This window comes from Streptomyces bambusae, from assembly GCF_020532645.1.
GTDB lineage: Bacteria > Actinomycetota > Actinomycetes > Streptomycetales > Streptomycetaceae > Streptomyces > Streptomyces bambusae.
This window is the reverse complement of the sequence record NZ_JAJAUZ010000016.1, coordinates 57,672-112,979: the sequence shown is the minus strand read 5'-3', so window position 1 is coordinate 112,979 and position 55,308 is coordinate 57,672. Positions and strand designations below refer to the sequence as shown.

General features: G+C 70.1%; 63 protein-coding genes (2 of these 63 running past the window's edge). 56 read left to right on the top strand and 7 right to left on the bottom strand.

All coding sequences use genetic code 11. The features are described from left to right. Together rpoB and LG634_RS14115 are read left to right on the top strand one after the other, a co-directional pair. Nucleotides 1–1,988 carry the 3' portion of a DNA-directed RNA polymerase subunit beta gene (rpoB, locus tag LG634_RS14120; protein WP_226734117.1) on the top strand. It extends 1,495 nt beyond the left edge of the window, so the window shows 1,988 of its 3,483 coding nt (coding positions 1,496–3,483); its start codon lies off the left edge, out of view; its stop codon occupies nt 1,986–1,988. Between the two features lie 99 nt (nt 1,989–2,087). After that, the gene (locus LG634_RS14115) at nt 2,088–5,987 is read left to right on the top strand and encodes a DNA-directed RNA polymerase subunit beta' (protein ID WP_226734116.1); all 3,900 of its coding nucleotides are present in this window, start codon (nt 2,088–2,090) and stop codon (nt 5,985–5,987) included. Between the two features lie 104 nt (nt 5,988–6,091). Here LG634_RS14115 and LG634_RS14110 read toward each other — a convergent pair whose 3' ends face one another. Next, nucleotides 6,092–8,539 carry a YfhO family protein gene (locus tag LG634_RS14110; RefSeq protein ID WP_226734115.1) on the bottom strand — a complete coding sequence of 816 codons (2,448 nt, stop codon included), beginning with the start codon at nt 8,537–8,539 and terminating at the stop codon, nt 6,092–6,094. Between the two features lie 356 nt (nt 8,540–8,895). On the opposite strand from LG634_RS14110, the gene rpsL reads away from it, so the two are divergent. The 35 genes from rpsL to truA all read left to right on the top strand — a co-directional run bounded on the left by rpsL (nt 8,896) and on the right by truA (nt 31,063). After that, the gene (rpsL, locus tag LG634_RS14105) at nt 8,896–9,267 is read left to right on the top strand and encodes a 30S ribosomal protein S12 (RefSeq protein ID WP_007265893.1); all 372 of its coding nucleotides are present in this window, start codon (nt 8,896–8,898) and stop codon (nt 9,265–9,267) included. A gap of 2 nt (nt 9,268–9,269) precedes the next feature. Then, entirely contained in the window at nt 9,270–9,740 is a 471-nt protein-coding gene (rpsG, locus tag LG634_RS14100) for a 30S ribosomal protein S7 (protein ID WP_053731192.1), read from the top strand. Nucleotides 9,741–9,779: 39 nt separating this feature from the next. Next, complete coding sequence (fusA, locus tag LG634_RS14095) at nt 9,780–11,912, top strand: elongation factor G (protein ID WP_226734114.1); 2,133 nt, start codon at nt 9,780–9,782, stop codon at nt 11,910–11,912. Between the two features lie 150 nt (nt 11,913–12,062). Further along, nucleotides 12,063–13,256 (top strand): elongation factor Tu, encoded by a 1,194-nt coding sequence (gene tuf / locus LG634_RS14090; protein WP_226734113.1) that lies wholly within the window; start codon nt 12,063–12,065, stop codon nt 13,254–13,256. A 500-nt stretch (nt 13,257–13,756) separates the two neighbouring features. Continuing rightward, nucleotides 13,757–14,065 (top strand): 30S ribosomal protein S10, encoded by a 309-nt coding sequence (gene rpsJ, locus LG634_RS14085; protein ID WP_003948644.1) that lies wholly within the window; start codon nt 13,757–13,759, stop codon nt 14,063–14,065. 14 nt (nt 14,066–14,079) lie between these two features. Beyond that, nucleotides 14,080–14,724 carry a 50S ribosomal protein L3 gene (gene rplC, locus LG634_RS14080; RefSeq protein WP_226734112.1) on the top strand — a complete coding sequence of 215 codons (645 nt, stop codon included), beginning with the start codon at nt 14,080–14,082 and terminating at the stop codon, nt 14,722–14,724. A gap of 5 nt (nt 14,725–14,729) precedes the next feature. After that, entirely contained in the window at nt 14,730–15,380 is a 651-nt protein-coding gene (rplD, locus tag LG634_RS14075; RefSeq protein WP_226734111.1) for a 50S ribosomal protein L4, read from the top strand. Further along, on the top strand, nt 15,380–15,700 hold the full coding sequence (rplW, locus tag LG634_RS14070) for a 50S ribosomal protein L23 (RefSeq protein ID WP_226734110.1): 321 nt from the start codon (nt 15,380–15,382) through the stop codon (nt 15,698–15,700). Before rplD ends, rplW begins: the two co-directional genes overlap by 1 nt. Before the next feature lie 39 nt (nt 15,701–15,739). Continuing rightward, nucleotides 15,740–16,576, top strand: coding sequence for a 50S ribosomal protein L2 (gene rplB / locus LG634_RS14065; RefSeq protein WP_226734109.1), 837 nt, complete (start codon nt 15,740–15,742; stop codon nt 16,574–16,576). Nucleotides 16,577–16,588: 12 nt separating this feature from the next. Continuing rightward, complete coding sequence (gene rpsS / locus LG634_RS14060; RefSeq protein ID WP_007265903.1) at nt 16,589–16,870, top strand: 30S ribosomal protein S19; 282 nt, start codon at nt 16,589–16,591, stop codon at nt 16,868–16,870. Nucleotides 16,871–16,913: 43 nt separating this feature from the next. Continuing rightward, on the top strand, nt 16,914–17,261 hold the full coding sequence (rplV, locus tag LG634_RS14055; RefSeq protein ID WP_226734108.1) for a 50S ribosomal protein L22: 348 nt from the start codon (nt 16,914–16,916) through the stop codon (nt 17,259–17,261). Continuing rightward, nucleotides 17,261–18,100, top strand: coding sequence for a 30S ribosomal protein S3 (gene rpsC / locus LG634_RS14050; RefSeq protein WP_226734107.1), 840 nt, complete (start codon nt 17,261–17,263; stop codon nt 18,098–18,100). The genes rplV and rpsC overlap by 1 nt, the downstream gene beginning before the upstream one ends. 5 nt (nt 18,101–18,105) lie before the next feature. After that, nucleotides 18,106–18,525 (top strand): 50S ribosomal protein L16, encoded by a 420-nt coding sequence (gene rplP / locus LG634_RS14045; RefSeq protein WP_030026326.1) that lies wholly within the window; start codon nt 18,106–18,108, stop codon nt 18,523–18,525. Continuing rightward, nucleotides 18,525–18,749, top strand: a complete 225-nt coding sequence (gene rpmC, locus LG634_RS14040; RefSeq protein WP_054222532.1) for a 50S ribosomal protein L29 — start codon at nt 18,525–18,527, stop codon at nt 18,747–18,749. Before rplP ends, rpmC begins: the two co-directional genes overlap by 1 nt. After that, the gene (rpsQ, locus tag LG634_RS14035; RefSeq protein ID WP_226734106.1) at nt 18,749–19,030 is read left to right on the top strand and encodes a 30S ribosomal protein S17; all 282 of its coding nucleotides are present in this window, start codon (nt 18,749–18,751) and stop codon (nt 19,028–19,030) included. Before rpmC ends, rpsQ begins: the two co-directional genes overlap by 1 nt. Before the next feature lie 107 nt (nt 19,031–19,137). Next, nucleotides 19,138–19,506 (top strand): 50S ribosomal protein L14, encoded by a 369-nt coding sequence (rplN, locus tag LG634_RS14030; protein ID WP_003956455.1) that lies wholly within the window; start codon nt 19,138–19,140, stop codon nt 19,504–19,506. 2 nt (nt 19,507–19,508) lie between these two features. Further along, complete coding sequence (gene rplX / locus LG634_RS14025) at nt 19,509–19,820, top strand: 50S ribosomal protein L24 (protein ID WP_226734105.1); 312 nt, start codon at nt 19,509–19,511, stop codon at nt 19,818–19,820. Then, nucleotides 19,820–20,371, top strand: a complete 552-nt coding sequence (gene rplE / locus LG634_RS14020) for a 50S ribosomal protein L5 (protein WP_226734104.1) — start codon at nt 19,820–19,822, stop codon at nt 20,369–20,371. The genes rplX and rplE overlap by 1 nt, the downstream gene beginning before the upstream one ends. Before the next feature lie 5 nt (nt 20,372–20,376). Beyond that, nucleotides 20,377–20,562: a type Z 30S ribosomal protein S14 gene (locus LG634_RS14015; RefSeq protein ID WP_003956452.1), complete on the top strand. Its 186-nt coding sequence runs from the start codon at nt 20,377–20,379 to the stop codon at nt 20,560–20,562. A gap of 221 nt (nt 20,563–20,783) precedes the next feature. Further along, nucleotides 20,784–21,182, top strand: coding sequence for a 30S ribosomal protein S8 (rpsH, locus tag LG634_RS14010; RefSeq protein WP_079429302.1), 399 nt, complete (start codon nt 20,784–20,786; stop codon nt 21,180–21,182). 20 nt (nt 21,183–21,202) lie between these two features. Continuing rightward, on the top strand, nt 21,203–21,742 hold the full coding sequence (gene rplF / locus LG634_RS14005) for a 50S ribosomal protein L6 (protein WP_226734103.1): 540 nt from the start codon (nt 21,203–21,205) through the stop codon (nt 21,740–21,742). 3 nt (nt 21,743–21,745) lie between these two features. Continuing rightward, nucleotides 21,746–22,129, top strand: a complete 384-nt coding sequence (gene rplR / locus LG634_RS14000; RefSeq protein WP_226734102.1) for a 50S ribosomal protein L18 — start codon at nt 21,746–21,748, stop codon at nt 22,127–22,129. 45 nt (nt 22,130–22,174) lie between these two features. After that, complete coding sequence (gene rpsE, locus LG634_RS13995; protein WP_015035588.1) at nt 22,175–22,777, top strand: 30S ribosomal protein S5; 603 nt, start codon at nt 22,175–22,177, stop codon at nt 22,775–22,777. Continuing rightward, a complete protein-coding gene (gene rpmD / locus LG634_RS13990) occupies nt 22,777–22,959 on the top strand; it encodes a 50S ribosomal protein L30 (RefSeq protein WP_005313525.1) in 183 nt (60 codons plus the stop codon). The genes rpsE and rpmD overlap by 1 nt, the downstream gene beginning before the upstream one ends. A 2-nt stretch (nt 22,960–22,961) precedes the next feature. After that, on the top strand, nt 22,962–23,417 hold the full coding sequence (rplO, locus tag LG634_RS13985; RefSeq protein WP_226734101.1) for a 50S ribosomal protein L15: 456 nt from the start codon (nt 22,962–22,964) through the stop codon (nt 23,415–23,417). 380 nt (nt 23,418–23,797) lie between these two features. Beyond that, nucleotides 23,798–25,117 (top strand): preprotein translocase subunit SecY, encoded by a 1,320-nt coding sequence (gene secY, locus LG634_RS13980; RefSeq protein ID WP_226734100.1) that lies wholly within the window; start codon nt 23,798–23,800, stop codon nt 25,115–25,117. Then, nucleotides 25,117–25,764, top strand: a complete 648-nt coding sequence (locus tag LG634_RS13975; RefSeq protein ID WP_226734099.1) for an adenylate kinase — start codon at nt 25,117–25,119, stop codon at nt 25,762–25,764. The genes secY and LG634_RS13975 overlap by 1 nt, the downstream gene beginning before the upstream one ends. Nucleotides 25,765–25,852: 88 nt before the next feature. Beyond that, nucleotides 25,853–26,704 (top strand): type I methionyl aminopeptidase, encoded by an 852-nt coding sequence (map, locus tag LG634_RS13970; protein WP_226734098.1) that lies wholly within the window; start codon nt 25,853–25,855, stop codon nt 26,702–26,704. A gap of 153 nt (nt 26,705–26,857) precedes the next feature. Beyond that, a complete protein-coding gene (gene infA, locus LG634_RS13965; protein ID WP_003956442.1) occupies nt 26,858–27,079 on the top strand; it encodes a translation initiation factor IF-1 in 222 nt (73 codons plus the stop codon). Nucleotides 27,080–27,140: 61 nt separating this feature from the next. Further along, nucleotides 27,141–27,254 (top strand): 50S ribosomal protein L36, encoded by a 114-nt coding sequence (gene rpmJ / locus LG634_RS13960; RefSeq protein ID WP_003956441.1) that lies wholly within the window; start codon nt 27,141–27,143, stop codon nt 27,252–27,254. A gap of 187 nt (nt 27,255–27,441) precedes the next feature. Beyond that, complete coding sequence (rpsM, locus tag LG634_RS13955) at nt 27,442–27,822, top strand: 30S ribosomal protein S13 (protein ID WP_007265919.1); 381 nt, start codon at nt 27,442–27,444, stop codon at nt 27,820–27,822. Nucleotides 27,823–27,890: 68 nt separating this feature from the next. Next, nucleotides 27,891–28,295: a 30S ribosomal protein S11 gene (gene rpsK, locus LG634_RS13950; RefSeq protein WP_003948617.1), complete on the top strand. Its 405-nt coding sequence runs from the start codon at nt 27,891–27,893 to the stop codon at nt 28,293–28,295. Nucleotides 28,296–28,463: 168 nt separating this feature from the next. Continuing rightward, nucleotides 28,464–29,486: a DNA-directed RNA polymerase subunit alpha gene (locus LG634_RS13945; RefSeq protein ID WP_010473911.1), complete on the top strand. Its 1,023-nt coding sequence runs from the start codon at nt 28,464–28,466 to the stop codon at nt 29,484–29,486. 163 nt (nt 29,487–29,649) lie between these two features. Beyond that, entirely contained in the window at nt 29,650–30,114 is a 465-nt protein-coding gene (gene rplQ / locus LG634_RS13940; RefSeq protein ID WP_226734097.1) for a 50S ribosomal protein L17, read from the top strand. Between the two features lie 85 nt (nt 30,115–30,199). After that, complete coding sequence (gene truA, locus LG634_RS13935; protein WP_226734096.1) at nt 30,200–31,063, top strand: tRNA pseudouridine(38-40) synthase TruA; 864 nt, start codon at nt 30,200–30,202, stop codon at nt 31,061–31,063. A 16-nt stretch (nt 31,064–31,079) separates the two neighbouring features. Here the strand turns inward: truA and LG634_RS13930 are convergent, their stop codons facing one another. After that, nucleotides 31,080–31,880: a hypothetical protein gene (locus LG634_RS13930; RefSeq protein WP_226734095.1), complete on the bottom strand. Its 801-nt coding sequence runs from the start codon at nt 31,878–31,880 to the stop codon at nt 31,080–31,082. 63 nt (nt 31,881–31,943) lie between these two features. Between LG634_RS13930 and LG634_RS13925 the strand changes: the two genes are divergently transcribed. The 5 genes from LG634_RS13925 to glmM all read left to right on the top strand — a co-directional run bounded on the left by LG634_RS13925 (nt 31,944) and on the right by glmM (nt 37,573). Further along, nucleotides 31,944–33,572 carry an ABC-F family ATP-binding cassette domain-containing protein gene (locus LG634_RS13925; protein WP_226734148.1) on the top strand — a complete coding sequence of 543 codons (1,629 nt, stop codon included), beginning with the start codon at nt 31,944–31,946 and terminating at the stop codon, nt 33,570–33,572. Nucleotides 33,573–33,598: 26 nt separating this feature from the next. Next, entirely contained in the window at nt 33,599–34,843 is a 1,245-nt protein-coding gene (locus tag LG634_RS13920; RefSeq protein WP_226734094.1) for a glycosyltransferase family 87 protein, read from the top strand. A gap of 244 nt (nt 34,844–35,087) precedes the next feature. Then, the gene (gene rplM / locus LG634_RS13915; protein WP_226734093.1) at nt 35,088–35,531 is read left to right on the top strand and encodes a 50S ribosomal protein L13; all 444 of its coding nucleotides are present in this window, start codon (nt 35,088–35,090) and stop codon (nt 35,529–35,531) included. A 42-nt stretch (nt 35,532–35,573) separates the two neighbouring features. Further along, entirely contained in the window at nt 35,574–36,089 is a 516-nt protein-coding gene (gene rpsI / locus LG634_RS13910) for a 30S ribosomal protein S9 (RefSeq protein WP_226734092.1), read from the top strand. 125 nt (nt 36,090–36,214) lie between these two features. Beyond that, nucleotides 36,215–37,573, top strand: a complete 1,359-nt coding sequence (gene glmM / locus LG634_RS13905; RefSeq protein WP_226734091.1) for a phosphoglucosamine mutase — start codon at nt 36,215–36,217, stop codon at nt 37,571–37,573. Between the two features lie 28 nt (nt 37,574–37,601). On the opposite strand, the gene LG634_RS13900 is transcribed toward glmM, so the two are convergent. Beyond that, a complete protein-coding gene (locus LG634_RS13900) occupies nt 37,602–38,567 on the bottom strand; it encodes a DUF389 domain-containing protein (protein ID WP_226734090.1) in 966 nt (321 codons plus the stop codon). A gap of 23 nt (nt 38,568–38,590) precedes the next feature. Beyond that, the gene (gene coaA, locus LG634_RS13895; RefSeq protein ID WP_226734089.1) at nt 38,591–39,586 is read right to left on the bottom strand and encodes a type I pantothenate kinase; all 996 of its coding nucleotides are present in this window, start codon (nt 39,584–39,586) and stop codon (nt 38,591–38,593) included. A 298-nt stretch (nt 39,587–39,884) separates the two neighbouring features. Here coaA and LG634_RS13890 point away from each other — a divergent pair, with 298 nt between their 5' ends. The 8 genes from LG634_RS13890 (at nt 39,885) to LG634_RS13855 (ending at nt 47,848) form a co-directional block, all read left to right on the top strand. Beyond that, nucleotides 39,885–40,622: a hypothetical protein gene (locus tag LG634_RS13890; protein WP_226734088.1), complete on the top strand. Its 738-nt coding sequence runs from the start codon at nt 39,885–39,887 to the stop codon at nt 40,620–40,622. 112 nt (nt 40,623–40,734) lie between these two features. Further along, nucleotides 40,735–42,582, top strand: coding sequence for a glutamine--fructose-6-phosphate transaminase (isomerizing) (glmS, locus tag LG634_RS13885; protein WP_226734087.1), 1,848 nt, complete (start codon nt 40,735–40,737; stop codon nt 42,580–42,582). A gap of 51 nt (nt 42,583–42,633) precedes the next feature. Next, a complete protein-coding gene (locus tag LG634_RS13880) occupies nt 42,634–43,002 on the top strand; it encodes a holo-ACP synthase (RefSeq protein WP_226734086.1) in 369 nt (122 codons plus the stop codon). A 4-nt stretch (nt 43,003–43,006) separates the two neighbouring features. Beyond that, complete coding sequence (locus tag LG634_RS13875; RefSeq protein ID WP_226734085.1) at nt 43,007–44,437, top strand: NAD(P)H-hydrate dehydratase; 1,431 nt, start codon at nt 43,007–43,009, stop codon at nt 44,435–44,437. 156 nt (nt 44,438–44,593) lie between these two features. Then, a complete protein-coding gene (gene alr / locus LG634_RS13870) occupies nt 44,594–45,733 on the top strand; it encodes an alanine racemase (protein ID WP_226734084.1) in 1,140 nt (379 codons plus the stop codon). A 75-nt stretch (nt 45,734–45,808) separates the two neighbouring features. Then, nucleotides 45,809–46,984, top strand: a complete 1,176-nt coding sequence (locus LG634_RS13865; RefSeq protein WP_226734083.1) for an alpha/beta fold hydrolase — start codon at nt 45,809–45,811, stop codon at nt 46,982–46,984. Then, nucleotides 46,953–47,498 (top strand): tRNA (adenosine(37)-N6)-threonylcarbamoyltransferase complex ATPase subunit type 1 TsaE, encoded by a 546-nt coding sequence (tsaE, locus tag LG634_RS13860; protein WP_264203094.1) that lies wholly within the window; start codon nt 46,953–46,955, stop codon nt 47,496–47,498. The genes LG634_RS13865 and tsaE overlap by 32 nt, the downstream gene beginning before the upstream one ends. Nucleotides 47,499–47,632: 134 nt before the next feature. Further along, on the top strand, nt 47,633–47,848 hold the full coding sequence (locus LG634_RS13855) for a hypothetical protein (protein WP_226734082.1): 216 nt from the start codon (nt 47,633–47,635) through the stop codon (nt 47,846–47,848). 146 nt (nt 47,849–47,994) lie between these two features. On the opposite strand, the gene LG634_RS13850 is transcribed toward LG634_RS13855, so the two are convergent. After that, nucleotides 47,995–48,549, bottom strand: coding sequence for a hypothetical protein (locus tag LG634_RS13850; RefSeq protein ID WP_226734081.1), 555 nt, complete (start codon nt 48,547–48,549; stop codon nt 47,995–47,997). Between the two features lie 126 nt (nt 48,550–48,675). Between LG634_RS13850 and tsaB the strand changes: the two genes are divergently transcribed. The 4 genes from tsaB to LG634_RS13830 are packed head-to-tail and all read left to right on the top strand — an operon-like array spanning nt 48,676 to nt 51,260. Further along, nucleotides 48,676–49,338 carry a tRNA (adenosine(37)-N6)-threonylcarbamoyltransferase complex dimerization subunit type 1 TsaB gene (gene tsaB / locus LG634_RS13845; protein ID WP_226734080.1) on the top strand — a complete coding sequence of 221 codons (663 nt, stop codon included), beginning with the start codon at nt 48,676–48,678 and terminating at the stop codon, nt 49,336–49,338. Nucleotides 49,339–49,358: 20 nt separating this feature from the next. Then, the gene (gene rimI, locus LG634_RS13840; protein WP_226734146.1) at nt 49,359–49,844 is read left to right on the top strand and encodes a ribosomal protein S18-alanine N-acetyltransferase; all 486 of its coding nucleotides are present in this window, start codon (nt 49,359–49,361) and stop codon (nt 49,842–49,844) included. Continuing rightward, nucleotides 49,837–50,997, top strand: a complete 1,161-nt coding sequence (tsaD, locus tag LG634_RS13835; protein ID WP_226734079.1) for a tRNA (adenosine(37)-N6)-threonylcarbamoyltransferase complex transferase subunit TsaD — start codon at nt 49,837–49,839, stop codon at nt 50,995–50,997. Before rimI ends, tsaD begins: the two co-directional genes overlap by 8 nt. Further along, entirely contained in the window at nt 50,994–51,260 is a 267-nt protein-coding gene (locus LG634_RS13830; RefSeq protein WP_226734078.1) for a hypothetical protein, read from the top strand. Before tsaD ends, LG634_RS13830 begins: the two co-directional genes overlap by 4 nt. 285 nt (nt 51,261–51,545) lie before the next feature. On the opposite strand, the gene LG634_RS13825 is transcribed toward LG634_RS13830, so the two are convergent. Beyond that, nucleotides 51,546–52,799 (bottom strand): class I SAM-dependent methyltransferase, encoded by a 1,254-nt coding sequence (locus tag LG634_RS13825; protein WP_443729010.1) that lies wholly within the window; start codon nt 52,797–52,799, stop codon nt 51,546–51,548. Nucleotides 52,800–52,899: 100 nt separating this feature from the next. On the opposite strand from LG634_RS13825, the gene LG634_RS13820 reads away from it, so the two are divergent. Together LG634_RS13820 and LG634_RS13815 are read left to right on the top strand one after the other, a co-directional pair. Then, a complete protein-coding gene (locus LG634_RS13820; protein ID WP_226734077.1) occupies nt 52,900–53,847 on the top strand; it encodes a polysaccharide deacetylase family protein in 948 nt (315 codons plus the stop codon). Next, nucleotides 53,844–54,767 carry a polysaccharide deacetylase family protein gene (locus LG634_RS13815; protein ID WP_372482421.1) on the top strand — a complete coding sequence of 308 codons (924 nt, stop codon included), beginning with the start codon at nt 53,844–53,846 and terminating at the stop codon, nt 54,765–54,767. The genes LG634_RS13820 and LG634_RS13815 overlap by 4 nt, the downstream gene beginning before the upstream one ends. Here the strand turns inward: LG634_RS13815 and LG634_RS13810 are convergent. Then, nucleotides 54,688–55,308, bottom strand: the 3' end of a protein-coding gene (locus LG634_RS13810) for an FtsW/RodA/SpoVE family cell cycle protein (RefSeq protein WP_264203104.1). It continues 891 nt past the right edge of the window; only the last 621 of its 1,512 coding nucleotides appear in the window; its start codon lies beyond the right edge, outside the window — the gene reads right to left on this strand; it ends in the stop codon at nt 54,688–54,690. The two genes, LG634_RS13815 and LG634_RS13810, sit on opposite strands and share 80 nt — an antisense overlap.

Genomic DNA, 55,308 nt, shown 5'->3' with positions numbered 1-55,308 from the left:
CGCCGTACCGCAAGGTCGTCGACGGCCAGGTCACCGACGAGGTCGACTACGTCACCGCCGACGAGGAGGACCGCTTCGTCATCGCCCAGGCCAACGCGCGCCTGGACGACGAGCTGCGCTTCACCGAGGGCCGCGTCCTCGTCCGCAAGCGTGGCGGCGAGGTCGACTACGTCGAGCCGTCCGACGTGGACTACATGGACGTCTCGCCGCGCCAGATGGTGTCCGTCGCGACCGCGATGATCCCCTTCCTCGAGCACGACGACGCCAACCGTGCCCTCATGGGCGCGAACATGATGCGCCAGGCCGTTCCGCTCATCAAGGCGGAGGCCCCGCTCGTCGGCACCGGCATGGAGTACCGCTGTGCCGTCGACGCCGGCGACAGCATCAAGGCGGAGAAGGACGGTGTCGTCCAGGAGGTCTCGGCCGACTACGTCACCGTGGCCAACGACGACGGCACGTACACCACGTACCGGGTCGCCAAGTTCTCCCGCTCCAACCAGGGCACCTCGGTCAACCAGAAGGTCATCGTCAACGAGGGCGACCGCATCATCGCGGCCCAGGTCCTCGCCGACGGACCGGCGACCGAAGAGGGCGAGATGGCCCTCGGCAAGAACCTGCTCGTGGCGTTCATGCCGTGGGAGGGTCACAACTACGAGGACGCGATCATCCTGTCGCAGCGCCTCGTGCAGGACGACGTCCTCTCCTCGATCCACATCGAGGAGCACGAGGTCGACGCCCGTGACACCAAGCTCGGCCCGGAGGAGATCACCCGGGACATCCCGAACGTCTCCGAGGAGGTCCTCGCCGACCTCGACGAGCGCGGCATCATCCGCATCGGTGCGGACGTCGTCGCCGGCGACATCCTGGTCGGCAAGGTCACGCCCAAGGGCGAGACCGAGCTGACCCCGGAGGAGCGCCTGCTCCGCGCGATCTTCGGTGAGAAGGCCCGCGAGGTCCGTGACACCTCCCTGAAGGTGCCGCACGGCGAGATCGGCAAGGTCATCGGCGTCCGCGTCTTCGACCGCGAGGAGGGGGACGAGCTTCCCCCGGGCGTGAACCAGCTGGTCCGCGTCTACGTCGCCCAGAAGCGCAAGATCACCGACGGTGACAAGCTCGCCGGCCGCCACGGCAACAAGGGTGTCATCTCCAAGATCCTCCCGATCGAGGACATGCCCTTCCTCGAGGACGGCACCCCGGTCGACATCATCCTCAACCCGCTCGGTGTCCCGTCCCGAATGAACCCGGGACAGGTCCTGGAGATCCACCTCGGCTGGCTCGCCAGCCGCGGCTGGGACGTCTCCGGCCTCGCGGACGAGTGGGCCCAGCGTCTGCAGGCCATCGGCGCCGACCAGGTCGCCCCCGGCACCAACGTCGCCACCCCGGTGTTCGACGGCGCCCGTGAGGACGAGCTCGCCGGCCTCCTGCAGCACACGATCCCGAACCGCGACGGCGAGCGCATGGTGCTCCCGACCGGCAAGGCGCGCCTGTTCGACGGCCGCTCCGGCGAGCCGTTCCCGGACCCGATCTCGGTCGGGTACATGTACATCCTCAAGCTCCACCACCTGGTCGACGACAAGCTCCACGCCCGTTCGACCGGTCCGTACTCGATGATCACGCAGCAGCCGCTGGGTGGTAAGGCGCAGTTCGGTGGCCAGCGCTTCGGTGAGATGGAGGTGTGGGCGCTCGAGGCTTACGGCGCCGCGTACGCCCTCCAGGAGCTCCTGACCATCAAGTCCGACGACGTCACCGGCCGCGTGAAGGTCTACGAGGCCATCGTCAAGGGCGAGAACATCCCCGAGCCGGGCATTCCCGAGTCCTTCAAGGTGCTCATCAAGGAAATGCAGTCGCTCTGCCTCAACGTGGAGGTGCTGTCCTCGGACGGCATGTCCATCGAGATGCGCGACACCGACGAGGACGTCTTCCGCGCGGCGGAGGAGCTCGGTATCGACCTGTCCCGGCGCGAGCCGAGCAGCGTCGAAGAGGTCTGACGGGCCTGGCGGGGGCTCTCACGAGGAGCCCCCGCCACCCCCGGGACCGTTCAGACCACTGATCAAGAGACACGACCCCGAAAGAGGGATTGACGCACAGTGCTCGACGTCAACTTCTTCGACGAGCTGCGGATCGGCCTTGCCACCGCGGACGACATCCGAACCTGGTCGCACGGCGAGGTCAAGAAGCCGGAGACCATCAACTACCGCACCCTGAAGCCCGAGAAGGACGGACTCTTCTGCGAGAAGATCTTCGGTCCGACCCGGGACTGGGAGTGCTACTGCGGCAAGTACAAGCGTGTCCGCTTCAAGGGCATCATCTGTGAGCGCTGTGGCGTCGAGGTCACCCGCGCCAAGGTGCGCCGCGAGCGGATGGGCCACATCGAGCTGGCCGCTCCCGTCACCCACATCTGGTACTTCAAGGGCGTCCCGTCGCGCCTGGGCTACCTGCTGGACCTGGCGCCGAAGGACCTCGAGAAGGTCATCTACTTCGCCGCCTACATGATCACTTTCGTGGACGAGGAGCGTCGTACCCGCGACCTGCCGTCCCTGGAGGCCCACGTCTCCGTCGAGCGCCAGCAGATCGAGAACCGCCGTGACGCGGACCTCGAGGGCCGCGCCAAGAAGCTGGAGTCGGACCTCGCCGAGCTCGAGGCCGAGGGTGCCAAGGCCGACGTGCGCCGCAAGGTGCGCGAGGGTGCCGAGCGCGAGATGAAGCAGCTGCGCGACCGTGCGCAGCGCGAGATCGACCGTCTGGACGAGGTCTGGTCGCGCTTCAAGAACCTCAAGGTCCAGGACCTGGAGGGCGACGAGCTCCTCTACCGCGAGCTGCGTGACCGCTTCGGCACGTACTTCGACGGCTCGATGGGTGCCGCGGCGCTGCAGAAGCGCCTGGAGTCCTTCGACCTGGAGGAGGAGGCCGAGCGCCTCCGCGAGATCATCCGTACCGGCAAGGGCCAGAAGAAGACCCGTGCGCTCAAGCGCCTCAAGGTCGTCTCCGCGTTCCTGCAGACCAGCAACAGCCCCAAGGGCATGGTCCTGGACTGCGTCCCGGTCATCCCGCCGGACCTGCGTCCGATGGTGCAGCTGGACGGTGGCCGCTTCGCGACCTCCGACCTGAACGACCTGTACCGCCGTGTCATCAACCGCAACAACCGCCTGAAGCGCCTTCTCGACCTCGGTGCCCCCGAGATCATCGTGAACAACGAGAAGCGCATGCTCCAGGAGGCGGTCGACGCCCTCTTCGACAACGGCCGCCGCGGCCGCCCGGTCACGGGCCCCGGCAACCGTCCGCTGAAGTCCCTCAGCGACATGCTGAAGGGCAAGCAGGGTCGATTCCGTCAGAACCTGCTCGGCAAGCGAGTCGACTACTCGGCGCGTTCCGTCATCGTCGTCGGCCCGCAGCTCAAGCTGCACCAGTGCGGTCTGCCCAAGGCCATGGCGCTGGAGCTCTTCAAGCCGTTCGTGATGAAGCGCCTGGTCGACCTGAACCACGCGCAGAACATCAAGTCGGCCAAGCGCATGGTCGAGCGCGGCCGCACCGTCGTGTACGACGTCCTCGAAGAGGTCATCGCCGAGCACCCGGTGCTGCTGAACCGTGCGCCCACGCTGCACCGCCTCGGCATCCAGGCCTTCGAGCCGCAGCTGGTCGAGGGCAAGGCCATCCAGATCCACCCGCTCGTCTGCACCGCGTTCAACGCGGACTTCGACGGTGACCAGATGGCCGTCCACCTGCCGCTCTCCGCGGAGGCGCAGGCCGAGGCCCGCATCCTGATGCTGTCCTCGAACAACATCCTCAAGCCCGCCGACGGCCGTCCGGTGACGATGCCGACCCAGGACATGGTCCTCGGTCTGTTCTTCCTCACCACCGACGGTGACCTCCGTGACGTCAAGGGCGAGGGGCGCGCGTTCGGCTCCACCGCCGAGGCGATCATGGCGTTCGACGCCGGCGAGCTCGCGCTGCAGTCGTCCGTCGACATCCGCTTCCCGGTGGGGACCATCCCGCCGCGCGGCTGGGTGCCGCCGGTCGCCGAAGAGGGCGAGCAGGAGTTCCAGCCGGGCGACAGCTTCCGTCTGAAGACGACCCTGGGCCGTGCGCTCTTCAACGAGCTGCTGCCCGAGGACTACCCGTTCGTCGACTACTCGGTGGGCAAGAAGCAGCTCTCCGAGATCGTCAACGACCTGGCGGAGCGCTACCCCAAGGTCATCGTGGCGGCGACGCTCGACAACCTGAAGGCGGCCGGCTTCCACTGGGCGACCCGTTCCGGTGTCACCGTGGCCATCTCCGACGTCGTCGTGCCCGAGGCCAAGAAGGCCATCGTCGCGGGCTACGAGGCGCAGGACGAGAAGGTCCAGAAGCAGTACGAGCGCGGTCTGATCACCAAGGACGAGCGCACGCAGGAGCTCATCGCGATCTGGACCAAGGCGACCAACGAGGTTGCCGAGGCGATGAACGCGAACTTCCCCAAGACCAACCCCATCTTCATGATGGTTGACTCGGGTGCCCGAGGAAACATGATGCAGATGCGACAGATCGCCGGTATGCGTGGTCTGGTGTCGAACGCGAAGAACGAGACCATCCCGCGTCCGATCAAGGCGTCCTTCCGTGAGGGCCTCACCGTTCTGGAGTACTTCATCTCCACGCACGGTGCCCGTAAGGGTCTGGCGGACACCGCCCTGCGTACCGCCGACTCGGGTTACCTCACCCGTCGTCTGGTGGACGTCTCGCAGGACGTCATCATCCGCGAGGAGGACTGCGGCACCGAGCGCGGCCTCAAGCTCAAGATCGGTGTCAAGGACGAGGCGGGTGTCCTCCGCAAGGCGGGCGACGTCGAGACCTCCGTGTACGCCCGCATGCTGGCCGAGGACGTCGTCATCGACGGCAAGGTCATCGCGCCGGCCAACGTGGACCTCGGCGACGTGCTCATCGACGCCCTCATCGCGAACGGCGTCGAGGAGGTCAAGACCCGCTCGGTCCTGACCTGTGAGTCCGCGGTCGGCACCTGTGCCTTCTGCTACGGACGCTCGCTCGCCACCGGCAAGCTGGTCGACATCGGTGAGGCCGTCGGCATCATCGCCGCCCAGTCCATCGGTGAGCCCGGTACCCAGCTGACGATGCGTACCTTCCACACCGGTGGTGTGGCCGGTGACGACATCACCCAGGGTCTGCCGCGTGTCGTCGAGCTCTTCGAGGCCCGTACCCCGAAGGGTGTCGCCCCGATCTCCGAGGCCGCCGGCCGCGTGCGGATCGAGGAGACCGAGAAGACCAAGAAGATCGTCATCACGCCGGACGACGGCTCGGACGAGACGGCCTTCCCGATCTCGAAGCGCGCCAAGGTCCTCGTGCACGAGGGCGACCACGTCGAGGTGGGCCAGAAGCTCACCGCGGGTGCCACCAACCCGCACGACGTGCTGCGCATCCTCGGCCAGCGTGCCGTCCAGGTCCACCTGGTCGGCGAGGTCCAGAAGGTCTACAACTCGCAGGGCGTGTCGATCCACGACAAGCACATCGAGATCATCATCCGGCAGATGCTCCGCCGCGTGACGATCATCGAGTCCGGCGACGCCGAGCTGCTCCCGGGCGAGCTCGTCGAGCGCTCGCGCTTCGAGACCGAGAACCGTCGTGTGGTCACCGAGGGCGGTCACCCCGCCTCCGGCCGTCCGCAGCTGATGGGTATCACCAAGGCCTCGCTGGCGACGGAGTCCTGGCTGTCGGCCGCCTCCTTCCAGGAGACGACCCGAGTGCTGACGGACGCGGCGATCAACGCCAAGTCCGACAGCCTCATCGGCCTCAAGGAGAACGTCATCATCGGTAAGCTCATCCCGGCCGGTACGGGTCTGTCCCGCTACCGCAACATCCGGGTGGAGCCCACCGAGGAGGCCAAGGCCGCGATGTACTCGGCCGTCGGCTACGACGACATCGACTACTCGCCCTTCGGCACCGGCTCCGGCCAGGCCGTTCCGCTGGAGGACTACGACTACGGCCCGTACAACGGCTGACGGTCGCGCGAGTCAGGCTCGTGACGAAGCCCCCCACCGCTCTTCGGAGCGGTGGGGGGCTTCGCCCTTTCCGGGGCGCGGGCGATTCCGGTGCGTGTCCGGCCTCAGACCCGGCGGCGCAGCCCGTGCAGGGTGCCGGCGGCCAGCAGCAGCAGGGCGGCGCCGCCGGCCGCGAGGCCCGCCGGCAGGCCGCGCGGGAGGAAGGTGCAGGAGACCTCCCGGGTGCCCGGGGGCAGGTCCACGGCGAGCAGGCCGTGGAAGGCGACGCGCGGGGCGGAGCACCGCCAGCCGGGTACGGCGGTGGTCGCGAACACCGCGGTGCCGGCGGCGCCCGCGGGCAGCTCGGCGGTCAGCGAGTGGCCGCCGGCCCGGACCGCGGTGGCGCCGTCCGCGGTGAGCCGGCGTACGGCCGCGGTCAGCGCGGCCCGGTCCAGGCAGCCCACGGCGTGGCCGGGTGCGGTGCCGCCCGTGGTCTCGGCGGCCACGTCGACCCGGCCGGAGGTGGGGACCGGGCCCAGCCGGACCACGCCGGTCCGCGGCCCGGCGAGCGCGACGGACCGGGACCCGTACCGGAGCCGGCCGGTGAGGGCGGGGGAGTACCAGTGGGCCTCGGTGCCCGGGGTGCAGCGGGCGGTGTAGCCGGTGCCCGGGGTGCGGACCGTGCGGGGGACCTCGTACACCGCACTGCTGAGCACCGCCTCCTGGCGGGCCCAGACGCTGCCGGCCGGGTGTGCGGGGGCGTGGCGGCGGCCGCGTACGGTCACCAGCGGGGGAGCGGGGAAGCGGTCGGCCCGCCAGGTGCCGCCGGGCCCGGGCCGGACCCGGGCGCCGACCCCGAAGACGGCGTCCAGCACCGGGTTGTCGGCGCCGAACAGGGTCCGGCCGTCGTTCTTCCAGCCGTATCCCAGGGGGGCCAGCGCCCGGAAGGCGGCGGCCGGCAGATGGCTGCTGTAGTACTGCGGGCCCTCGGCGCGCAGCGCCAGACCGTCGTTGTACGAGAGTTCCGGGCTCCCCGGGTCGGTCCGGTGGGCGGGCCAGCCGTCCGCACTGCGGACGGCGGCGAACCGGGCAGCGGCCTCTGGCCCGGCCGTGGTCCGCGGCGCGGCCCAGCTCTCGCGGGCCCGCCGGACGTCGGCGGTCAGCACCGAGCCCGCCGACTCGGCGCACACGGCGGCGGCCATCACGAGGACCCCGGCCGCGGCCAGTGCGCGCCGCCGGTGCGGTCCGCTGCCCCGCAGGTACAGGCAGAGGCCGGCGACCGAGAGCGCACCGCCGCCCAGGACCGCGGCCCAGGTCCACGGCGTGAAGTCGTCGGCGCGGTGCAGGGCGGCGGCCGCCGCGGCGAGGATGCCGAGGGCGGCGGCGATCCGGCCGGGCCGCGGCCGGGCGGCGAGCCCCAGCCAGGCCAGGACCACCAGCAGCGCGCTCAGCACGAACGCCTCCCGGTACGGGTTGCCGTTGGGCACCGCCAGGCCGTGCCAGGCGTACTGGGTGGGCGGGAACTGGAAGGAGGCGGCGGTCAGCACGGCCGCTCCGCCCCAGGCCAGCCGGGTCCGGCGGGCGACCGCCGGGTCGAGGAGGAAGGCGAGCGCGAGGACCAGGCCGAGGGAGGCCACGTACAGCCGGGGGTGCCCGCCCCAGTGGTACGACCCGGGCAGCAGCCCCATCAGGAAGTACGCCGTCCCGACCGGTTCGAAGGCGCCGGCCCGGGTCGGCTGGGAGGCGCCGGAGGCCAGCGCGGCCGGCAGCAGCAGCGGGAAGGTCAGCAGGACGCCGGTGCCGGCGGCGGCCGCGGCGCGCAGCAGGGCGTGGATCCACTGCCGGCGGCCGGCCCGGACCACGGTCAGGCGGACCACGAGCACGATGCCGGCGGCCGCCGTCGCCATCATCGCCGTGTAGAAGTTCCCCAGCCAGGCGAGCGCCACCAGCAGCGCGGCCGAGGGCAGCCGCCGCCCCTCCCGGCACCACTCGGCGGCGATGCCCAGCAGCGGCAGCGCCACCAGCCCCCACTGCCACATCGGGATGTACGAGGCGTCGCCGGCGGCCCAGCCGCACAGCCCGTAGCAGGTGCCGAGCAGGGCCCGGAGCCGGCCGGGGCCCGGGGCGAGCCGGCCCAGCCAGAGGGTCATCGCGGCGGCGGCCAGCCCGAGGGTGAGCGGGGTGAGGGCGAAGACGGCCAGGTCGACGCGGTCGCGGGGGACCAGGACGGCGAGCCAGGACAGGGGGTTGCCGAGGTAGGTGTGGTGGTCGGCGAGGAACTGCTGGCCGTAGCCGCTGCGCCAGCTGAAGAGCAGGTCGCCGGCGGCCTCGCCGTGCACCAGGTCCCACAGCCCCTGGTGGAACGGGACGTACTGGTTTGCCTGGTCGTTCAGGGCCCGCGGCAGCCCGCCGAACGGGCGGGACCCGCGCAGCATCCAGGCGAGCGTGAAGGAGCCGGCGGTCAGCAGGAAGGCGAGGGCGGGGCCCGGCAGGTCCCGGCGCGGGCGGCCGGGACCCGGGCGCCGGCCGGAGGACCGGCGCGGGGCCGGCAGGGCGATCGGCTCCGGTGCCACGGTCCCCAATGTGCTGCTCCCTGCGCCCGGCCGTGATGGAACGTTTTGGTGTATCTGCACCGGTTCGGGAGTCTAGGACGGGGATGGGCGAAGGGCCCGGAGGCCGCCCGGGGGGTCGCCGGGGCGTGGGCATTTGTTTTGACCGGAGTGGATGCGATAGGTACGCTCAGACCTTGTGCCTGGGGTGTGCCTGGGCTCCTGTGCGTGTCCATCCACCGCGCGGAGTCCGCATCGGCCACCGCGATCCGTACGCCTCCGCAGCTCGCGGAAGCTTGCCGGATCCGACACACCCGACCGCGTGGGTCGGTGAAGTTCCAGGTTAGTTTCACCAACGGCACACAGAAACCGGAGAAGTAGTGCCTACGATCCAGCAGCTGGTCCGAAAGGGCCGGCAGGACAAGGTCGAGAAGACGAAGACGCCCGCGCTTGAGGCCTCGCCCCAGCGCCGTGGCGTCTGCACGCGTGTGTTCACGACCACCCCGAAGAAGCCGAACTCGGCGCTCCGTAAGGTCGCGCGTGTGCGTCTGACCTCCGGCATCGAGGTCACCGCTTACATTCCGGGTGAGGGACACAACCTGCAGGAGCACTCGATCGTGCTCGTGCGTGGTGGCCGTGTGAAGGACCTGCCGGGTGTTCGTTACAAGATCATCCGCGGTGCGCTTGACACCCAGGCTGTCAAGAACCGCAAGCAGGCCCGCAGCCGCTACGGCGCCAAGAAGGAGAAGTAAGAATGCCTCGTAAGGGCCCCGCCCCGAAGCGCCCGGTCATCATCGACCCGGTCTACAGCTCTCCTCTGGTCACCTCGCTGATCAACAAGATCCTGCTGGACGGCAAGCGCTCCACCGCCGAGCGCATCGTCTACGGCGCCATGGAAGGCCTCCGCGAGAAGACGGGCAACGACCCGGTCATCACGCTGAAGCGCGCGCTGGAGAACGTGAAGCCGTCCCTGGAGGTCAAGTCCCGCCGTGTCGGTGGCGCGACCTACCAGGTCCCCGTCGAGGTCAAGCCGGGTCGCCAGTCGACCCTGGCCCTCCGCTGGCTCGTGGGCTACTCCCGCGCCCGCCGCGAGAAGACCATGACCGAGCGCCTCATGAACGAGCTGCTCGACGCCTCCAACGGTCTTGGCGCTGCCGTCAAGAAGCGCGAGGACACGCACAAGATGGCCGAGTCCAACAAGGCCTTCGCGCACTACCGCTGGTAGTCGCAACCCACATCGAGACCGAGAGAAGACTGAAGCCTTATGGCTACCACTTCGCTTGACCTGGCCAAGGTGCGCAACATCGGCATCATGGCTCACATCGACGCGGGCAAGACGACCACCACCGAGCGCATCCTGTTCTACACCGGTGTGTCTTACAAGATCGGTGAAGTCCACGACGGCGCTGCCACGATGGACTGGATGGAGCAGGAGCAGGAGCGCGGCATCACGATCACGTCGGCCGCGACGACCTGCCACTGGCCGCTCGAGGATGTCGATCACACGATCAACATCATCGACACCCCGGGTCACGTCGACTTCACCGTCGAGGTGGAGCGTTCGCTCCGCGTCCTCGACGGTGCCGTCACCGTGTTCGACGGTGTTGCCGGTGTCGAGCCGCAGTCCGAGACGGTGTGGCGTCAGGCCGACCGTTACGGCGTCCCGCGCATCTGCTTCGTCAACAAGCTGGACCGCACCGGCGCCGAGTTCATGCGCTGCGTCGACATGATCAAGGACCGCCTGGGCGCGGTTCCGATCGTGATGCAGCTGCCGATCGGTGCCGAGGCCGACTTCCAGGGCGTCGTCGACCTCGTGCGCATGAAGGCGCTCGTCTGGTCCGCCGAGGCGACCAAGGGCGAGATGTACGACGTCGTCGACATCCCGGCCTCGCACACCGAGCTCGCCGAGGAATGGCGCGGCAAGCTGGTCGAGACCGTTGCCGAGAACGACGAAGAGATGATGGAGCTCTTCCTCAACGGCGACGAGCCGTCCGAGGAGCAGCTGCACGCGGCCGTGCGCCGCATCATCCTCGGTTCCGGCAAGGGCAAGGGCGAGCCCACGATCACCGCGGTGTTCTGTGGTACGGCGTTCAAGAACAAGGGCGTCCAGCCCCTGCTCGACGCGGTCGTCCGCTACCTCCCGTCCCCCCTGGACATCGAGGCCATCGAGGGCCACGACGTCAAGGACGCCGAGGTTGCCGTGAAGCGCAAGCCGTCGGACGAGGAGCCCCTCGCCGCGCTCGCGTTCAAGATCATGAGCGACCCGCACCTCGGCAAGCTCACCTTCGTCCGGGTCTACTCGGGCCGCCTGGAGGCCGGCACCTCGGTGCTGAACTCCGTCAAGGGCAAGAAGGAGCGCATCGGCAAGATCTACCGCATGCACGCGAACAAGCGTGAGGAGATCGACGCGGTGGGCGCCGGCGACATCGTCGCCGTCATGGGCCTGAAGCAGACCACCACCGGTGAGACGCTGTGCGACGAGAAGCAGCCGGTCATCCTGGAGTCCATGGACTTCCCGGCCCCGGTCATCCAGGTCGCCATCGAGCCCAAGTCCAAGGGTGACCAGGAGAAGCTGGGTGTCGCCATCCAGCGTCTCGCGGAGGAGGACCCCTCCTTCCACGTTCACTCGGACGAGGAGACGGGCCAGACCATCCTCGGCGGTATGGGCGAGCTGCACCTCGAGGTGCTGGTCGACCGTATGAAGCGCGAGTTCAAGGTCGAGGCCAACGTCGGCAAGCCGCAGGTCGCGTACCGCGAGACGATCCGCAAGGCCGTCGAGCGCATCGACTTCACCCACAAGAAGCAGACCGGTGGTACCGGTCAGTTCGCCAAGGTGCAGATCGCGATCGAGCCGATCACCGACCCCGAGGGTCCGGCGTACGAGTTCGTGAACAAGGTCACCGGTGGCCGCATCCCGAAGGAGTACATCCCTTCGGTCGACGCGGGTGCGCAGGAGGCCATGCAGTTCGGCATCCTGGCGGGCTACGAGATGACCGGCGTCCGCGTCATCCTGCTCGACGGTGGCTACCACGAGGTCGACTCCTCCGAGCTCGCCTTCAAGATCGCCGGTTCGCAGGCGTTCAAGGAGGGTGCGCGCAAGGCGTCGCCCGTTCTGCTCGAGCCGATGATGGCCGTTGAGGTCACCACGCCCGAGGAGTCCATGGGCGATGTCATCGGTGACATCAACTCCCGCCGTGGCCAGATCCAGGCCATGGAGGACCGTCACGGAGCCAAGATCGTCAAGGGCCTCGTGCCGCTTTCGGAGATGTTCGGCTACGTCGGAGACCTCCGCAGCAAGACCTCGGGTCGCGCAAGCTACTCGATGCAGTTCGACTCCTACGCCGAGGTTCCCCGGAACGTCGCCGAGGAGATCATCGCGAAGGCCAAGGGCGAGTAACACACTCGTTTCACGCTTTAGGCTTGTCACCGGAATCCCTGGGGCAACAAGGGCAACAGCTTGAGTTGCCCCGGGGGAGCCGGCATTCCAGCAAAGATCACCTGGCGCCGTTGAGTAAGGCGTACAGAACCACTCCACAGGAGGACCCCAGTGGCGAAGGCGAAGTTCGAGCGGACTAAGCCGCACGTCAACATCGGCACCATCGGTCACATCGACCACGGTAAGACGACCCTCACGGCCGCCATTACCAAGGTGCTGCACGACGCGTACCCGGACCTGAACGAGGCCTCGGCCTTCGACCAGATCGACAAGGCTCCCGAGGAGCGCCAGCGCGGTATCACGATCTCCATCGCGCACGTCGAGTACCAGACCGAGGCGCGTCACTACGCCCACGTCGACTGCCCGGGTCACGCGGACTACATCAAGAACATGATCACCGGTGCCGCGCAGATGGACGGCGCCATCCTCGTGGTCGCCGCCACCGACGGCCCGATGCCGCAGACCAAGGAGCACGTGCTCCTGGCCCGCCAGGTCGGCGTTCCGTACATCGTCGTCGCCCTGAACAAGGCCGACATGGTGGACGACGAGGAGATCCTGGAGCTCGTCGAGCTCGAGGTCCGTGAGCTGCTCTCCGAGTACGACTTCCCGGGCGACGACCTGCCGGTCGTCCAGGTCTCCGCGCTCAAGGCCCTCGAGGGCGACAAGGAGTGGGGCGAGAAGCTCCTCGGCCTCATGAAGGCCGTGGACGAGGCCATCCCGACCCCGCCGCGTGAGACGGACAAGCCGTTCCTCATGCCCGTCGAGGACGTCTTCACCATCACCGGTCGCGGTACGGTCGTCACCGGCCGCATCGAGCGTGGTGTCCTGAAGGTCAACGAGACCGTTGACATCATCGGCATCAAGCAGGAGAAGACCACCACCACGGTCACCGGCATCGAGATGTTCCGCAAGCTGCTCGACGAGGGCCAGGCCGGTGAGAACGTCGGTCTGCTCCTCCGTGGCATCAAGCGCGAGGACGTCGAGCGCGGCCAGGTCATCATCAAGCCGGGTTCGGTCACGCCGCACACCGAGTTCGAGGCCGCTGCGTACATCCTGTCGAAGGACGAGGGTGGCCGTCACACCCCGTTCTTCAACAACTACCGCCCGCAGTTCTACTTCCGTACCACGGACGTGACCGGCGTCGTGACCCTCCCCGAGGGCACCGAGATGGTCATGCCGGGCGACAACACCGACATGAGCGTCCAGCTGATCCAGCCGGTCGCCATGGAGGAGGGCCTCAAGTTCGCCATCCGTGAGGGTGGCCGGACCGTCGGCGCCGGCCAGGTCACCAAGATCACGAAGTAATTCGTGTTCTGACCTGGTGGCTCTTCGGAGCAACCATGCATGAAGGAAGGGCCCCGTCCTGCCGCGCGAGCGGCGGGGCGGGGCCCTTCCGAATGTGAGATGGGGTACCCTCCCCGCTTGCGATTGGCGCGCCCTGCGTCATGTATGGCAAACTGTTCTAGTTGCTCGGTTGAGTACCGATGCTGCGCGCCTCCCGCCGGGAGGACCGGAAGCGAGTCCCACAGTACTCGTCGCCTTTATCTGCCCCTCGGGGCAGCAATGGGGCGGACGTACGGGAATCTTCCGGGAAGCTCAGCGGGGTGCTGGCCAGGCGCTCGGTGGGTGTTTCTCCCCCGATCCACGGTCTGGGACCGTGCCCCCTTGAAGAGGGAATTTCCGTATGGGAATTTTCAGAGAGGGAGCGCGACACGCCCGACCGCGGGGGTCGGAGAGAAGCGGCCGAACAGGCAGCCGATCGAGTGCCAGAGCGTTCCACAGAGACAAAGGACTACGAAGTAGCCATGGCGGGACAGAAGATCCGCATCCGGCTCAAGGCCTACGACCACGAGGTCATCGACTCCTCGGCGAAGAAGATCGTCGAGACGGTGACCCGCACTGGTGCGTCGGTCGCGGGCCCGGTGCCGCTGCCCACTGAGAAGAACGTGTACTGCGTCATCAAGTCGCCGCACAAGTACAAGGACTCGCGCGAGCACTTCGAGATGCGCACGCACAAGCGCCTGATCGACATCCTCGACCCGACGCCCAAGACCGTTGACTCGCTGATGCGCCTGGACCTTCCGGCCGGCGTTGACATCGAGATCAAGCTCTGAGAGGCGCGGAGAAGATGGCTAAGCAGATCAAGGGCGTCCTGGGCGAGAAGCTCGGCATGACCCAGGTCTGGGACGAGAACAACCGCATCGTCCCGGTGACCGTCGTCAAGGCCGGGCCCTGTGTTGTCACCCAGGTCCGCACCAACGACATCGACGGCTACGAGTCGGTCCAGATCGCCTTCGGCGAGATCGACCCGCGCAAGGTGAACAAGCCCCTCAAGGGCCACTTCGCTAAGGCCGACGTGACCCCGCGCCGCCACCTGGTGGAGCTCCGTACCTCCGACGCCAGCGAGTACACGCTCGGCCAGGAGGTCACTGCCGAGGTGTTCGAGTCCGGCGTCAAGGTTGACGTCACGGGCACGAGCAAGGGCAAGGGCTTCGCCGGTGCCATGAAGCGCCACAACTTCCGTGGTGGCAAGGCTTCGCACGGTGCCCACCGCGTGCACCGCAAGCCCGGTTCGATCGGTGGCTGCGCCACCCCGGGCCGTGTCTTCAAGGGCATGAAGATGGCCGGCCGCATGGGTAACGACCGGGTCACCACCCAGAACCTGACCGTTCACGCCGTTGACGCGGAGAAGGGCCTGCTGCTCATCAAGGGCGCGGTTCCTGGTCCGAACGGCGGCCTCGTCCTGGTCCGCACTGCGGCCAAGGGGGCCTGAGGACTATGAGCACCATTGACATTCTGTCGCCTGCCGGCGACAAGACCGGGACCGTCGAGCTCCCGGCCGAGATCTTCGACGCCAAGGTCAGCGTTCCGCTGATCCACCAGGTCGTCGTCGCGCAGCTGGCCGCCGCCCGTCAGGGTACGCACAAGGTCAAGACGCGTGGCGAGGTCCGTGGTGGCGGCAAGAAGCCGTACCGCCAGAAGGGCACCGGCCGCGCCCGTCAGGGTTCGACCCGTGCGCCGCAGTTCGCCGGCGGTGGCGTCGTGCACGGCCCCGTGCCGCGTGACTACTCGCAGCGGACCCCGAAGAAGATGAAGGCCGCCGCTCTGCGTGGCGCCCTCACCGACCGGGCCCGTCACTCCCGCATCCACGTCGTCTCCGGCGTGGTCGAGGGTGCCGCCTCCACCAAGGCCGCCAAGACGCTGTTCGGCAAGATCTCGGAGCGCAAGAACCTGCTCCTGGTCGTCGAGCGTGCCGACGAGGCCGCGTGGCTGTCCGCCCGCAACCTGCCCCAGGTGCACATCCTGGAGCCGGGCCAGCTGAACACGTACGACGTGCTCGTCTCCGACGACGTGGTCTTCACCCAGGCCGCTCTCGAGTCCTTCGTGTCTGGCCCCAAGGCCGCTGAGACCGAAGGGAACGAGGCCTGATGTCCGAGGCAACGACCACCAGCAAGACCTTCACGGACCCGCGCGACCTGCTGATCAAGCCGGTCGTCTCCGAGAAGAGCTACGCGCTGCTGGACGAGAACAAGTACACGTTCATCGTCGCGCCCGGCGCCAACAAGACCCAGATCAAGCAGGCCGTCGAGGCGGTCTTCTCGGTCAAGGTCACCGGGGTCAACACGATCAACCGTCAGGGTAAGCGCAAGCGCACCAAGAGCGGTTTCGGCAAGCGCGCCAACACGAAGCGCGCCATCGTGACCCTCGCTGAGGGCGACCGTATCGACATCTTCGGCCAGGCCTCCTAACGGAGCGCCCTGGTCCGAATATCGGACGAGGACTGAGAAATGGGTATCCGCAAGTACAAGCCGACGACTCCGGGCCGTCGTGGCTCCAGCGTCGCCGACTTTGTCGAGATCACGCGGTCCACGCCGGAGAAGTCGCTGGTTCGCCCGCTGCACAGCAAGGGCGGCCGTAACAACACCGGTCGGATCACCGTTCGCCACCAGGGTGGTGGACACAAGCGCGCCTACCGTGTGATCGACTTCCGTCGTCACGACAAGGACGGCGTGCCGGCCAAGGTCGCGCACATCGAGTACGACCCCAACCGCACCGCGCGCATCGCGCTCCTGCACTACGCGGACGGCGAGAAGCGCTACATCATCGCTCCCCGCGGTCTGAACCAGGGCGACCGGATTGAGAACGGCCCCACGGCCGACATCAAGCCCGGCAACAACCTGGCGCTCCGCAACATCCCGGTCGGTACCACGATCCACGCGATCGAGCTCCGTCCCGGTGGTGGCGCCAAGTTCGCCCGTTCCGCGGGTGCCTCCGTGCAGCTGCTGGCGAAGGAAGGTGCCATGGCGCACCTCCGTATGCCGTCGGGTGAAATCCGTCTGGTCGACGTGCGCTGCCGCGCCACCGTCGGCGAGGTCGGCAACGCCGAGCAGTCGAACATCAACTGGGGCAAGGCCGGCCGCATGCGCTGGAAGGGCGTCCGCCCGACCGTCCGCGGTGTCGCGATGAACCCGGTTGACCACCCGCACGGTGGTGGTGAGGGCAAGACCAGTGGTGGTCGCCACCCGGTCTCCCCGTGGGGTCAGAAGGAGGGTCGTACTCGCTCGCCGAAGAAGGCTTCGAGCAAGTACATCGTCCGCCGCCGCAAGACGAACAAGAAGCGCTAGGAGCGGGTTTAGATGCCGCGCAGTCTCAAGAAGGGGCCCTTCGTCGACGACCACCTCGTAAAGAAGGTGGACGCCCAGAACGAAGCCGGCACCAAGAACGTCATCAAGACCTGGTCCCGTCGCTCGATGATCATCCCCAGCATGCTGGGTCACACCATCGCGGTGCACAACGGCAAGACCCATGTCCCGGTGTTCGTCACCGAGTCCATGGTCGGCCACAAGCTCGGCGAGTTCTCGCCGACTCGCACCTTCCGCGGCCACGTCAAGGACGACCGGAAGTCGAAGCGCCGCTAATCGCGGGGTGGAACGACTAATGACTTACATCGAAGGGACAACCATGGAAGCCAGGGCCCAGGCGCGGTACATCCGCGTCACGCCCATGAAGGCCCGCCGTGTGGTGGACCTCATCCGTGGCATGGACGCCACGGAGGCCCAGGCGGTCCTGCGTTTCGCCCCGCAGGCCGCGTCTGTGCCGGTCGGCAAGGTGCTTGACAGCGCCATCGCCAACGCCGCGCACAACTACAACCACACGGACGCCTCCTCGCTGGTCATCAGCGAGGCGTTTGTTGACGAGGGCCCGACCCTGAAGCGGTTCCGTCCGCGTGCCCAGGGCCGTGCCTACCGGATCCGCAAGCGGACCTCCCACATCACCGTGGTCGTCAGCAGCAAGGAAGGAACCCGGTAATGGGCCAGAAGGTAAACCCGCACGGGTTCCGGCTCGGTATCACCACGGACTTCAAGTCCCGTTGGTACGCCGACAAGCTGTACAAGGACTACGTCAAGGAAGACGTCGCCATCCGTCGGATGATGACGTCCGGCATGGAGCGCGCCGGCATCTCGAAGGTTGAGATCGAGCGCACCCGTGACCGCGTGCGTGTGGACATCCACACCGCCCGTCCCGGCATCGTCATCGGCCGCCGTGGCGCCGAGGCCGACCGCATCCGCGGTGACCTCGAGAAGCTCACGGGCAAGCAGGTCCAGCTGAACATCCTCGAGGTCAAGAACCCCGAGATGGACGCCCAGCTGGTCGCCCAGGCCGTTGCCGAGCAGCTCTCCTCCCGCGTCTCCTTCCGTCGCGCCATGCGTAAGAGCATGCAGGGCACGATGAAGGCCGGCGCCAAGGGCATCAAGATCCAGTGTGGCGGTCGTCTCGGCGGCGCCGAGATGTCCCGGTCCGAGTTCTACCGCGAGGGTCGTGTGCCGCTGCACACGCTGCGCGCGAACGTGGACTACGGCTTCTTCGAGGCCAAGACCACCTTCGGCCGTATCGGCGTGAAGGTCTGGATCTACAAGGGCGACGTCAAGAACATCGCCGAGGTCCGTGCCGAGAACGCTGCGGCCCGTGCGGGTAACCGCCCGGCTCGCGGTGGCGCCGGCGCCGACCGCCCCGCGGGCCGTGGCGGCCGTGGTGGAGAGCGTGGCGGCCGTGGCGGCCGCAAGCCGCAGCAGGCTGCTGCCGTCGAGGCCCCCAAGGCCGAGGCCGCTGCCGCCGCTCCGGCTGAGAGCACCGGAACGGAGGCCTGACCGACATGCTGATCCCTCGTAGGGTCAAGCACCGCAAGCAGCACCACCCGAAGCGCCGCGGTATGGCCAAGGGCGGTACTGAGGTCTCGTTCGGCGAGTACGGCATCCAGGCGCTGACCCCGGCCTACGTGACGAACCGCCAGATCGAGGCGGCTCGTATCGCGATGACCCGTCACATCAAGCGTGGCGGCAAGGTCTGGATCAACATCTACCCGGACCGTCCCCTGACGAAGAAGCCGGCCGAGACCCGCATGGGTTCCGGTAAGGGTTCTCCCGAGTGGTGGATCGCGAACGTGCACCCGGGCCGGGTCATGTTCGAGCTGTCCTACCCGAACGAGAAGATTGCTCGTGAGGCGCTCACCCGCGCTGCTCACAAGCTTCCGATGAAGTGCCGGATTGTTCGGCGCGAGGCAGGTGAGTCGTGATGGCGACGGGAACCAAGGCGTCCGAGCTGCGTGAGCTCGGTAACGAGGAGCTCGTTGGCAAGCTGCGCGAGGCCAAGGAAGAGCTGTTCAAGCTGCGCTTCCAGGCGGCCACGGGCCAGCTGGAGAACAACGGCCGGCTCAAGTCCGTCCGTAAGGACATCGCTCGCATCTACACCCTGATGCACGAGCGTGAGCTCGGTATCGAGACGGTGGAGAACGCCTGATGAGCGAGAACAACGTGACTGAGACCAACGACCGCGGTTTCCGCAAGACCCGTGAGGGTCTGGTCGTCAGCGACAAGATGGACAAGACCGTCGTCGTCGCTGTCGAGGACCGCGTCAAGCACGCGCTGTACGGCAAGGTCATCCGCCGTACGAACAAGCTCAAGGCGCACGACGAGGCCAACGCCGCGGGCATCGGCGACCGCGTTCTCCTCATGGAGACGCGTCCGCTGTCCGCGACCAAGCGGTGGCGTGTCGTCGAGATCCTCGAGAAGGCCAAGTAATTAGTCCGGGGGGTTTCCCCCGGATTCGTTCCGCCAGGCTCGGCCGGGGCCCCACCTCGTAAGGGGTGGGCCCCGGCCGGGAACCGGCAGACAAACAGGAGATAGACGTGATCCAGCAGGAGTCGCGACTGCGTGTCGCCGACAACACTGGTGCCAAGGAGATCCTTTGCATCCGTGTTCTCGGTGGCTCGGGTCGCCGCTACGCGGGCATCGGTGACGTCATCGTCGCCACTGTCAAGGACGCGATCCCGGGCGGCAACGTGAAGAAGGGTGACGTCGTCAAGGCTGTCATCGTTCGCACCGTCAAGGAGCGTCGTCGTCAGGACGGCTCGTACATCCGCTTCGACGAGAACGCCGCTGTCATTCTCAAGAACGACGGCGACCCTCGTGGCACCCGTATCTTCGGCCCGGTGGGTCGTGAGCTGCGCGAGAAGAAGTTCATGAAGATCATCTCGCTCGCGCCGGAGGTGCTGTAAGCATGAAGATCAAGAAGGGCGACCTGGTCCAGGTCATCACCGGTAAGGACAAGGGCAAGCAGGGCAAGGTCATCCAGGCCATGCCCGCTGAGAACCGTGTCCTCGTCGAGGGTGTCAACCGGGTCAAGAAGCACACCAAGGCCGCGCAGAACCAGGCCGGTGGCATCGTGATCACCGAGGCCCCCATCCACGTCAGCAACGTTCAGCTGGTCGTGGAGAAGGACGGCAAGAAGGTCGTCACCCGCGTCGGTTACCGCTTCGACGACGAGGGCAACAAGATCCGCGTTGCCAAGCGCACGGGTGAGGACATCTGATGGCTACCACTCCGCGTCTGAAGACGAAGTACCGCGAGGAGATCGCGGGCAAGCTGCGTGAGGAGTTCTCCTACGAGAACGTCATGCAGATCCCCGGCCTCGTGAAGATCGTGGTCAACATGGGTGTGGGCGACGCCGCCCGCGACTCCAAGCTGATCGAGGGCGCCATCAAGGACCTCACCACGATCACCGGTCAGAAGCCGGCCGTCACCAAGGCCCGCAAGTCCATCGCGCAGTTCAAGCTGCGTGAGGGTCAGCCGATCGGTTGCCACGTCACCCTCCGTGGTGACCGCATGTGGGAGTTCCTGGACCGTACGCTGTCGCTCGCGCTGCCGCGTATCCGTGACTTCCGCGGCCTGTCGCCGAAGCAGTTCGACGGCCGTGGCAACTACACCTTCGGTCTCACGGAGCAGGTCATGTTCCACGAGATCGACCAGGACAAGATCGACCGTACCCGGGGTATGGACATCACCGTGGTCACCACGGCGACCAACGACGACGAGGGCCGTGCCCTCCTTCGTCACCTCGGCTTCCCCTTCAAGGAGGCGTAAGCGAGATGGCGAAGAAGGCTCTCATCGCGAAGGCTGCCCGCAAGCCCAAGTTCGGTGTGCGTGCGTACACCCGCTGCCAGCGCTGCGGTCGTCCCCACTCCGTGTACCGCAAGTTCGGCCTGTGCCGCGTGTGCCTTCGTGAGATGGCTCACCGTGGCGAGCTGCCGGGCGTGACCAAGAGCTCCTGGTAAAACCCCTTCACCCTCGGGTGATGAGGTTTTCCAGACGCTCTCGGTAAGCATCAGGTCGGCGGACCGCTCATCCCGCATGCCGTAGGCTTGTGGGGTTGGGCGCCCGCCGCCCTATCGACTTACTACGCCGTAGGTCCCCGCACCGCACCCGTCCCGCCTCTGAGTGGGGAGAGGGATGGCGCATACAGGAAACCCCGGCGAGAGAGGCCGAAGGCCAATTCATGACCATGACTGACCCGATCGCAGACATGCTGACTCGTCTGCGCAACGCTAACTCGGCGTACCACGACCAGGTCGTGATGCCGCACAGCAAGATCAAGTCGCACATCGCGGAGATCCTCAAGCAGGAGGGTTTCATCACCGGCTGGAAGGTCGAGGACGCCGAGGTTGGCAAGAACCTCGTCCTCGAGCTGAAGTTCGGTCCGAACCGCGAGCGCTCGATCGCCGGCATCAAGCGCATCTCGAAGCCGGGCCTGCGCGTGTACGCGAAGTCCACCAACCTGCCGAAGGTCCTCGGCGGCCTGGGCGTGGCGATCATCTCCACGTCCCACGGTCTCCTGACCGGCCAGCAGGCGCAGAAGAAGGGCGTGGGTGGGGAAGTCCTCGCCTACGTCTGGTAGTCGGGAACGGAGGAATAGCTATGTCTCGTATCGGCAAGCTCCCCATCCCGGTTCCCGCCGGCGTGGACGTCACCATCGATGGCCGCACGGTCACCGTCAAGGGCTCGAAGGGCTCGCTGACGCACACCGTTGCCGCCCCCATCGAGATCGTTAAGGGCGAGGACGGCGTTCTGAACGTCACCCGTCCGAACGACGAGCGTCAGAACAAGGCCCTCCACGGCCTGTCCCGCACGCTGGTGGCCAACATGATCACCGGTGTGACCACGGGATACGTGAAGGCTCTCGAGATCAGCGGTGTCGGTTACCGTGTCGCCGCGAAGGGCTCCGACCTGGAGTTCCAGCTCGGCTACAGCCACCCGATCCTGGTGGAGGCGCCCGAGGGCATCTCCTTCAAGGTCGAGTCGCCGACCAAGTTCTCGGTCGAGGGCATCGACAAGCAGAAGGTCGGCGAGGTTGCGGCGAACATCCGCAAGCTGCGCAAGCCCGACCCGTACAAGGCCAAGGGCGTCAAGTACGCCGGCGAGGTCATCCGCCGCAAGGTCGGAAAGGCTGGTAAGTAAGCCATGGCATACGGTGTGAAGATCGCCAAGGGTGACGCTTACAAGCGCGCTGCGAAGGCGCGCCGCCACATCCGCATCCGCAAGAACATGTCGGGTACGGCGGAGCGTCCGCGCCTCGTCGTGACGCGTTCGAACCGCGGCATCACCGCGCAGGTCATCGACGACCTCAAGGGCCACACCCTGGCGTCGGCGTCCCACCTGGACGCTTCGATCCGCGGTGGCGAGGGCTCGAAGTCCTCGCAGGCCCAGCAGGTCGGCGCCCTGGTCGCCGAGCGCGCCAAGGCCGCCGGTGTCGAGGCCGTCGTGTTCGACCGTGGTGGCAACAGGTACGCCGGGCGCATTGCCGCTCTGGCTGACGCCGCCCGCGAAGCCGGGCTGAAGTTCTAAGCCCCGGTTCCGGGACTAACGGACGTAACAGAGAGAGGTAATCCAATGGCTGGACCCCAGCGCCGCGGAAGCGGTGCCGGTGGCGGCGAGCGGCGGGACCGGAAGGGTCGCGACGGTGGCGCTGCCGCCGAGAAGACCGCCTACGTTGAGCGCGTTGTCGCGATCAACCGCGTTGCCAAGGTTGTCAAGGGTGGTCGCCGCTTCAGCTTCACCGCGCTGGTCGTGGTGGGCGACGGTGACGGCACCGTAGGTGTCGGTTACGGCAAGGCCAAGGAAGTTCCCGCGGCCATCGCCAAGGGTGTTGAAGAGGCCAAGAAGAACTTCTTCAAGGTCCCGCGCATCCAGGGCACCATCCCCCACCCGATCCAGGGTGAGAAGGCTGCGGGCGTCGTCCTGCTGAAGCCTGCTTCCCCCGGTACCGGTGTTATCGCCGGTGGCCCGGTGCGCGCCGTCCTGGAGTGCGCCGGCGTTCACGACATCCTGTCGAAGTCGCTCGGCTCCGACAACGCGATCAACATCGTGCACGCGACCGTGGAGGCCCTGAAGGGCCTGCAGCGTCCCGAGGAGATCGCGGCTCGCCGTGGTCTGCCCCTCGAGGACGTCGCCCCCGCGGCTCTGCTTCGTGCGCGTGCGGGAGCGGGTGCGTAATGGCTCGCCTCAAGATCACGCAGACGAAGTCGTACATCGGCAGCAAGCAGAACCACCGCGACACCCTTCGTTCGCTCGGGCTCAAGCGCCTGAACGACGTGGTCGTCAAGGAGGACCGCCCCGAGTTCCGCGGAATGGTGCACACCGTCCGCCACCTCGTGACGGTTGAGGAGGTCGACTGATCATGGCGGAGAACAACCCGCTCAAGATCCACAACCTCCGTCCCGCCCCGGGCGCCAAGACCGCCAAGACCCGTGTGGGTCGTGGTGAGGCGTCCAAGGGTAAGACGGCCGGTCGTGGTACCAAGGGCACCAAGGCTCGTTACCAGGTTCCGGAGCGCTTCGAGGGTGGGCAGATGCCCCTCCACATGCGTCTCCCGAAGCTGAAGGGCTTCAAGAACCCGTTCCGTACGGAGTACCAGGTCGTGAACCTGGCCAAGCTGGCCGAGCTCTACCCCGAGGGTGGAGAGGTCACCGTGGCCGGTCTCGTCGAGCGCGGTGCCGTGCGCAAGAACAGCCTCGTCAAGGTCCTGGGCCAGGGCGAGATCTCCGTGGCGCTGCAGGTTTCGGTTGACGCCGTCTCCGGCTCCGCCAAGGAGAAGATTGCCGCCGCCGGCGGCACCGTCACCGAGCTCGTCTGATTCCGGACGCCTCGGCTGGCAAGCCAGTGTGAAGCCCGCCCGGTCCCCCTTTCGAGGGGAACCGGGCGGGCTTCCGCCTTTTCCGCACGCTGCCTTCCCAGAGCGGGACCGCTGCCGGCCGCCGTTGCCCGGCGGTCGCGGACGTCGCCGTTCCGGGCTGTGATTCCCGTCGGTCGTATCCGCCGAAAGCCACCCGGTCCGGGGCAAGCTCCCCCTTGGCGCAGACTGGATGTTTCACGGTTTGGTGGCTGCCGGGTAAGGTGGCGTTGCTAATCTCCGGGCAGCCTGCACCCTCGACCAGTGTGCGGCTGCCTCTCTGTCACCGCCGACTTACCAAACCGTCACCTCACGCGGCTCACGCGGGGGTCGCAGGAGGCACCGTGCTCACCGCGTTCGCCCGGGCGTTCAAGACACCCGACCTGCGCAAGAAGCTGCTGTTCACGCTCGGGATCATCGTGATCTACCGGCTCGGGTCGCAGATCCCGATTCCGGGCGTCAGCTACAAGAACGTCCAGATCTGCCTTGACCAGGCAGGCTCGGGGCAGGGCCTCATGGGCCTGATGCAGATGTTCAGCGGTGGTGCACTGCTCCAGATCACCATCTTCGCGCTCGGCATCATGCCGTACATCACGGCGAGCATCATCCTGCAGCTGCTGACCGTGGTCATCCCCCGGCTGGAGAACCTGAAGAAGGAAGGCCAGGCCGGCACCGCCAAGATCACGCAGTACACGCGTTATCTGACGGTCGCCCTCGCCATCCTGCAGGGCACCGGCCTCGTGGCGACGGCCAAGAGCGGCGCGCTGTTCCAGGGTTCCGGCTGCCCCGTGGCCAACCAGATCGTGCCGGACCAGTCGATCTTCACCATCATCGTGATGGTCCTCACCATGACCGCCGGCACCTGTGTCGTCATGTGGCTCGGTGAGCTGATCACCGACCGCGGCATCGGCAACGGCATGTCCATCCTCATGTTCATCTCGATCGCCGCCGGCTTCGTCGGCTCCCTGTGGGCCATCAAGCTCCAGGGCAAGATCGCGGACGGCTGGGTCGAGTTCGGTGTGGTGATCCTGGTCGGCCTCGCGATGGTGGCCCTCGTGGTCTTCGTCGAGCAGGCCCAGCGGCGGATCCCGGTCCAGTACGCGAAGCGCATGATCGGACGCCGCGCCTACGGGGGTACGTCGACGTACATCCCGCTCAAGGTGAACCAGGCGGGCGTGATCCCGGTCATCTTCGCCTCGTCGCTGCTCTACATCCCGGCGCTGATCGTCCAGTTCTCCGGCTCCACCTCGGGCTGGGCCGTCTGGATCCAGAAGTACTTCGTCAAGGGTGACCACCCGTACTACATCGCCGCCTACTTCCTCCTGATCGTGTTCTTCGCCTTCTTCTACGTGGCGATCTCGTTCAACCCGGAGGAAGTCGCCGACAACATGAAGAAGTATGGTGGGTTCATCCCGGGCATCCGGGCCGGTCGACCTACTGCCGAGTACCTGAGCTACGTGCTCAACCGGATCACCTGGCCGGGGTCGCTGTACCTGGGTCTCATCGCTCTTGTGCCGACAATGGCGTTGGCTGGCTTCGGCGCGAACCAGAACTTCCCCTTCGGCGGGACGAGCATCCTCATCATCGTGGGTGTGGGCCTGGAGACCGTGAAGCAGATCGAGAGCCAGCTCCAGCAGCGCAATTACGAAGGGTTCCTCCGCTGATGCGTATCGTCCTCGTCGGTCCTCCCGGGGCGGGCAAGGGAACGCAGGCCGCGTTCCTCGCCAAGAACCTGTCGATCCCGCACATCTCCACGGGCGACCTCTTCCGGGCCAACATCAGCCAGGGCACCGCGCTCGGCGTGGAGGCCAAGGGGTACATGGACCGCGGCGAGCTCGTCCCGGACGAGGTCACCATCGGGATGGCCAAGGACCGGATGGAGCAGTCCGACGCAGAGGGCGGCTTCCTGCTGGACGGCTTCCCGCGCAACGTCTCGCAGGCCGAGGCGCTCGACGTGATGCTCAAGGCCGCCGGCATGAAGCTGGACGCCGTCCTGGACCTGGAGGTCGAGGAGGACGAGGTCGTCAAGCGGATCGCGGGCCGCAGGATCTGCCGCAACGACTCCTCGCACGTCTTCCACGTGTCGTACGCCGCGCCGAAGACCGAGGGCGTCTGCGACAAGTGCGGCGGCGAGCTGTACCAGCGCGGCGACGACACCGAGGACACGGTCCGCAACCGGCTGGACGTCTACCACACCCAGACCGAGCCGATCATCGACTACTACAAGGCCCAGGGCCTCGTGGTGACGATCTCGGCGCTGGGCGAGGTCAACGAGATCACCCAGCGCGCGATGGACGCGCTGCAGAAGTAGTACCGCAGTACCCCCGTACGGCCGCGGTGTCCACTGGACGCCGCGGCCGTACTGTTGAGCAGAGACGTTCGTACGAGAGGCAGCAGGCATGGTCCAGATCAAGACCCCGGAGCAGATCGCGAAGATGCGCGAGGCGGGGCTGGTCGTCGCCGCCATCCACGCGGCGACCCGGGAGGCGGCCGTGCCCGGCGCCACCACGCTGGATCTGGACATGGTGGCCCGCAAGGTCATCGCCGACCACGGTGCCAAGTCGAACTTCCTCGGCTACGGCGGCTTCCCCGCGACGATCTGCACCTCCGTGAACGAGGTCGTCGTCCACGGCATCCCGGACGAGAAGACCGTCCTCAAGGACGGCGACATCATCTCGATCGACGCCGGCGCCATCATCGACGGCTGGCACGGCGACGCCGCGTTCACGGTCTTCGTGGGCACCGGGCACGCGCCGGAGCTCGTGGAGCTGTCGCGGGTGACCGAGGAGTCGATGTGGGCCGGCATCGCGGCCATGAAGCTCGGCAACCGCCTCGTGGACATCTCCAAGGCCATCGAGTCGTACATCAAGCGGCAGCCGCGCCCGGCGGTGGGCGAGCACAGCCGCGGCAAGTTCGGGATCATCGAGGACTACGGCGGCCACGGCATCGGTTCCGAGATGCACATGGACCCGCACCTGCTGAACTACGTCTCCCGCAAGCGCGGCAAGGGCATCAAGCTGGTCCCGGGCGTCTGCCTGGCCATCGAGCCGATGGTGAGCCTCGGCACCCCGCAGACCGAGGTGCTCGCCGACGACTGGACCGTCATCACGACGGACGGCACCTGGTCCTCGCACTGGGAGCACTCGATCGCCCTGACCGAAGAGGGCCCGATCGTGCTGACCGCCCCGGACTGCGGCAAGGCGAAGCTGGCCGAGTACGGAGTGACCACCGCGCCCGACCCACTGGGGTAGGACGCGGCTTAATGATCTACTCTGTGGGGCAAACTTTCCGGATTCGTCTTTCTGGGTGCCCTGACGTAGACTGACTCGTCGGCTCCTTTGCATCCGCATGTCCGCATGCGTGGGCGGGGAGTCGATCAAGGTAGCCGATTCGAAAGGCGAAGCGTGGCCAAGAAGCAAGGTGCCATCGAGATCGAGGGCACCGTGATCGAGTCCCTCCCGAACGCCATGTTCAAGGTGGAGCTCCAGAACGGTCACAAGGTCCTCGCGCACATCAGCGGAAAGATGCGGATGCACTACATCCGTATCCTCCCGGATGACCGGGTCGTCGTGGAGCTCTCTCCCTACGACCTGACGCGTGGCCGGATCGTCTACCGGTACAAGTAGATCTTGCCTGCACGCCCGCGCCTGCGCGGGTGGTGGCACTGACCCGGAGAACCTCACCCACATGAAGGTCAAGCCGAGCGTCAAGAAGATCTGCGACAAGTGCAAGGTGATCCGCCGTCACGGCCGGGTCATGGTCATCTGCGACAACCTGCGCCACAAGCAGCGCCAGGGCTGACGCACGCCGACCGACCTGCAATTTCGCAGTTCTTCGCGCGACGCAACACACGTAAATACGCAGAGCCCGCCCAGCCCGTAACCGGGCCGGCGGCACCTCCGGCGGGGGCCGGGGACCCGGTCTGTACCTCATACGGCGGACCGGGAGCGGCTTTGCGGAAGACCCCCGAGCACACAGGAGCCATTGAATGGCACGCGTTTCCGGTGTCGACATCCCGCGCGAAAAGCGCGTGGAGATCGCACTCACCTACGTCTTCGGTATCGGGCGCACCCGGTCCAAGGAGATCCTCGCCTCCACCGGCGTGAACCCGAACACCCGCGTTCGTGACCTGGCCGAAGAGGACCTCGTCAAGATCCGCGAGTACGTGGACGCCAACCTCCGCACCGAGGGTGACCTCCGCCGCGAGATCCAGGGCGACATCCGCCGCAAGATCGAGATCCAGTGCTACCAGGGCATCCGCCACCGTCGTGGCCTGCCCGTGCACGGTCAGCGCACCAGCACGAACGCCCGTACCCGCAAGGGCCCGCGTCGCGCCATCGCCGGTAAGAAGAAGCCGGGCAAGAAGTAGTCCTCAGCGGACACGCTTTCCAGCGGTCTTGCGCTGTAGGACCGACCACCTCCCTGTAGGAGTAAGAGATGCCCCCCAAGGGTCGTCAGGGCGCTGCCAAGAAGGTGCGCCGCAAGGAAAAGAAGAACGTCGCTCACGGCCACGCGCACATCAAGAGCACGTTCAACAACACGATCGTGTCCATCACGGACCCGACCGGCAACGTGATCTCCTGGGCCTCCGCCGGCCACGTCGGCTTCAAGGGCTCGCGCAAGTCCACCCCCTTCGCCGCGCAGATGGCCGCCGAGTCGGCCGCCCGCCGCGCGCAGGAGCACGGCATGCGCAAGGTCGACGTCTTCGTCAAGGGTCCCGGCTCCGGCCGTGAGACCGCGATCCGCTCCCTCCAGGCCACGGGCCTCGAGGTCGGTTCGATCCAGGACGTCACCCCCACCCCGCACAACGGCTGCCGTCCGCCGAAGCGCCGCCGCGTCTGACCCTCGGGTCGGACCAGCGCGTTTCGACGCACTGAGCTGAGTGTCCGGGCGGTACGGCCCCTCCGGGGGGCGTGCCGCCCGTACGCTTGCAGTACCGCGGCATCGCCACACGGCGTGCCGCACCCGTCGGGCGTCAAATAGTGGGCGTCCACGACTGAAGGAAAAGACATGCTTATCGCTCAGCGTCCTTCGCTGACCGAAGAGGTCGTCGACGAGTACCGCTCCCGGTTCGTGATCGAGCCGCTGGAGCCGGGCTTCGGCTACACCCTCGGCAACTCCCTGCGCCGTACCCTCCTGTCCTCGATCCCGGGTGCCGCTGTCACCAGCATCCGCATCGACGGCGTCCTGCACGAGTTCACCACCGTGCCCGGCGTCAAGGAGGACGTGACCGACCTCATCCTCAACATCAAGCAGCTGGTCGTCTCCTCGGAGCACGACGAGCCGGTCGTGATGTACCTGCGCAAGCAGGGTCCCGGCCTGGTCACCGCTGCCGACATCGCGCCCCCGGCCGGTGTCGAGGTGCACAACCCGGACCTCGTCCTCGCCACGCTGAACGGCAAGGGCAAGCTGGAGATGGAGCTGACCGTCGAGCGCGGTCGCGGCTACGTCTCCGCCGTCCAGAACAAGCAGCTGGGCCAGGAGATCGGCCGCATCCCGGTCGACTCCATCTACAGCCCGGTCCTCAAGGTCACCTACAAGGTCGAGGCGACCCGAGTCGAGCAGCGCACCGACTTCGACAAGCTGATCGTCGACGTCGAGACCAAGCAGGCCATGCGCCCGCGTGACGCCATGGCGTCCGCCGGCAAGACCCTGGTCGAGCTGTTCGGTCTGGCCCGCGAGCTCAACATCGACGCCGAGGGCATCGACATGGGCCCGTCCCCGACGGACGCCGCCCTGGCCGCCGACCTGGCGCTGCCGATCGAGGAGCTGGAGCTCACCGTTCGGTCGTACAACTGCCTCAAGCGTGAGGGCATCCACTCCGTGGGTGAGCTCGTCGCCCGCTCCGAGGCCGACCTGCTCGACATCCGCAACTTCGGTGCGAAGTCGATCGACGAGGTCAAGGCGAAGCTGGCCGGCATGGGCCTGGCCCTCAAGGACAGCCCGCCCGGATTCGACCCGACCGCCGCCGCCGACGCCTTCGGTGCGGACGACGACGCGGACGCCGGTTTCGTCGAGACCGAGCAGTACTGAGAGCTCGGGACCACGGTCTCGTAGACGTCTGCCGGCCGGCTCCGGCTGGCCGCGCAGTTCCCCGCGCCCCTCACGGGGCGCGGGGTCTCCGACAGGCGACCGCCTGCTCGGATACTGACCCCGGTACCTCGTACGGCCAGGGCAGACCCCAAGGAGAAACACCATGCCGCGTCCCACCAAGGGTGCCCGTCTGGGCGGCAGCGCCGCGCACGAGAAGCTGCTCCTCGCGAACCTCGCGAAGTCGCTCTTCGAGCACGGCCGCATCACCACGACCGAGGCCAAGGCCCGCCGCCTGCGTCCGGTCGCCGAGCGCCTGATCACCAAGGCGAAGAAGGGCGACATCCACAACCGTCGCCTGGTGCTGCAGACGATCACGGACAAGGGCGTCGTCCACACGCTCTTCACCGAGATCGCCCCGCGCTACTCCGAGCGCCCGGGTGGCTACACCCGCATCACCAAGATCGGCAACCGTCGTGGCGACAACGCCCCGATGGCCGTGATCGAGCTGGTCGAGGGCGAGATCGCCAAGAAGGCGACCGTCGCCGAGGCCGAGGCCGCCACCAAGCGCGCCGTCAAGGAGGCCGACGCGGCCGCCGAGACCCCCGCTGAGGAGACCAAGGAGGCCTGAGGCTTCTTTGGTGCCGTAAGGCCTTGAACGGGTCCGTCCCCTCGCGGGGGCGGGCCCGTTCTGCTTGTACTGAGAGGATGCAGGGGTGAGTGACGAGGTGGAGCCCGGCTTTGTCCGGGTGCGGCTGGACCTGTCGTACGACGGCAAGGACTTCTCCGGCTGGGCGAAGCAGCGGACGCGGCGGACCGTGCAGGGCGAGCTGGAGTCCGCTCTCCAGACCGTGATGCGGCTCAAGGAGCCGGTGGAGCTGACGGTGGCCGGCCGTACCGACGCCGGGGTGCACGCCCGCGGGCAGGTGGCGCACCTGGACCTGGCGGCCGAGGTGTGGGCCGAGCACCGGGACGTGCTGCTGCGGCGGCTCGCCGGGCGGCTGCCGCAGGACGTGCGGGTGTGGACGGTGGCCGAGGCGCCGGCCGGGTTCAACGCGCGGTTCTCGGCCGTCTGGCGGCGGTACGCGTACCGGGTGGGGGACCACCGGGCCGGGGTGGACCCGCTGCGCCGCGGGCACGTGCTGTGGCACGACCGGCCGCTGGACGTGGCCGCGATGAACGAGGCGGCGAAGGCGCTGCTCGGCGAGCACGACTTCGCCGCGTACTGCAAGAAGCGCGAGGGTGCGACGACGATCCGCACGCTCCAGCGGCTGAGCTGGGAGCGGGACGCCGAGGGCATCGTCACGGCGACCGTGCGGGCCGACGCGTTCTGCCACAACATGGTGCGCTCGCTGGTGGGCGCCCTGCTGCACGTCGGCGACGGGCACCGGCCGGTGGAGTGGCCGGGGCGGGTGCTGGCGGCCGGCGTACGGGACTCCGCGGTGCACGTGGTGCGGCCGCACGGGCTGACCCTCGAAGAGGTCGGCTACCCGGCGGACGAGCTGCTGGCCGCGCGCAGCAAGGAGGCGCGCAACATGCGGACGCTGCCGGGCGGGGCCACGGGCGCGGGCTGCTGCTGAGGCCCGGATCCGGCCGTCAGTGGCCGGCCGCGGCCTCGGCGAGGGTGCGGCCGCGCTTCACGATCCGCTGGAACGCGTACTCGGCGAGGTCGTCGCCCGCGGTCCCGACGGCCAGGTCCTGCTTCTTGGCCGCCTTGCCGGACTGGAAGCCGGACAGGGTGACGTACAGGAAGCGGCCGTAGGCGTGGACGGTGCGGAGGCAGGCCCTGGGCTTGGCGCACGCCTTCCGGCCCTTCGAGGGCTGGAGGGCGGTCACCGCGCCGGGCAGGCCGTCCTTGGCCTTCGCGGCCTGGTCGGTGGTGTCGAAGGCGGCGACGCCGACGGTGGTGGCGACGCCGTCGCGCTGGTAGGTGCCGCGGACCAGCTTGCGGCAGCCGTGCCGGGCGAGGACCTTCGCCACCGCCTCCGGGGCGGCCTTGCGGCAGTCGGTCTTGGTGTCACCGGCGGTCTGTGCGTACTTGCGGCCGCTGATCTCGGTGCTCTTGCCGGGGAAGAACTCCGTCGCGTTGAACGGCAGGCCGTCGCGCTTGGCGTCGGCGAGGTGGTCCAGCGGGTGCGGGCTCGCATCCGGGGCGGCGGAGAACACCGGCTCGGAGGCCGTCGGCCCGGCCCCGGGAGTGTCGGATGCGTCACGTCCGCCGGAGCGGCCGAGGTACAGCGCGCCGGCCACGACACCGGCGAGCACCACCGCGGTGAGCGCCGCGGCCCCCGCGCCGAGCAGCCGCCGGCGGCGCCTGCGGGCGGCGTGGGCGTCGGCCAGCGCCTCCCAGTCGGGCGTCTGCGGATGCTGCGGAAACGGTTCCTCCCCAAAACTCATGCCGGGCATCCTAGGCCGGGCGGGAGGAAACCCGCTTGGGTGTCCGTGGGGGCGACCGCGACAATGCGGGGCATGGGACATCTTGAGGCCGGGCACCTGGACTACTACCTGCCGGACGGTCGCGTGCTGCTGGCCGACGCCTCCTTCCGGGTGGGGGAGGGGTCCGTGGTGGCGCTGGTCGGCGCGAACGGAGCGGGCAAGACCACGCTCCTGCGGCTGATCTCCGGCGAGCTGCAGCCGCACGGCGGGCAGGTCACGGTGAGCGGCGGGCTGGGCGTGATGCCGCAGTTCGTGGGCTCGGTCCGGGACGAGCGCACCGTACGCGACCTGCTGGTTTCGGTGGCGCAGCCGCGGATCCGGGAGGCCGCGAAGGCGGTGGACCGGGCCGAGCACCTGATCATGACGGTCGACGACGAGGCCGCGCAGATGGCGTACGCGCAGGCGCTGAGCGACTGGGCCGACGTGCAGGGGTACGAGGCGGAGACGCTGTGGGACGTCTGCACGACGGCCGCGCTCGGAATCCCGTACGACAAGGCGCAGTTCCGCGAGGTGCGGACGCTGTCGGGCGGTGAGCAGAAGCGGCTGGTGCTGGAGGCGCTGCTGCGCGGGCCGGACGAGGTGCTGCTGCTCGACGAGCCGGACAACTACCTCGACGTGCCCGGCAAGCGGTGGCTGGAGGACCAGCTGAAGGCCACCCGCAAGACCGTGCTGTTCGTCTCCCACGACCGGGAGCTGCTGTCCCGGTCCGCCGAGAAGATCGTCAGCGTGGAGCCGGGGGTGGACGGCTCGGACGTGTGGGTGCACGGCGCCGGGTTCGCCACCTTCCACGAGGCCCGCAAGGAGCGCTTCGCCCGGTTCGAGGAGCTGAAGCGGCGCTGGGAGGAGAAGCACGCCCAGCTGAAGAAGCTGGTCGTCACGCTCCGGCAGGCGGCCGCGGTCAGCCACGAGCTGGCCTCCCGGTACGCGGCCGCGCAGACCCGGCTGAGGAAGTTCGAGGAGGCCGGCCCGCCGCCGGAGCCGCCGCGGGAGCAGGAGATCACGATGCGGCTGCGCGGCGGCCGTACCGGGGTGCGCGCGGTGACCGCGGAGCGGCTGGAGCTGACCGGCCTGATGAAGCCCTTCGACCTGGAGGTCTTCTACGGCGAGCGGGTGGCGGTGCTCGGCTCGAACGGGTCGGGCAAGTCGCACTTCCTGCGGCTGCTGGCCGGCGAGGACGTGTCGCACACGGGCAGCTGGAAGCTGGGCGCGCGGGTGGTGCCCGGCCACTTCGCGCAGACGCACGCGCATCCGGAGCTGTTCGGCCGGAGCCTCGTCGACATCCTGTGGACGGAGCACGCGAAGGACCGCGGCGGGGCGATGTCGGTGCTGCGCCGGTACGAGCTGGAGCGGCAGGGCGACCAGCCGTTCGAGAAGCTGTCGGGCGGCCAGCAGGCCCGGTTCCAGATCCTGCTGCTGGAGCTGTCGGGCACCACGGCGCTGCTGCTCGACGAGCCGACGGACAACCTGGACCTGGAGTCGGCGGAGGCCCTCCAGGACGGGCTGGAGGCGTACGAGGGCACGGTGCTGTGCGTGACGCACGACCGCTGGTTCGCGCGCTCCTTCGACCGCTACCTCGTCTTCGGCTCGGACGGTGTCGTACGCGAGACCCCGGAGCCGGTCTGGGACGAGCGCCGGGTCGAACGCAAGCGGTGACCCCGGGGCGCCCTAGTCTCTGACCCATGCGCTGGGAGACGAGGGGCGAGGGCGCCTTCTGGGCGTGGTTGCTGGGGCCCGCTCCGCGGCTCTGGCGGCCGGCCGCTGCGGGCGTGCTGGTGGCGGTGGCCGTGTCGGTTTCGGTGCGCACCGCCGCCGGGGGCATGGACAACGCCTTCGTGGTCCGGGCGGCGGACGCGCTGCTGGACGGCAGGTCCCCGTACGCCGACAAGCGCTTCCTGTACTTCCCGAGCGCGGTGCTCGTGGCCGTGCCGGAGGCGCTGGTGCCGGCGGGTGTCCGGCGGATCCTGGTTCCGCTGGGGACGTCGGCGCTGCCGGCCGTCGGCTGGTGGGCGGCGCTGCGGATCTTCTCGGTGCCGCTGCGCAGCCGGTTCGGGGTGCTGGGCCTCGCCGTACTGGCGCTCGCGTACGAGCCGTACGCCAATCTGGTGCTGCTGGGGAACTGGACCTCCTTCTCCGCCGCCGCCCTGCCGCTGGCCCTGCTGGCCGCGCACCGGGGGCGGTGGGTGCGGGCCGGGCTGATCGTCGGTGCGGCCGTCGCGGCGAAGCCGATGCTGGTGCCGGTGGCGCTGCTGTTCGTCTTCGCCCGCCGGTGGCGCGGGCTGGCCGCCGTGGTGCTGGTGCCGCTGGGGTCCTCGCTGCTGGGCGCGGCCCTGATGCCGCGGCCCTCGCTGTTCTTCACCAGGACGCTGCCGTTCCTGCTCCGGGGCCAGGACTCCTTCGCGCTGCCCTGGGACGCCTCGCCGGTCGCGGTCCTGCCGCGGCTCGGTGTGCCCCAGCCGGCGGCGGTGGCCGTCGCCGGGCTGCTGGCGGCTGCGGGGCTCTGGTGCGCGTGGCGGCGCTGGCGGCGCGCGGACGAGGGGCCCGAGCGGCTGGTGGAGACGGCCTGCATGGTGATGCTCGCCGCATTCCTGGTCTCGCGGCCGTCCTTCGACCACTACCTCCTGGTGGTGCTCCCGCTGCTGCTGGCCTCGGGGGTCCGGGACGGCTCGATGCCGCGCTCCCCTTGGTTCTGGCTGGCCCTGGTGCCCCAGACGGCGGGCGTTCCCTGGCCCTCGGAGTGGGAGGGAAGGAACCGGGCGTTCCGGGACATGGCGACGCTTTGCTCGCTCGCCGGTCTGCTGGCGGGTCGTGCGCTGCGCTCGCGTCGGGTTACTCTGGAGCCCGTAACAACTGCGGGGTCCCCACCCAGGACCGAACCGGAGTGCGCCGCGACGCCGGATCCATCGGCATCGCGGACCGCGTTTTGACCCGATTGGGTCCTCTTGGGTATCCTGCTGGTTTGTTATGCGTATGGGCTTTCTCATTCTCACGTGATTGGGCCTTGCGCCGGTCCACCGGACCGATGACCAGCAGTTCGAACCGTTCGCAAGGGTTGCGTCCCCGATGCGAACGAAGGCTGTCGTGATCGTCCGTGGTGACCCTGTCAGGACCCGTCCCGTGGGGCTAGCGCCCTCTGGGATGACCCACCACTGAAGAAGCGAAGGCATACGCGTGCGTACGTTCAGCCCCAAGCCCGGCGACATCTCGCGCCAGTGGCTCGTCATTGACGCCCAGGACGTCGTCCTCGGCCGTCTGGCGACCCAGGCCGCTGCCCTCCTGCGCGGCAAGCACAAGCCGACCTATGCGCCTCACATGGACATGGGCGACTTCGTCATCATCGTCAACGCCGACAAGGTCCACCTGTCCGGCAACAAGCGCGAGCAGAAGATGGCGTACCGCCACTCCGGCTTCCCGGGCGGTCTCCGCAGCGTCCGTTACGACGACCTGCTGACGAACAACCCGGAGAAGGCCGTCGAGAAGGCCGTCAAGGGCATGCTCCCGAAGAACTCCCTGGGCCGTCAGATGCTCTCGAAGCTGAAGGTCTACTCGGGCGACCAGCACCCCCACGCTGCCCAGCAGCCGGTGCCGTTCGAGATCACCCAGGTCGCGCAGTAATTCCGGCCACCCCCTAAGACGTAGAGAATTCTGAGGAGAATCGTGGCCGAGACCACCGTCGAGACCCCCATCGAGGGCGACGAGACCTACGACGCTGTGACCACCTTCGAGTCCGAGGCCCCGGAGGGTGACTACACCTCCGAGTCCCTCGCCTCGCGCTTCGGCGACCCGCAGCCGGCCGCCGGCCTGGGCCGTCGCAAGAACGCCATCGCCCGCGTCCGGATCGTTCCGGGCACCGGCAAGTGGAAGATCAACGGTCGCACCCTCGAGGACTACTTCCCGAACAAGGTGCACCAGCAGGAAGTCAACGAGCCCTTCAAGGTGCTCGAGCTTGACGGCCGCTACGACGTCATCGCCCGCATCGCGGGTGGCGGCGTCTCCGGTCAGGCCGGCGCTCTGCGCCTCGGCGTGGCCCGCGCCCTCAACGAGGCGGACGTGGAGAACAACCGCGGCCCGCTGAAGAAGGCCGGCTTCCTCTCCCGCGACGACCGTGCGGTCGAGCGCAAGAAGGCCGGTCTCAAGAAGGCCCGCAAGGCTCCGCAGTACAGCAAGCGCTAATCTCCGCCTGCTGCTCTGCACGAATCCGCCCCGGCGGCACACTCTGTGCTGCCGGGGCGGTTCGTTTATCGCCACAAGCGACGTATATCTGAAAGCACCAGAACTCGGTAACTCGGAGGACAACAGTGGGACGACTCTTCGGTACGGACGGTGTACGCGGCGTCGCGAACGCGGATCTGACGGCTGAGCTCGCTCTCGGCCTGTCCGTGGCGGCCGCACACGTGCTCGCCGAGGCGGGCACCTTCGAAGGGCACCGCCCGACCGCCGTGGTCGGCCGCGACCCCCGCGCCTCCGGCGAGTTCCTGGAAGCGGCCGTGGTGGCCGGCCTCGCGAGTGCCGGCGTGGACGTTCTGCGTGTCGGTGTGCTGCCCACCCCCGCGGTGGCGTATCTCACCGGTGTGCTGGGCGCCGACCTCGGCGTCATGCTCTCCGCGAGCCACAACGCCATGCCGGACAACGGCATCAAGTTCTTCGCCCGCGGCGGCCACAAGCTCGCCGACGACCTCGAGGACAAGATCGAGGCCGTCTACGAGGAGCACCGCACCGGTGCCCCCTGGGACCGCCCGACCGGCGCCGGCGTGGGCCGGGTCTCCGACTACACCGAGGGCTTCGAGAAGTACGTCGCCCACCTGATCGGCGCCCTGCCCAACCGCCTCGACGGCCTGAAGGTCGTCCTGGACGAGGCGCACGGCGCGGCCGCGTTCGTGTCCCCCGAGGCGTTCGCCCGGGCCGGGGCCGAGGTCGTCACCATCGGCGCCGAGCCGGACGGCCTGAACATCAACGACGGCTGCGGCTCCACCCACCTGGGCCTGCTCAAGGCGGCCGTCGTCGAGCACGGCGCCGACCTGGGCATCGCCCACGACGGCGACGCCGACCGCTGCCTGGCCGTGGACGCCTTCGGCAACGAGATCGACGGCGACCAGATCCTCACCGTGCTGGCGCTCGCCATGCGCGAGGCCGGCACCCTGCGCGGCGACACCGTCGTCGCGACCGTGATGTCGAACCTCGGTTTCAAGCTGGCCATGGAGGAGCGCGGCATCTCCCTCGTCCAGACCGGCGTCGGCGACCGCTACGTGCTGGAGTCGATGAAGGAGCACGGCTACGCCCTCGGCGGCGAGCAGTCCGGCCACGTGATCATCCTCGACCACGCGACCACCGGCGACGGCACCCTGACCGGTCTGATGCTCGCCGCCCGGGTGGCCGCGACCGGCAGCACCCTCGCCGAGCTGGCGGCCGTCATGAACCGGCTGCCGCAGATCCTGATCAACGTGCCGGACGTCGACAAGTCCCGCGTCACCACCTCCGGCGAGCTGGCCGCCGCCGTCGCCGAGGCCGAGCGGGAACTGGGCTCCACCGGCCGCGTCCTGCTGCGCCCGTCGGGCACCGAGCCGCTGGTCCGCGTGATGGTCGAGGCCGCCGACATCGAGCAGGCGCACGCCGTCGCCGGCCGCCTGGCCGACGCCGTCAAGTCCGCGCTCGGCTAGGCCGTCTCTTCCGGATCCTGCCTGACCCTCACTTCCGTGTGCCTCGTGGCGCACCCGGCCGCCGGCTCATCCGGCCCTGCTGGGTGCGCCACAGCAGTTTCCAGCCGACGAGGGTCAGGCAGCCGGCCAGGATGATGCCGAGCAGGTTCAGCATCAGCTGCTCGGCCGAGCCCCACATCTGCGCCAGGTCGCCGTAGCTGAGGGCGAGCGCCGCGTTGGCGGCGGCCGGGATCGTGGTCACCGAGATCGCCACGCCCACCAGCGCGCCGGCCTTCGCGGAGGTCAGCGACAGCACCCCGGCCACGCCGGCCAGCAGCGCCACCACGAACGAGAACGGGTCGGGCTGCCAGATGAAGCTGGTGTTCGGCCGCGCCGCGTCGAGCATCCCCGGCTCGAACATCCCGAGCGCGTCCATCACCAGGCTGAACACCGTGGTCCCCACGATCGCCGCGGCGAACCCGATCAGCAGGGCGACCAGCGAACGCAGCGCCAGCCGCGGCGCGCGCTGCACCAGTCCGGTGCAGATGCCGGCCAGTGGCCCGAACTCCGGGCCCACCGCCATCGCGCCCACGATCAGGATGGCGTTGTCGAGGGCCACACCGCAGGCCGCGATCATCGTGGCGACGATCATGAAGGCGGCGTAGGTGATGGTGAGGGTGGACTCCTCGTGGGTGGCCTCCGACAACTGCTCCCAGATCACCGCGTCGGCGGCCTCGCCGGGGGCCTCCTCCTCGGCCCGGTCGGCGCGTGCCGACAGGGACAGGTCGATGTTCTCGACCGCGACCGAGCCGTCCCGGTCGATGCCGAGCGCCCGCAGCTCGTTCAGGAGCTCGTCACCGGCCTCGCGGGCCACGTCGCACAGGACCAGGTCGCCGTGCGGCTCGCGGGCCGCCCCGGGCAGGACGGCCAGATGGGTGGTCCCGACCGTCGCGCCGATGGCCGCGAGGACGGCCTCGGTGCGATCGGCCGGACTGATGATCCGCAGGTGCAGCATGCCCGCACCCTAACCACACGGCCCTAGAGCTTGCGGAGGCTGAGCCGCTGCACCTTGTGGTCGGGCCCCTTGCGGATGATCAGGTTGGCGCGGCCGCGGGTGGGGGCCACGTTCTCCAGGAGGTTGGGGCGGTTGATGGTGCGCCACATCGTGCGGGCGTAGTCCATCGCCTCCTCCTCGGAGACCTGGGTGTACTTCCGGAAGTAGGAGAAAGGATTCTGGAACGCGGTCTCGCGGAGCTTGGCGAACCGGTTGAGGTACCAGCGCTCGATGTCCTCGGCCCGGGCGTCGACGTACACGCTGAAGTCGAAGAAGTCGGCGAGGCCGACCCGGGTGCGGCCGTCCTTGCCGGGCAGGGCCGGCTGGAGCACGTTCAGGCCCTCGACGATGAGGATGTCCGGGCGGCGCACGACCAGCCGCTCGCCGGGCACGATGTCGTAGATCAGGTGCGAGTAGACGGGCGCGGTGACCTCGTCCTTGCCCGCCTTGATGTCGGCCACGAACCGGGTCAGTGCGCGCCGGTCGTACGACTCGGGGAAGCCCTTGCGGGACGTCAGGCCGCGCTCGCGCAGCTCCTGCATCGGGTACAGGAACCCGTCGGTGGTGACCAGTTCGACGCGCGGGTGCTCGGGCCAGCGGGCGAGCAGGGCCTGGAGGAGGCGTGCGACGGTGGACTTGCCCACGGCCACGCTGCCGGCGACACCTATGACGAACGGGGTGCCGCGCTGGGCACCGTGCCCGTTCCCGGCGTCCCCGAGGAAGGTGTTGAGGGCGCCGCGCAGGTTGCTCGTCGCGCCGACGTACAGGTTGAGCAGGCGGGAGAGCGGCAGGTAGACGTCGCGGACCTCGTCGAGGTCGATGACGTCCCCGAGTCCCCGGAGGCGCTCGACCTCCTCGGCGGTCAGCGGCAGCGGGGTGCGCTCGCGCAGCGCGCTCCACTCGGCCCGGGTGAGGTCTACGTACGGCGACGCCTCGGTCCGGCGCCGGTCGGTTCCGCTTCGTGGCGGCGAAGTGATCACAACGCCATTGTCGTCGCCTGCGGGTGGTTGTGGGCCGTGGGGTCGGTCACGTGGCCCTGTGCGGGCCGGTCCGTGGCCGCGGTGTGGAGGGCCGGTGAAGGGCCGGGGGGTTGTGCTGATCTTGGTCTCGATTGGGGACTGGCCCGGTCTCACGCGCGCAACGATCTTGATATTGGGTGGAGGGCCCGGGCGCGCCGGCCGTAGGTTTTCTGTCGGCCCCGGTCGCCGGGGTCCTGCTGTTTTCGCTTTCTCACCGGGGGATCCTTCCGTGCGCTCTGCTTTTGTTCGCCGTGGTGCGATGACCGTCTCCGCCGTGTCGCTGGCCCTGCTCGTCTCGGCCTGCGGCTCCTCCGACAAGGCGGAGGAGAAGAAGGACGGCAAGGCCGCGGACAAGGGTGCCGCGAGCAGCGCGCCCGCCAAGGTCCTCACCGCCGCCGAGCTGGAGAAGGCGGCCGTCGAGCAGGCCGACCTGCCGGAGTACAAGGTCGAGAAGAACCCGTCGGGCAAGCTCGCCGCCGCCGGCAAGGCCGCCTCCGACAAGACCGAGTGCCAGGCGCTCGCCGACGCCGTCAGCGGGCCGCTGGGCAGCCCGGCCGCGAAGGTCATGCGCTCCGCCGTGCTGATCCCGGCCGAAGGCGGCAAGGCCCAGACCCCGGAGCAGAAGGCGCTGGCCGGCCTGAACGCGCTGAAGTCGCCCGCGACCCGCGTGGTCCTCGGCTCGTACGCGGGCGGCGCGGCGGCCGAGCAGCTCGCCGCCGTCAAGAAGGCGGGTACGGACTGCGCCGGCGGGTTCACCGTGACGCAGGACGGCGAGAAGTCGAAGATCACGAAGGTGGCGCCGCTGCCGCTCACCGCCGGCGAGGAGGCCACCGCCTTCGAAATCACCGTGGACGGCGAGGGCATGACGATCGTGTACAACGTCGCCGTGACCCGTCAGGGCGGCACGCTGTCCAGCTTCTTCACGTTCAGCCTCGGCGGTGCCGTCAAGGAGCTGCCGGCCAAGGTCATCGAGGCGCAGGCCAAGAAGCTCGGCTGACGCGCTTTCACCCGAACGGGCGGCAACCCCGCTCCGGCAGCCGTGCCGGGGCGGGGTTTTCGGCGTGTCCGCATCCCTTGCGGCCGGGCGGTACGGGCGTACCCTGCCGCCCATGTGCGGAATCGTGGGTTACGTAGGAGCGCAGTCTGCGCTCGATGTGGTCATCGCCGGGCTGAAGCGACTGGAGTACCGGGGCTACGACTCGGCCGGCGTGGCCGTGCTCGCGGACGGCGGACTCGCCGCCGCCAAGAAGGCCGGCAAACTCGTCAACCTCGAAAAGGAGCTGGTGGGACGGCCGTTGCCGACCGGCTCCACCGGGATCGGGCACACCCGCTGGGCCACCCACGGCGGGCCCACCGACGCCAACGCCCACCCCCACCTCGACAACGCGGGCCGGGTCGCCGTCGTCCACAACGGCATCATCGAGAACTTCGCGGCCCTGCGCGACGAACTGGCCGGGCGCGGGCACCGGCTGGACTCCGACACCGACACCGAGGTGGTCTCGCACCTGCTCGCCGAGGCGTTCTCCTCCACGGGGGACCTCGCCGAGGCCATGCGGCAGGTCTGCCGGCGCCTGGACGGCGCGTTCACCCTGGTGGCCGTACACGCCGACGAGCCGGACACGGTCGTCGGGGCCCGCCGGAACTCGCCGCTGGTGGTGGGCGTCGGCGAGGGCGAGGCGTTCCTCGCCTCCGACGTCGCCGCGTTCATCGCCCACACCCGGTCCGCGCTCGAACTCGGCCAGGACCAGGTCGTGGAGCTGCGCCGGGACGGGGTGACGGTCACCGACTTCTTCGGCGCGCCGGCCGAGGTGCGGGCCTACCACGTGGACTGGGACGCGTCGGCGGCCGAGAAGGGCGGCTACGACTACTTCATGCTGAAGGAGATCGCCGAGCAGCCCAAGGCGGTCGCCGACACGCTGCTCGGCCGGATCGACGGCAGCGGGCTGCTGACCCTCGACGAGGTCCGGATCCCCGACGCGGTGCTGCGCGAGGTCGACAAGGTCGTCATCGTGGCCTGCGGGACCGCGTACCACGCCGGGATGATCGCCAAGCTGGCCATCGAGCACTGGACGCGGATCCCCTGCGAGACCGAGCTGGCCAGCGAGTTCCGCTACCGCGACCCGATCCTCGACCAGCGCACCCTCGTCATCGCGATCTCGCAGTCCGGCGAGACGATGGACACCCTCATGGCGCTGCGGCACGCCCGCGAGCAGGGCGCCCGGGTGCTCGCGGTCTGCAACACGAACGGATCCACCATCCCGCGCGAGTCGGACGCCGTGCTCTACACGCACGCCGGTCCGGAGGTGGCGGTCGCCTCCACCAAGGCCTTCCTGACCCAGCTGGTCGCCTGCTACCTGGTGGCCCTCTACCTGGGGCAGGTCCGCGGCACCAAGTGGGGCGACGAGATCCTCGCGGTGATCCGCGAGCTGTCCGACATCGCGGCGGCCGTGGACGTGGTCCTGGAGACCATGGAGCCGGTGCGGGAGCTGGCGCGGTCCCTGGCGCACAAGGACACCGTGCTGTTCCTCGGCCGGCACGTGGGCTACCCGGTGGCCCTGGAGGGCGCGCTCAAGCTGAAGGAGCTCGCGTACATGCACGCCGAGGGGTTCGCGGCGGGCGAGCTGAAGCACGGGCCGATCGCGCTGATCGAGGACGACCTGCCCGTGGTGGTGGTCGTGCCGTCGCCGCGCGGCCGGTCGGTGCTGCACGACAAGATCGTGTCGAACATCCAGGAGATCCGGGCCCGCGGGGCGCGCACCATCGTGATCGCGGAGACCGGCGACGAGGCGGTGGTCCCGTACGCCGACCACCTGATCCGGATCCCGGCCACGCCCACCCTGCTCCAGCCGCTGGTGGCGACGGTGCCGTTGCAGGTGTTCGCGTGCGAGCTGGCCACGGCGCGCGGCAACGAGGTCGACCAGCCGCGTAACCTCGCGAAGTCGGTGACCGTGGAGTAGCCCGCGGGGCGTGGGCCGGCAGGCCGTGGACGAGCGAGGGGTGTCAGCGAAGTGATCATCGGAGTGGGTATCGACGTCGCCGAGATCGACCGGTTCGAGGCCGCGCTGGAGCGCACGCCCGGCATGGCGAAGCGGCTGTTCGTCGACGCCGAACTGCTCCTGCCGAGCGGCGAGCGGCGCGGTATCGCCTCGCTCGCCGCCCGGTTCGCGGCCAAGGAAGCGCTGGCGAAGGCGCTCGGCGCGCCGGCCGGGCTGCTGTGGACGGACGCCGAGGTGTACGTCGAGGACAGCGGGCAGCCGCGGCTGCGGGTGTCCGGCACGGTGGCGGACCGGGCGGCGGCGCTGGGCGTGCGGTCCTGGCACATCTCGCTGAGCCACGACGCCGGGGTGGCGTCGGCGGTGGTGATCGCGGAAGGCTGAGCGCATGCGTACTGCCCAGAGCGTGGAGACCGTACGGGCCGCCGAGGCCGAACTGATGGCGCAGCTGCCCGAGGGCGCCCTGATGCAGCGGGCCGCGGCCGGGCTGGCCGCCGCCTGCGCCGGGCTGCTCGGCCGGGTCTACGGGGCCCGGGTGGTGCTGCTCGTGGGGCCCGGGGACAACGGGGGCGACGCCCTGTACGCGGGGGCGCGGCTGGCCCGGCGGGGGGCCGGGGTGACGGCCGTGCCGATGGACCCGGACCGGATGCATCCGGGCGGGCTGCGGGCACTGCGGGCCGCCGGCGGGCGGGTGGGCGAACGGCTGCCGGCCGGCCGGGTGGACCTGGTGGTCGACGGGCTGCTGGGCATCGGGGGCCGCGGCGGGCTGCGGCCGGCGGCGGCGGAACTCGCCGCGCAGGCGGCGGCGGCCCGGGCGGCCGGGGCGCGGGTGGTCGCGGTGGACCTGCCGAGCGGGGTGGACGCGGACACCGGCGAGGCGGCCGGGCCGGTGGTGACGGCGGACGCGACGGTGGTGTTCGGCGCGTACAAGCCGGGGCTGCTGATCGACCCGGGGGCCGGGCACGCGGGGGCGCTGCGGCTGGTGGACATCGGGCTGTCGCTTCCGGAGCCGCCGGTGCTGGAGGCGTTGCAGCACGCGGACGTGGCGGCACGGCTGCCGGTGCCGTCTTCGGCGAGTGACAAGTACCGGCGCGGGGTGGTGGGGGTGGCCGCGGGGTCGGCCCGGTATCCCGGGGCGGCGGTGCTCGCGGTCGCGGGGGCGGTGCGCGGGGGTGCGGGGGCGGTGCGGTACGTGGGCACGGCCGGGGACGAGGTGCTGGCACGGTACCCCGAGGCACTGGTGCACGGGGGGCCGCCGGCGAAGGCGGGGCGGGTGCAGGCGTGGGTGGTCGGGCCGGGGCTGGGGGAGGGGCGCGGCGAGGTCGCGGAGCTGCTGGAGGCGGACGTACCGCTGCTGATCGATGCCGACGGGCTTCGGGGGCTGGATCCCTCGGCGCTGCGGGCGCGGTCGGCGCCGACGCTGCTGACGCCGCATGCGGGGGAGGCGGCGGCGCTGCTGGGGGTGCCGCGGGCGGAGGTCGAGGCGGGGCGGCTGTCCGCGGTGCGGGAGCTGGCGGGGCGGTTCGGGGCGACCGTGCTGCTGAAGGGGGCCACGACCTTGGTGTGCGGGGCGGGGGCGGGGGCGGTGCGGGTGAATGCGACGGGGTCTTCGTGGCTGGCCACCGCGGGCAGCGGGGACGTGCTGTCCGGTCTTGCGGGGGCTCTGCTAGCCGCGGGCCTGCCTGCGCTGGATGCCGGGTCCGTCGCGGCCTACCTGCACGGCCTGGCCGGCCGTCTTGCGGCCCGCGGGGCCCCTGCCACGGCGCACGAGGTCGCCCTCGCACTCCCCGCCGCCTGGCGCGAAACCTTCGCCGCCTGAGCCGGCGGGCGCTCCGCCCCCGGGGCTTCCGGCCCGTCCGGCGTTTGAGGACCGGGGGCCGGGGCGGAGCCCCGATCCTGGGCCTCGCCGGCGATCGAGGCGCGGGGTTCGGGGCGGAGCACCGGGGAGGGGACGGGGACTGAGAGACTGGGGGGGATGAACGAGACACCGCTGCCGCGCGTACGCGCCGAGATCGACCTGGCCGCCGTACGCCACAACGTACGCGCCCTGCGCGACCGCGCCCCCCGTTCGCAGCTCATGGCGGTGGTGAAGTCCGACGCCTACGGACACGGCGCGGTCCCGTGCGCCCGCGCCGCCCTCCAGGCCGGCGCCCGATGGCTCGGCACCGCCACCCCCGAAGAGGCCTTCGCCCTCCGGGACGCCGGCATCGACGCCCGCATCATGTGCTGGCTGTGGACCCCCGGCGGCCCCTGGCGCCGCGCCGTCGACGAGGGCATCGACGTCGGCATCAGCGGCATGTGGGCCCTCGACGAGGTACGCGCCGCGGCCCGGGCCGCCGGCCGCCCCGCCCGCATCCAGCTCAAGGCCGACACCGGCCTCGGCCGCAACGGCTGCCAGCCCGCCGACTGGCCCGCCCTGGTCGGCGCGGCCGTCGCCGCCCAGGCCGAGGGCACCGTGCAGGTCACCGGCCTGTGGTCGCACTTCGCCTGCGCCGACGAGCCCGGCCACCCCTCCATCGCCGCGCAGCTCGCCGTCTTCCGCGAGATGACCGGCTACGCCGAGAAGGAGGGCCTGGACCCCGAGGTCCGGCACATCGCCAACACCCCGGCCACCCTCACCCTCCCCGAGACCCACTTCGACCTCGTCCGCACCGGCATCGGCATCTACGGCGTCTCCCCGGCCCCCGAACTCGGCACCCCCGCCCAGCTCGGCCTGCGCCCCGCGATGACGCTCCGCGCCGCGGTCGCTCTGGTCAAGGAAGTGCCGCCGGGCCACGGCGTCAGCTACGGCCACCACTACGTGACGGACGCCGCCACCGGCCTCGCCCTGATCCCCGCCGGCTACGCGGACGGCATCCCCCGGCACGCCTCCGGCCGCGGCCCGGTCCTCGTCGGCGGCAAGGTCCGCACGGTGGCCGGCCGGGTCGCCATGGACCAGTTCGTCGTCGACATCGGCACCGACCCGGTCCGCACCGGCGACGAGGCCGTGCTGTTCGGCCCCGGCGACGCCGGCGAGCCCACCGCCGAGGACTGGGCGCAGGCCGCCGGCACCATCGCGTACGAGATCGTGACCCGCATCGGCAGCCGGGTGCCCCGCGTCCACCTGAACGCGTGACGCCCGTACCGCCGGTCCCGTACCGTCCGGCCGGGCCCCGTACGTGACACCCGACCCCGCAGCGAGTGAGGTGCCGTGAGCGAGAACTGGCGCAAGGCCGGCTGGGCCGGTGCCGCGATCGGCGTCCTCGCCGCCGGCGCGGCCGCGGGCGTCGCGGTGGAACGCGTCACCGTGGGCCGCGGCATACGCAAGAAGGCCCGCCTCGCCCTCGACGCGGCCGGCCCGTACGGCTCGCTGCGCGGCACCCCGGGGACCGTCCGCGCCGACGACGGCACCGAGCTGTACTACGAGGTGGACGAGCCGGAGCGGCCCCTGGTCGCCCCCGGCAAGCGGCCCCGGCTGCGCCGCGCCCCCGAGCCCGTCGTCCCCACCGTGGTCTTCTGCCACGGCTACTGCCTCTCCCAGGACTCCTGGCACTTCCAGCGGGCCGCGCTGCGCGGCGCCGTCCGGGCCGTCTACTGGGACCAGCGCAGCCACGGCCGCTCCGGCCGCGGCCTGGCGCAGGCCGACGGCGAGCCCGTCACCATCGAGCGCCTCGGCCGCGACCTGAAGGCCGTCCTCGACGCCGCCGCCCCCGAGGGCCCGCTGATCCTCGTCGGCCATTCCATGGGCGGCATGACGATCATGGCCCTGGGTGCGATCGACCCGGCCCTGGTCCGGGACCGGGTGGCCGGCGCGGCCTTCATCGGCACGTCGAGCGGCCGGCTCGGCGAGGTCACGTACGGGCTGCCGGCCGCCGGGATGGGCCTGGTGCGCCGGGTGCTGCCGGGGGTGCTGCGGGCGCTGGGCTCCGAGGCGGAGCTGGTCGAGCGCGGCCGCCGGGCCACCGCGGACCTGTTCGCGGGCATGGTCAAGCGCTACTCGTTCGGGTCGAGGGACGTGGACCCGGGGGTGGCCCGGTTCGCGGAGCGGCTGATCGAGGCCACCCCGATCGACGTGGTCGCCGAGTTCTACCCGGCGTTCGAGCAGCACGACAAGACCGCCGAGCTGGCCGTGTTCGCGCAGCTGCCGACCCTGGTGGTGGCCGGCGGCAGGGACCTGATCACCCCGGCCGCGCACGGCGTGACCATCGCCGAGCAGCTGCCGGACGCCGACCTCCTCGTGCTGCCGGACGCCGGGCACCTGCTGATGCTGGAGCGTCCCGAGGAGGTCAACGGGCGGCTGGCGGACCTCCTCGGGCGCGCCGGGGCGGGAGCGGCAGCGGCTACCGTTGGCCGGTATGGAAGCAGCACCGCACACCCGGCCCCTTGAGGCCGACGCGCAGAGCCCCGCGAGCACCACGCAGATCACCGTCGACTCCCCGCAGCGGATGCAGGACCTCGGGCGGAGGATCGCCGGGCTGCTGCGTGCGGGCGACCTCGTCCTGCTGACCGGCGAGCTGGGCGCCGGCAAGACGACCCTGACCCGCGGCCTCGGCGAGGGCCTGGGCGTCCGCGGCGCCGTCACCTCGCCGACGTTCGTCATCGCCCGCGTGCACCCCTCGCTGGTGGACGGCCCGCCGCTGGTGCACGTGGACGCGTACCGGCTCGGCGGCGGCCTCGACGAGATGGAGGACCTGGACCTCGACGTCTCGCTGCCGGACTCGGTCGTCGTCGTGGAGTGGGGCGATGGCAAGGTCGAGGAGCTGTCCGAGGACCGGCTGCACGTGGTGATCTCGCGGGCGGTCGGGCACGAGGAGGTGCTCGACGACGTGCGCACGGTCGAGGTCCGCGGGCTCGGCGGGCGCTGGGCGGACGCCGGCCTGGCGGAGCTCCGGATTCCGTAGGGTCCGCCGGCTCCGGCACCTGGTTCCGACAAGTTGTCGGCAAGCTGTTGCGCCGGCGGCGCGGGACGTGGTCACATGGTAGCGAGACCTGGTTAGGTCTACCTAAGTACGGCTTCCCGGGCCAGGAGGTTGCCATGCCGGCACCAGAGCGCGCTGAAGTCCCCGCCGCCCCCGCGGCCCCGCCCGTGCGTCCGGCGGCCGGCCCGTCCGGCCTCGCAGGACTCTCTGCGGTCTCCGTCCGCGACCTGCTGGCCTCGTGCGCCGCGGCCACCGCGGTCTCCACCCCGCCGCGGGCCGCCGCCCGCACCCTGCCCGCCGAGGACGGGACCCCGGGCGCCGAGGCGGCATGACACGGCCCCGGCCCACACGGGCCGGGGGAGGGCGCCTGACGTCACGTCACGCGCGGTCCGTCACCCGTACGGGTCGTTTCGGAGCCGGGCCGGGACGGCAGGGGCGGCAGGGACGGCCGGGGCGGGAGGCTCCGGGCGGCGCCCCGCTACGGGACGACGACGATCTTCGAGTTGATCGTCGCGAAGGTCCACATCGCGTCGCCGTCGGCGCGCGTCATGCGGATGCCGCCGGTCTTCTTCCTCGTGTCGGGCTCCGGCATCGAGCCGTCCGCGCGGGCGCTGAACCCGATGGTCACGCCCTTGACGCTGGTGAACCGGACCACGTGCTCGATCGGCACCCCGTCCGAGCCGGTGGTCCGCCCGGTGCGCGAGCCGACCAGGTACGAGCCGGGCTCCGGGCTCACCGTGCTGGGCACCACGGCGAACGTACGGGTCTTCTTGCCCGCCCCGCCGATCAGCCAGACCTGCTTGGCGCTGAGCGAGTACACGACGCGCACGCCGGTGCCCGAGTTCGCAGGAACCTGCGGGACCTGCCCCTTCGCGGGCTTCCCGGCCGGGACGCGGGGGACGGACTGCGCCGGCGGCTGCGCCTCGGCCGGCCGCTCGGGGGCGCTCGCCGACGCCTGGTAGGCGAGGAAGCCCACCACGCCGAGGGCCGCGGCGGTAAGCCCGGCCACGATTCCCGAGCTGTTGCGTCCCACCTTGTTTCCCGCCTCTCGCGTCGCCCTCCGCCGGTCCCCTGGGACCCGCTGGGCTGACGGTAGCAGCCGGGCCCCGGCCCGCCGGGGCCGCCATTGCGCGCGCCCCCGGAGACGTAGGCTGTTCGCGTGCTCTTGCTCGCAATGGATACCGCCACGCCCGCCGTCACCGTCGCCCTCCACGACGGCACGTCCGTCCTCGCCGAGGCGGACCAGGTCGACGCCCGCCGCCACGGCGAACTGCTCCTCCCCGCCGTGGACAAGGTGCTCGCCGAGGCCGGCCGCACCCTCGACGAGCTGACCGGCATCGTCGTCGGCGTCGGCCCCGGCCCCTACACCGGCCTGCGGGTCGGTCTCGTGACGGCCGCCGCCTTCGCCTCCGCGCTCGGCGTGCCCGTCCACGGACTGTGCACCCTCGACGGACTCGCGTACGCCGCGCAGGACGCCGGGATCGAAGGCCCCTTCACCGTGGCCACCGACGCCCGCCGCAAGGAGGTGTACTGGGCCCGCTACGCCGACCCGCGCACCCGCCTCACCGACGCCGCCGTGGACCGCCCGGCGGACATCGCCGACCAGGTCGCCGGCATTCCCGCCGTCGGCGCCGGCGCGCTGCTGTACCCGGACGTCTTCACCGACGGCCGCGGCCCCGAGCACCAGTCGGCCGCCGCCCTCGCGGGCCTCGCCGCCGAGATGCTGGCCGCCGGCACCCCCTTCCTGCCGCCGCAGCCGATGTACCTGCGCCGGCCCGACGCGCAGGTGCCCAAGAACTACAAGGTGGTCACCCCCCGGTGACGGACGTACAGCTCCGCGAGATGCGCTGGTGGGACATTCAGCCGGTGCTGGAACTGGAGCACGACCTCTTCCCCGAGGACGCCTGGTCGGCCGGCATGTTCTGGTCCGAACTCGCCCACGCCCGCGGCCCGCGGGCCGCCCGGCACTACGTCGTCGCGGAGGACCCCGACGGCCGGCTCGTCGGCTACGCCGGCCTGGCCGCCTCGGCCGACCTGGCGGACGTGCAGACCATCGCGGCCGCCCGCGACACCTGGGGCAGCGGGCTCGGCGCCCGGCTGCTCACCGACCTCCTCCAGGCCGCCACCGACTTCGAGTGCGCCGAGGTGCTGCTGGAGGTGCGGGTGGACAACACCCGCGCGCAGCGCCTCTACGAGCGGTTCGGATTCGAGCCGATCGGCTTCCGGCGCGGCTACTACCAGCCCGGCAACGTGGACGCCCTCGTGATGCGCCGTGCCGACCCCGCAAGCACCCCCGGCCCCGTACAAGGAACTGAGACCCATGGCTGACGAACCCCTCGTCCTCGGCATCGAGACCTCCTGCGACGAGACCGGCGTCGGCATCGTCCGCGGCACCACGCTGCTCGCGGACGCGGTCGCGTCCAGCGTCGACGAGCACGCCCGGTTCGGCGGCGTGGTCCCCGAAGTCGCCTCCCGCGCGCACCTGGAGGCGATGGTCCCGACCATCGAGCGGGCCCTGAAGGAGGCCGGGGTCAGCGCGAAGGACCTCGACGGCATCGCGGTGACGGCCGGTCCGGGCCTCGCCGGGGCGCTGCTGGTGGGCACCTCCGCCGCGAAGGCGTACGCGTACGCGCTCGGCAAGCCGCTGTACGGGGTCAACCACCTCGCCTCGCACATCTGCGTGGACCAGCTGGAGCACGGGCCGCTGCCGGAGCCGACGATGGCCCTGCTGGTGTCCGGCGGGCACTCCTCGCTGCTGCTCGCACCGGACATCACCAGTGACGTACGGCCGCTCGGCGCGACCATCGACGACGCGGCGGGCGAGGCGTTCGACAAGATCGCGCGGGTGCTGAACCTCGGGTTCCCCGGCGGTCCGGTGATCGACCGGCTCGCCAAGGAGGGCGACCCGAAGGCGATCCACTTCCCGCGCGGGCTGACCGGGGCGAAGGACCCCGTGTACGACTTCTCGTTCTCCGGGCTCAAGACGGCCGTGGCGCGGTGGATCGAGGCAAAGCGGAACGCGGGCGAGGAGGTGCCGGTGCGGGACGTGGCGGCGTCCTTCCAGGAGGCCGTGGTGGACGTCCTGACCCGCAAGGCGATCCGGGCCTGCAAGGACGAGGGTGTCGACCACCTGATGATCGGCGGCGGGGTCGCGGCGAACTCGCGGCTGCGGGCGCTGGCGCAGGAACGGTGCGACGACGCCGGCATCGTCCTGCGCGTGCCGCGGCCCAAGCTGTGCACCGACAACGGGGCGATGGTCGCCGCGCTCGGCGCGGAGATGGTCGCCCGCAACCGGCCGGCTTCGGACTGGGACCTGTCGGCGGACTCGTCGCTGCCGGTGACCGATCCGCACGTGCCGGGGTCCGGCGGGCACGGGCATGGTGCGGGCCACGGGCACGGCCACGGGCATGCGCACGGGCACGGGCATGCGCACGATCACGACCACGTGCACGAGCTGAGCAAGGACAACCTGTACTCATGACGATCACGGTCGCGCTGATGTGGGAGGCCCGGGCCGCGGACGGGCGGGGGGCCGAGCTGCTGGAGTGGGCACGGGCGCAGGTCCTGGCGCGTGACCCGCTCCGGCGCGAGACGTTCCGGGCTCCGCAGGACCGGGTGCTGGTCATCACCTGGTGGCAGGCGGCGGAGCTCGCCGCCGAGCTTCCGGAGCTGCCGGATCCCGCCCCGGACCTGATCACCCGACCGCCCCACCGCTGGCGCTTCGAATCCCTCGAAACCACCTGACCCACCACGGCCGGCTGCCCGCTGGGCTGCGCGACTCCTCGGGTCGGCTGCCCGCCGGGCGGGGGCGAAGCTTGGGGCGGAGCGCCAAGGCAGGTCCGGCTGCGCCGTCCCCCGGGCTCCGCCCGGACCCGCGCCTCAAACGCCGGCGGGGCTGGATTTTGCCCGGCGGGGTCTCGCACGTCGGCGGGGCTGGATTTTGCCCGGCGGGGTCTCGAACGCCGGCGGGGCTGGATTTTGCCCGGCCGGGTCTCGGGCGCCGGCGAAGCGGGAATTCGCCCCGCCGGGTCAGACGCGGGCCGGGTGGCCCAGGAGCATCGTGGGGGCGCCGGCGGCGCGGGTGAGGAAGACCGTGGCCGAGTGAGGCCCCTGCGGTTTGACCTTGCGGCGGAGCTCCTCCGGTTCGACGGCCGACCCCCGCTTCTTGACCGTCAGGATGCCGACCTCCCGCTCCCGGAGCAGCGCCTTCAACCGCTTCAAGTTGAACGGCATGACATCAGTGATCTCGTACGCCGTGGCATACGGCGTGGCCACCAGCTCGTCGGACGTGACGTACGCGATCGTCGGGTCGATCAGCCGCCCGGACACCGCCGCCGCCACCTCCGCCACCAGATGCGCCCGGATCACCGCCCCGTCCGGCTCGTAGAGCCACCGTCCCACCGGCCCCGCCGCGGGATCCGGCAGTGGCGAGGCCGTGGCCAGCGAGTCGCCCGCGGGCAGCAGCGTCGCCCGCATCGTCCCCGGTGCCGTCCCGAACCACAGCACGGCCTCCTTCACGTCCCCGCCGTCCGAGATCCACTCCGCCTCGGCCTCGCCCGGCACCGCCTCGTGCGGAATCCCCGGCGCGATCTTGATCGCCGCGTACTTCGCCGTACGGGCGGCGGAAACCGCCCAGGACAGCGGCGGCGAATACGCCTCCGGATCGAAGATGCGCCCGCCCGTCGCCCGGCCGCCACCCCTCACCGACGCGCTACGCGCGGCACTTCCTTGCCTGCCGCCACGCCGCGCCGGATCCAGGAACACCGCGTCGTACCCACTCGTGTCCACCGACGCGACATCCGCCTCGCGGACCTCGATCAGCCCCTCCAGACCCAGCTCCTCCGCATTGGCCCGCGCCACCGCGGCCGTCAGCGGATCGCGGTCCACGGCCAGCACCCGGATCCCGGCCCGGGCCAGCGCCAGCGCGTCGCCGCCGATCCCGCAGCACAGGTCGGCCACGCTGCGCACGCCGAGCGCGGCGAGCCGCCCGGCCCGGTAGGCGGCCACCGACGCCCGCGTCGCTTGCTCGACCCCGTTGGGCGTGAAGTACATCCGGTACGCGTCCTCCGCGCCGAACTTCGCGGCGGCGCGCTGCCGCAGCCGGGCCATGCCCAGCGCGGCGGACACCAGCGCGGCGGGATGCTCGCGGCGCAGCCGGGTCGCGGTCGCCAGCTCCTGCGCCGGATCGTGGTCGCGGAGTCCGGCGAGCAGGCTCCGGCCCTCGTCGGTGCGCAGGGCGGCGAAGGCATCGGTCGCGGAGGGGGAGTACGGGTCGGCGTTCACCCGCTCATTGTCGGCCAGCCGGTGGAAGCTGTGCGCCCGGCGGGCCTCCCGTCAGGGTGTCGCCGCAGCGGGGGCGCCCCCGGGTGGCAGCATCCGCGCCATGCAGCTAGTACGACAAAAGGGACAGAAGATTTCCCTCGGCCCGGCGCCCGTCCGGGCCCGCAGCCGGTGCGCGGCGGCCCTGGCCGCCCTGCTCGTCGCCACCCTCGCCACGGCCTGCGGCGCCGGCGGCGAGGACTCCGCGGCCGACAAGGCCGCCCGCGCCAAGGCCCTCGGCGGCCCGGCGGGCGCCGTCGACGCCGCCGCTAAGGCCCGGCAGGCCGAGGCTGCCCGGCTCGCGGCCGTGAAACGGTGGGGTCTGGCCCAGGTCCCGCTGAAGCCGCCGGCTCCGCCGAAGGAGAAGCCCGAACTCACCACCCGCAAGGGCTTCGAGATCGACGGCGCCGAGGACGCGGCCTCGCTGCCACCGGTGTTCACGACCGTCCCCACCAAGGACAAGGTCGTCTTCCTGACCATCGACGACGGCGCCGAGAAGGACCCCGAGTTCCTGCGCATGATGCAGGAGCTCCAGATCCCGTACAGCGCCTTCCTCAGCGACTACCTGGTGCGCGACGACTACGCGTACTTCAAGAAGATGCAGTCCCACGGCGTCACGCTCAGCAACCACACGCTGAACCACCGCTACCTGCCGGCCCTCTCGTACGAGAAGCAGCGGCAGGAGATCTGCGGCCAGCAGGACACCATCCAGAAGCAGTTCGGCAAGCGCCCCACGCTCTTCCGGCCGCCGTACGGCAACTACAACGGCGACACCCTGCGCGCCGCCGGGTCCTGCGGGGTGAAGGCCGTGCCGCTGTGGAACTCCGAGGCCTTCCCGGACCGGATGGACTGGCGGGAATGGGACCGCGACCTGCACCCCGGCGACATCGTCCTCACCCACTTCCGGGGCCGCGAGGACTGGAAGGGGTCGATGCCTGACATGATCCGTCAGGTCATGAAGACCGTCACGGCGAAGGGGTACGCCGTGGCCCGCCTGGAGGACTACTTGTGAAGCACGCGCGCCGGTTGACGGCAGGGACGCTGGCGGCCGGCGCACTCGCGCTCACCCTCGCGGTCACGGGCTGCGCCCAGAGCGTGGACCCGATCGAGCGGCTGGGACGCAAGGCCACGGCCGACGTGACGGACGGCCAGGACGGCAGGGGCGGCAAGAACGGCAACGACGGCGGCGGCCCGAAGGCCGCCCGCCCGCACGCCTCCCCCTCGCCGTCCGCGCCCAGGCCCGGCGCGCACAAGGCCTGGGGCCTGGACCGGCCGCTGGAGTTCGCGCCGAAGCCGGCCGGCCGGCCGGCCCTGCCCGCGGCCGCGCCCGGCCGGGTGCCGGTGGTGGACCGGATACCCGTGCCGGCGGGGGAGAAGACGGTCTTCCTCACCTTCGACGACGGCGCCGAACGCGACCCGCAGTTCCTGAAGATGGCCGCCGACCTGCGGCTGCCGATCAGCATGTTCCTCACGCACAGCGTCGCCGGCCCCGGCTACGACCACTTCGGCAGGCTCCGCGACCTGGGCACGGGCAGCGCGATACAGAACCACTCGCTGACCCACCCGAACCTGCGGACCCTGCCGTACGCCGCCCAGAAGGCGGAGATATGCGGCCAGCAGGAGCAGCTGCAGAAGCGCTTCGGGGAACGGCCCAGGCTGCTCCGCCCGCCGTTCGGCAACTACAACGACGACACCCTGCGGGCCGCGAAGGACTGCGGACTCTCCTCCGTGGTCCTGTGGCGGGCCTCCATGCAGATCAACGACCTGCGCTACGCCGAGGGCGACGCCCTCCGGCCCGGTGACATCGTCCTCGCCCACTTCCGCGGCCCGAGCGAGCTGAAGGGCGCGACGCTCACCGAGATGACCACCCGGATGCTCCGCCGGATACAGGAGCAGGGCTACCGGATAGGGGTGCTGGAGGACTACCTGTGACCGGATCCCGACCCTGATCCGGTCCCTGATCCGGCCCCCGGTCCGGCCCCCGGTCCTGATCCGGATCCGCCGCCCGCGCGTCCGCCTCCCGCTGCCGCTCCGCGCTGTCGCTGATCCGCAGCAGTAGCGCGATCATGATCCAGTTGGCCACCAGGGACGAGCCGCCCTTCGCCAGGAACGGCAGCGCCTTGCCGGTGAGCGGGATCAGGCCGGTGACCCCGCCCGCGACCACGAACACCTGGAGCGCCAGCGCCGAGGCCAGCCCCACCGCGAGCAGCTTGCCGAACGGGTCGCGGGCGCCCAGCGCCATCCGCAGACCCCGCTGCACCAGCAGCCCGTAGAGCAGCAGGACGGCCATCACGCCGGCCAGCCCCAGTTCCTCGCCCACCGTGGTGAGGATGAAGTCCGAGCGGGCCGCGAAGCCGATCAGCTCCGGGTGCCCCTGGCCCAGTCCGGTGCCGGTGATCCCGCCGCTGCCGAAGCTGAACAGGGCCTGTGCCGACTGGTCCGAGACGATGCCGGGCGGCCGCTGCTCCGGCGG

Coding starts and splice junctions, on each gene's coding strand:
- rplE (WP_226734104.1), top strand. CDS start 19,820: ATGGCTACCACTCCGCGTCTGAAGACGAAGTACCGCGAGGAGATCGCG.
- rplF (WP_226734103.1), top strand. CDS start 21,203: ATGTCTCGTATCGGCAAGCTCCCCATCCCGGTTCCCGCCGGCGTGGAC.
- rplD (WP_226734111.1), top strand. CDS start 14,730: ATGAGCACCATTGACATTCTGTCGCCTGCCGGCGACAAGACCGGGACC.
- rplB (WP_226734109.1), top strand. CDS start 15,740: ATGGGTATCCGCAAGTACAAGCCGACGACTCCGGGCCGTCGTGGCTCC.
- LG634_RS13920 (WP_226734094.1), top strand. CDS start 33,599: ATGCGCTGGGAGACGAGGGGCGAGGGCGCCTTCTGGGCGTGGTTGCTG.
- rplO (WP_226734101.1), top strand. CDS start 22,962: ATGGCGGAGAACAACCCGCTCAAGATCCACAACCTCCGTCCCGCCCCG.
- LG634_RS13925 (WP_226734148.1), top strand. CDS start 31,944: ATGCGGGGCATGGGACATCTTGAGGCCGGGCACCTGGACTACTACCTG.
- rpsS (WP_007265903.1), top strand. CDS start 16,589: ATGCCGCGCAGTCTCAAGAAGGGGCCCTTCGTCGACGACCACCTCGTA.
- map (WP_226734098.1), top strand. CDS start 25,853: ATGGTCCAGATCAAGACCCCGGAGCAGATCGCGAAGATGCGCGAGGCG.
- rpmD (WP_005313525.1), top strand. CDS start 22,777: ATGGCTCGCCTCAAGATCACGCAGACGAAGTCGTACATCGGCAGCAAG.
- LG634_RS13875 (WP_226734085.1), top strand. CDS start 43,007: ATGCGTACTGCCCAGAGCGTGGAGACCGTACGGGCCGCCGAGGCCGAA.
- rplV (WP_226734108.1), top strand. CDS start 16,914: ATGGAAGCCAGGGCCCAGGCGCGGTACATCCGCGTCACGCCCATGAAG.
- LG634_RS13820 (WP_226734077.1), top strand. CDS start 52,900: ATGCAGCTAGTACGACAAAAGGGACAGAAGATTTCCCTCGGCCCGGCG.
- rpsM (WP_007265919.1), top strand. CDS start 27,442: ATGGCACGCGTTTCCGGTGTCGACATCCCGCGCGAAAAGCGCGTGGAG.
- rimI (WP_226734146.1), top strand. CDS start 49,359: ATGCGCTGGTGGGACATTCAGCCGGTGCTGGAACTGGAGCACGACCTC.
- LG634_RS14015 (WP_003956452.1), top strand. CDS start 20,377: ATGGCGAAGAAGGCTCTCATCGCGAAGGCTGCCCGCAAGCCCAAGTTC.
- rplX (WP_226734105.1), top strand. CDS start 19,509: ATGAAGATCAAGAAGGGCGACCTGGTCCAGGTCATCACCGGTAAGGAC.
- rpsC (WP_226734107.1), top strand. CDS start 17,261: ATGGGCCAGAAGGTAAACCCGCACGGGTTCCGGCTCGGTATCACCACG.
- glmS (WP_226734087.1), top strand. CDS start 40,735: ATGTGCGGAATCGTGGGTTACGTAGGAGCGCAGTCTGCGCTCGATGTG.
- rpsG (WP_053731192.1), top strand. CDS start 9,270: ATGCCTCGTAAGGGCCCCGCCCCGAAGCGCCCGGTCATCATCGACCCG.
- tsaD (WP_226734079.1), top strand. CDS start 49,837: ATGGCTGACGAACCCCTCGTCCTCGGCATCGAGACCTCCTGCGACGAG.
- LG634_RS13855 (WP_226734082.1), top strand. CDS start 47,633: ATGCCGGCACCAGAGCGCGCTGAAGTCCCCGCCGCCCCCGCGGCCCCG.
- rpmC (WP_054222532.1), top strand. CDS start 18,525: ATGGCGACGGGAACCAAGGCGTCCGAGCTGCGTGAGCTCGGTAACGAG.
- LG634_RS13890 (WP_226734088.1), top strand. CDS start 39,885: ATGACCGTCTCCGCCGTGTCGCTGGCCCTGCTCGTCTCGGCCTGCGGC.
- tsaE (WP_264203094.1), top strand. CDS start 46,953: ATGGAAGCAGCACCGCACACCCGGCCCCTTGAGGCCGACGCGCAGAGC.
- rpsQ (WP_226734106.1), top strand. CDS start 18,749: ATGAGCGAGAACAACGTGACTGAGACCAACGACCGCGGTTTCCGCAAG.
- rpmJ (WP_003956441.1), top strand. CDS start 27,141: ATGAAGGTCAAGCCGAGCGTCAAGAAGATCTGCGACAAGTGCAAGGTG.
- rpsH (WP_079429302.1), top strand. CDS start 20,784: ATGACCATGACTGACCCGATCGCAGACATGCTGACTCGTCTGCGCAAC.
- rplQ (WP_226734097.1), top strand. CDS start 29,650: ATGCCGCGTCCCACCAAGGGTGCCCGTCTGGGCGGCAGCGCCGCGCAC.
- rplP (WP_030026326.1), top strand. CDS start 18,106: ATGCTGATCCCTCGTAGGGTCAAGCACCGCAAGCAGCACCACCCGAAG.
- LG634_RS13900 (WP_226734090.1), bottom strand. CDS start 38,567: ATGCTGCACCTGCGGATCATCAGTCCGGCCGATCGCACCGAGGCCGTC.
- rpsK (WP_003948617.1), top strand. CDS start 27,891: ATGCCCCCCAAGGGTCGTCAGGGCGCTGCCAAGAAGGTGCGCCGCAAG.
- LG634_RS13975 (WP_226734099.1), top strand. CDS start 25,117: ATGCGTATCGTCCTCGTCGGTCCTCCCGGGGCGGGCAAGGGAACGCAG.
- rplW (WP_226734110.1), top strand. CDS start 15,380: ATGTCCGAGGCAACGACCACCAGCAAGACCTTCACGGACCCGCGCGAC.
- rpsE (WP_015035588.1), top strand. CDS start 22,175: ATGGCTGGACCCCAGCGCCGCGGAAGCGGTGCCGGTGGCGGCGAGCGG.
- rplC (WP_226734112.1), top strand. CDS start 14,080: ATGGCTAAGCAGATCAAGGGCGTCCTGGGCGAGAAGCTCGGCATGACC.
- LG634_RS13945 (WP_010473911.1), top strand. CDS start 28,464: ATGCTTATCGCTCAGCGTCCTTCGCTGACCGAAGAGGTCGTCGACGAG.
- rpsJ (WP_003948644.1), top strand. CDS start 13,757: ATGGCGGGACAGAAGATCCGCATCCGGCTCAAGGCCTACGACCACGAG.
- rplR (WP_226734102.1), top strand. CDS start 21,746: ATGGCATACGGTGTGAAGATCGCCAAGGGTGACGCTTACAAGCGCGCT.
- fusA (WP_226734114.1), top strand. CDS start 9,780: ATGGCTACCACTTCGCTTGACCTGGCCAAGGTGCGCAACATCGGCATC.
- LG634_RS13930 (WP_226734095.1), bottom strand. CDS start 31,880: ATGAGTTTTGGGGAGGAACCGTTTCCGCAGCATCCGCAGACGCCCGAC.
- alr (WP_226734084.1), top strand. CDS start 44,594: ATGAACGAGACACCGCTGCCGCGCGTACGCGCCGAGATCGACCTGGCC.
- LG634_RS13830 (WP_226734078.1), top strand. CDS start 50,994: ATGACGATCACGGTCGCGCTGATGTGGGAGGCCCGGGCCGCGGACGGG.